The sequence below is a fragment of the Clostridium lundense DSM 17049 genome (genome assembly GCF_000619945.1).
Classification (GTDB): Bacteria; Bacillota; Clostridia; order Clostridiales; family Clostridiaceae; genus Clostridium_AO; species Clostridium_AO lundense.
The window spans coordinates 1-57,671 of record NZ_JHVC01000020.1; the positions used below are offsets into that span (position 1 = coordinate 1).

General features: G+C 29.0%; 59 protein-coding genes, 1 tRNA gene, 1 rRNA gene and 1 pseudogene (1 of these 62 running past the window's edge). 45 read left to right on the forward strand and 17 right to left on the reverse strand.

Features of this window, described 5'->3' with window-relative positions; translation table 11 throughout:
* The 8 genes from T514_RS0118055 to dnaA form a co-directional block, all read right to left on the reverse strand.
* Positions 1-238 (reverse strand): 16S ribosomal RNA (locus tag T514_RS0118055); the annotation flags it as partial.
* 522 nt (positions 239-760) lie between these two features.
* Positions 761-3,244 carry a DNA gyrase subunit A gene (gene gyrA, locus T514_RS0118060; RefSeq protein WP_027626042.1) on the reverse strand — a complete coding sequence of 828 codons (2,484 nt, stop codon included), beginning with the start codon at positions 3,242-3,244 and terminating at the stop codon, positions 761-763.
* Between the two features lie 20 nt (positions 3,245-3,264).
* Positions 3,265-5,178, reverse strand: coding sequence for a DNA topoisomerase (ATP-hydrolyzing) subunit B (gene gyrB, locus T514_RS0118065; RefSeq protein ID WP_027626043.1), 1,914 nt, complete (start codon positions 5,176-5,178; stop codon positions 3,265-3,267).
* Positions 5,179-5,195: 17 nt separating this feature from the next.
* Entirely contained in the window at positions 5,196-5,459 is a 264-nt protein-coding gene (gene remB / locus T514_RS0118070) for an extracellular matrix regulator RemB (RefSeq protein WP_027626044.1), read from the reverse strand.
* A 42-nt stretch (positions 5,460-5,501) separates the two neighbouring features.
* The gene (gene recF, locus T514_RS0118075) at positions 5,502-6,590 is read right to left on the reverse strand and encodes a DNA replication/repair protein RecF (protein ID WP_027626045.1); all 1,089 of its coding nucleotides are present in this window, start codon (positions 6,588-6,590) and stop codon (positions 5,502-5,504) included.
* Between the two features lie 105 nt (positions 6,591-6,695).
* The gene (locus T514_RS0118080; protein WP_027626046.1) at positions 6,696-6,902 is read right to left on the reverse strand and encodes an RNA-binding S4 domain-containing protein; all 207 of its coding nucleotides are present in this window, start codon (positions 6,900-6,902) and stop codon (positions 6,696-6,698) included.
* Positions 6,903-6,916: 14 nt separating this feature from the next.
* Positions 6,917-8,020 carry a DNA polymerase III subunit beta gene (gene dnaN / locus T514_RS0118085; protein ID WP_027626047.1) on the reverse strand — a complete coding sequence of 368 codons (1,104 nt, stop codon included), beginning with the start codon at positions 8,018-8,020 and terminating at the stop codon, positions 6,917-6,919.
* A gap of 260 nt (positions 8,021-8,280) precedes the next feature.
* Positions 8,281-9,642 (reverse strand): chromosomal replication initiator protein DnaA, encoded by a 1,362-nt coding sequence (dnaA, locus tag T514_RS0118090; RefSeq protein WP_027626048.1) that lies wholly within the window; start codon positions 9,640-9,642, stop codon positions 8,281-8,283.
* Between the two features lie 501 nt (positions 9,643-10,143).
* Here dnaA and rpmH point away from each other — a divergent pair.
* From rpmH to T514_RS0118160, 13 genes are all read left to right on the forward strand, one after another.
* The gene (rpmH, locus tag T514_RS0118095; RefSeq protein ID WP_027626049.1) at positions 10,144-10,278 is read left to right on the forward strand and encodes a 50S ribosomal protein L34; all 135 of its coding nucleotides are present in this window, start codon (positions 10,144-10,146) and stop codon (positions 10,276-10,278) included.
* A gap of 52 nt (positions 10,279-10,330) precedes the next feature.
* Entirely contained in the window at positions 10,331-10,669 is a 339-nt protein-coding gene (gene rnpA / locus T514_RS0118100) for a ribonuclease P protein component (protein WP_027626050.1), read from the forward strand.
* Positions 10,666-10,875 (forward strand): membrane protein insertion efficiency factor YidD, encoded by a 210-nt coding sequence (gene yidD / locus T514_RS0118105; protein ID WP_027626051.1) that lies wholly within the window; start codon positions 10,666-10,668, stop codon positions 10,873-10,875. Before rnpA ends, yidD begins: the two co-directional genes overlap by 4 nt.
* 18 nt (positions 10,876-10,893) lie before the next feature.
* Positions 10,894-11,562: a membrane protein insertase YidC gene (locus T514_RS0118110; protein ID WP_027626052.1), complete on the forward strand. Its 669-nt coding sequence runs from the start codon at positions 10,894-10,896 to the stop codon at positions 11,560-11,562.
* Between the two features lie 14 nt (positions 11,563-11,576).
* Positions 11,577-12,203, forward strand: coding sequence for an RNA-binding cell elongation regulator Jag/EloR (gene jag / locus T514_RS0118115; protein WP_027626053.1), 627 nt, complete (start codon positions 11,577-11,579; stop codon positions 12,201-12,203).
* A 58-nt stretch (positions 12,204-12,261) separates the two neighbouring features.
* On the forward strand, positions 12,262-13,641 hold the full coding sequence (gene mnmE, locus T514_RS0118120) for a tRNA uridine-5-carboxymethylaminomethyl(34) synthesis GTPase MnmE (RefSeq protein WP_027626054.1): 1,380 nt from the start codon (positions 12,262-12,264) through the stop codon (positions 13,639-13,641).
* A gap of 10 nt (positions 13,642-13,651) precedes the next feature.
* On the forward strand, positions 13,652-15,535 hold the full coding sequence (mnmG, locus tag T514_RS0118125) for a tRNA uridine-5-carboxymethylaminomethyl(34) synthesis enzyme MnmG (protein ID WP_027626055.1): 1,884 nt from the start codon (positions 13,652-13,654) through the stop codon (positions 15,533-15,535).
* 79 nt (positions 15,536-15,614) lie between these two features.
* On the forward strand, positions 15,615-16,334 hold the full coding sequence (rsmG, locus tag T514_RS0118130) for a 16S rRNA (guanine(527)-N(7))-methyltransferase RsmG (RefSeq protein ID WP_027626056.1): 720 nt from the start codon (positions 15,615-15,617) through the stop codon (positions 16,332-16,334).
* A gap of 114 nt (positions 16,335-16,448) precedes the next feature.
* Positions 16,449-17,228 carry a nucleoid occlusion protein gene (gene noc, locus T514_RS0118135; RefSeq protein ID WP_027626057.1) on the forward strand — a complete coding sequence of 260 codons (780 nt, stop codon included), beginning with the start codon at positions 16,449-16,451 and terminating at the stop codon, positions 17,226-17,228.
* 169 nt (positions 17,229-17,397) lie between these two features.
* The gene (locus T514_RS0118145) at positions 17,398-18,162 is read left to right on the forward strand and encodes a ParA family protein (RefSeq protein WP_027626058.1); all 765 of its coding nucleotides are present in this window, start codon (positions 17,398-17,400) and stop codon (positions 18,160-18,162) included.
* Between the two features lie 6 nt (positions 18,163-18,168).
* On the forward strand, positions 18,169-19,026 hold the full coding sequence (locus tag T514_RS0118150) for a ParB/RepB/Spo0J family partition protein (RefSeq protein WP_027626059.1): 858 nt from the start codon (positions 18,169-18,171) through the stop codon (positions 19,024-19,026).
* A 54-nt stretch (positions 19,027-19,080) separates the two neighbouring features.
* Positions 19,081-19,584 carry a DUF4446 family protein gene (locus T514_RS0118155; protein ID WP_027626060.1) on the forward strand — a complete coding sequence of 168 codons (504 nt, stop codon included), beginning with the start codon at positions 19,081-19,083 and terminating at the stop codon, positions 19,582-19,584.
* Between the two features lie 54 nt (positions 19,585-19,638).
* Entirely contained in the window at positions 19,639-19,893 is a 255-nt protein-coding gene (locus T514_RS0118160; RefSeq protein WP_027626061.1) for a YkuS family protein, read from the forward strand.
* Positions 19,894-20,012: 119 nt separating this feature from the next.
* Here T514_RS0118160 and yyaC read toward each other — a convergent pair whose 3' ends face one another.
* Genes yyaC through T514_RS0118175 form a run of 3 tightly spaced genes read right to left on the reverse strand, consistent with a single transcriptional unit; the run spans position 20,013 to position 22,875 of the window.
* A complete protein-coding gene (yyaC, locus tag T514_RS0118165; protein WP_027626062.1) occupies positions 20,013-20,606 on the reverse strand; it encodes a spore protease YyaC in 594 nt (197 codons plus the stop codon).
* A gap of 54 nt (positions 20,607-20,660) precedes the next feature.
* The gene (ytvI, locus tag T514_RS0118170) at positions 20,661-21,716 is read right to left on the reverse strand and encodes a sporulation integral membrane protein YtvI (protein WP_027626063.1); all 1,056 of its coding nucleotides are present in this window, start codon (positions 21,714-21,716) and stop codon (positions 20,661-20,663) included.
* Between the two features lie 4 nt (positions 21,717-21,720).
* Positions 21,721-22,875 (reverse strand): aminotransferase class V-fold PLP-dependent enzyme, encoded by a 1,155-nt coding sequence (locus T514_RS0118175; RefSeq protein WP_027626064.1) that lies wholly within the window; start codon positions 22,873-22,875, stop codon positions 21,721-21,723.
* A gap of 328 nt (positions 22,876-23,203) precedes the next feature.
* Here T514_RS0118175 and yedF point away from each other — a divergent pair, with 328 nt between their 5' ends.
* From yedF to T514_RS0118285, 21 genes and pseudogenes are all read left to right on the forward strand, one after another.
* On the forward strand, positions 23,204-23,791 hold the full coding sequence (yedF, locus tag T514_RS0118180) for a sulfurtransferase-like selenium metabolism protein YedF (RefSeq protein ID WP_027626065.1): 588 nt from the start codon (positions 23,204-23,206) through the stop codon (positions 23,789-23,791).
* A gap of 15 nt (positions 23,792-23,806) precedes the next feature.
* A complete protein-coding gene (locus T514_RS0118185) occupies positions 23,807-24,055 on the forward strand; it encodes a putative Se/S carrier protein (RefSeq protein ID WP_027626066.1) in 249 nt (82 codons plus the stop codon).
* A gap of 47 nt (positions 24,056-24,102) precedes the next feature.
* Positions 24,103-24,963: a mechanosensitive ion channel family protein gene (locus T514_RS0118190; RefSeq protein ID WP_027626067.1), complete on the forward strand. Its 861-nt coding sequence runs from the start codon at positions 24,103-24,105 to the stop codon at positions 24,961-24,963.
* A gap of 1 nt (position 24,964) precedes the next feature.
* Positions 24,965-25,174, forward strand: a complete 210-nt coding sequence (locus tag T514_RS0118195; protein WP_027626068.1) for a DUF951 domain-containing protein — start codon at positions 24,965-24,967, stop codon at positions 25,172-25,174.
* Between the two features lie 96 nt (positions 25,175-25,270).
* Complete coding sequence (gene rpsF, locus T514_RS0118200) at positions 25,271-25,558, forward strand: 30S ribosomal protein S6 (RefSeq protein ID WP_027626069.1); 288 nt, start codon at positions 25,271-25,273, stop codon at positions 25,556-25,558.
* A gap of 11 nt (positions 25,559-25,569) precedes the next feature.
* Positions 25,570-25,888: pseudogene (locus T514_RS0118205) on the forward strand (single-stranded DNA-binding protein); the annotation flags it as partial.
* A gap of 131 nt (positions 25,889-26,019) precedes the next feature.
* A complete protein-coding gene (rpsR, locus tag T514_RS0118210; protein WP_027626071.1) occupies positions 26,020-26,286 on the forward strand; it encodes a 30S ribosomal protein S18 in 267 nt (88 codons plus the stop codon).
* A 273-nt stretch (positions 26,287-26,559) separates the two neighbouring features.
* On the forward strand, positions 26,560-28,386 hold the full coding sequence (locus T514_RS0118215) for an ATP-binding protein (protein ID WP_027626072.1): 1,827 nt from the start codon (positions 26,560-26,562) through the stop codon (positions 28,384-28,386).
* A 22-nt stretch (positions 28,387-28,408) separates the two neighbouring features.
* A complete protein-coding gene (locus T514_RS0118220; protein ID WP_027626073.1) occupies positions 28,409-28,990 on the forward strand; it encodes a response regulator in 582 nt (193 codons plus the stop codon).
* A gap of 23 nt (positions 28,991-29,013) precedes the next feature.
* Positions 29,014-29,553 (forward strand): transglutaminase domain-containing protein, encoded by a 540-nt coding sequence (locus T514_RS0118225; protein ID WP_027626074.1) that lies wholly within the window; start codon positions 29,014-29,016, stop codon positions 29,551-29,553.
* A 16-nt stretch (positions 29,554-29,569) separates the two neighbouring features.
* The gene (locus T514_RS0118230) at positions 29,570-29,965 is read left to right on the forward strand and encodes a potassium channel family protein (protein ID WP_027626075.1); all 396 of its coding nucleotides are present in this window, start codon (positions 29,570-29,572) and stop codon (positions 29,963-29,965) included.
* Between the two features lie 24 nt (positions 29,966-29,989).
* Positions 29,990-30,640 carry a potassium channel family protein gene (locus tag T514_RS0118235; protein WP_027626076.1) on the forward strand — a complete coding sequence of 217 codons (651 nt, stop codon included), beginning with the start codon at positions 29,990-29,992 and terminating at the stop codon, positions 30,638-30,640.
* A 124-nt stretch (positions 30,641-30,764) separates the two neighbouring features.
* Positions 30,765-32,294: a TrkH family potassium uptake protein gene (locus tag T514_RS0118245; RefSeq protein ID WP_027626077.1), complete on the forward strand. Its 1,530-nt coding sequence runs from the start codon at positions 30,765-30,767 to the stop codon at positions 32,292-32,294.
* The gene (locus T514_RS0118250) at positions 32,273-32,773 is read left to right on the forward strand and encodes a hypothetical protein (protein ID WP_027626078.1); all 501 of its coding nucleotides are present in this window, start codon (positions 32,273-32,275) and stop codon (positions 32,771-32,773) included. The genes T514_RS0118245 and T514_RS0118250 overlap by 22 nt, the downstream gene beginning before the upstream one ends.
* Positions 32,774-32,935: 162 nt before the next feature.
* Positions 32,936-33,253 carry a MazG-like family protein gene (locus tag T514_RS0118255; protein WP_027626079.1) on the forward strand — a complete coding sequence of 106 codons (318 nt, stop codon included), beginning with the start codon at positions 32,936-32,938 and terminating at the stop codon, positions 33,251-33,253.
* Between the two features lie 11 nt (positions 33,254-33,264).
* Positions 33,265-34,254: a YybS family protein gene (locus T514_RS0118260; RefSeq protein ID WP_027626080.1), complete on the forward strand. Its 990-nt coding sequence runs from the start codon at positions 33,265-33,267 to the stop codon at positions 34,252-34,254.
* Positions 34,255-34,266: 12 nt separating this feature from the next.
* Complete coding sequence (locus T514_RS0118265) at positions 34,267-36,258, forward strand: DHH family phosphoesterase (RefSeq protein WP_034869619.1); 1,992 nt, start codon at positions 34,267-34,269, stop codon at positions 36,256-36,258.
* Positions 36,255-36,698 carry a 50S ribosomal protein L9 gene (gene rplI / locus T514_RS0118270; RefSeq protein ID WP_027626082.1) on the forward strand — a complete coding sequence of 148 codons (444 nt, stop codon included), beginning with the start codon at positions 36,255-36,257 and terminating at the stop codon, positions 36,696-36,698. The genes T514_RS0118265 and rplI overlap by 4 nt, the downstream gene beginning before the upstream one ends.
* A 71-nt stretch (positions 36,699-36,769) precedes the next feature.
* Entirely contained in the window at positions 36,770-38,605 is a 1,836-nt protein-coding gene (gene lonC / locus T514_RS0118275; protein WP_207640952.1) for a Lon family ATP-dependent protease, read from the forward strand.
* A gap of 55 nt (positions 38,606-38,660) precedes the next feature.
* On the forward strand, positions 38,661-39,995 hold the full coding sequence (locus T514_RS0118280; protein ID WP_027626084.1) for a replicative DNA helicase: 1,335 nt from the start codon (positions 38,661-38,663) through the stop codon (positions 39,993-39,995).
* 232 nt (positions 39,996-40,227) lie between these two features.
* Positions 40,228-40,303: transfer RNA gene (locus T514_RS0118285), tRNA-Thr, on the forward strand.
* 9 nt (positions 40,304-40,312) lie between these two features.
* Here the strand turns inward: T514_RS0118285 and argJ are convergent.
* Together argJ and argC are read right to left on the reverse strand one after the other, a co-directional pair.
* Positions 40,313-41,530 (reverse strand): bifunctional glutamate N-acetyltransferase/amino-acid acetyltransferase ArgJ, encoded by a 1,218-nt coding sequence (gene argJ, locus T514_RS0118290; protein WP_027626085.1) that lies wholly within the window; start codon positions 41,528-41,530, stop codon positions 40,313-40,315.
* 279 nt (positions 41,531-41,809) lie between these two features.
* Complete coding sequence (argC, locus tag T514_RS0118295; protein ID WP_027626086.1) at positions 41,810-42,847, reverse strand: N-acetyl-gamma-glutamyl-phosphate reductase; 1,038 nt, start codon at positions 42,845-42,847, stop codon at positions 41,810-41,812.
* Positions 42,848-42,970: 123 nt separating this feature from the next.
* Here argC and argB point away from each other — a divergent pair, with 123 nt between their 5' ends.
* The 3 genes from argB to T514_RS25880 all read left to right on the forward strand — a co-directional run bounded on the left by argB (position 42,971) and on the right by T514_RS25880 (position 46,823).
* A complete protein-coding gene (gene argB / locus T514_RS0118300; protein ID WP_051542143.1) occupies positions 42,971-43,855 on the forward strand; it encodes an acetylglutamate kinase in 885 nt (294 codons plus the stop codon).
* Complete coding sequence (locus T514_RS0118305) at positions 43,842-45,011, forward strand: aspartate aminotransferase family protein (RefSeq protein WP_027626088.1); 1,170 nt, start codon at positions 43,842-43,844, stop codon at positions 45,009-45,011. The genes argB and T514_RS0118305 overlap by 14 nt, the downstream gene beginning before the upstream one ends.
* Positions 45,012-45,329: 318 nt before the next feature.
* Positions 45,330-46,823, forward strand: a complete 1,494-nt coding sequence (locus T514_RS25880) for a L,D-transpeptidase family protein (protein WP_051542144.1) — start codon at positions 45,330-45,332, stop codon at positions 46,821-46,823.
* Between the two features lie 44 nt (positions 46,824-46,867).
* Here the strand turns inward: T514_RS25880 and T514_RS24935 are convergent, their stop codons facing one another.
* The gene (locus T514_RS24935) at positions 46,868-48,097 is read right to left on the reverse strand and encodes a dicarboxylate/amino acid:cation symporter (protein WP_051542146.1); all 1,230 of its coding nucleotides are present in this window, start codon (positions 48,095-48,097) and stop codon (positions 46,868-46,870) included.
* 217 nt (positions 48,098-48,314) lie between these two features.
* Here T514_RS24935 and T514_RS0118320 point away from each other — a divergent pair, with 217 nt between their 5' ends.
* Entirely contained in the window at positions 48,315-48,752 is a 438-nt protein-coding gene (locus T514_RS0118320; RefSeq protein ID WP_027626089.1) for an ACT domain-containing protein, read from the forward strand.
* Positions 48,753-48,790: 38 nt separating this feature from the next.
* Entirely contained in the window at positions 48,791-49,006 is a 216-nt protein-coding gene (locus T514_RS0118325) for a DUF3006 domain-containing protein (RefSeq protein WP_027626090.1), read from the forward strand.
* A gap of 78 nt (positions 49,007-49,084) precedes the next feature.
* Here T514_RS0118325 and T514_RS0118330 read toward each other — a convergent pair whose 3' ends face one another.
* Positions 49,085-49,600, reverse strand: coding sequence for a CDP-alcohol phosphatidyltransferase family protein (locus T514_RS0118330; protein ID WP_027626091.1), 516 nt, complete (start codon positions 49,598-49,600; stop codon positions 49,085-49,087).
* 271 nt (positions 49,601-49,871) lie between these two features.
* On the opposite strand from T514_RS0118330, the gene T514_RS0118335 reads away from it, so the two are divergent.
* The 4 genes from T514_RS0118335 to T514_RS0118350 all read left to right on the forward strand — a co-directional run bounded on the left by T514_RS0118335 (position 49,872) and on the right by T514_RS0118350 (position 53,921).
* A complete protein-coding gene (locus T514_RS0118335; protein WP_027626092.1) occupies positions 49,872-51,278 on the forward strand; it encodes an NAD(P)/FAD-dependent oxidoreductase in 1,407 nt (468 codons plus the stop codon).
* Between the two features lie 29 nt (positions 51,279-51,307).
* Positions 51,308-52,594 (forward strand): adenylosuccinate synthase, encoded by a 1,287-nt coding sequence (locus T514_RS0118340; protein WP_027626093.1) that lies wholly within the window; start codon positions 51,308-51,310, stop codon positions 52,592-52,594.
* Positions 52,595-52,747: 153 nt separating this feature from the next.
* Entirely contained in the window at positions 52,748-52,933 is a 186-nt protein-coding gene (locus T514_RS0118345; protein ID WP_027626094.1) for a DUF1858 domain-containing protein, read from the forward strand.
* Positions 52,934-53,168: 235 nt separating this feature from the next.
* The gene (locus T514_RS0118350; protein WP_027626095.1) at positions 53,169-53,921 is read left to right on the forward strand and encodes an acyl-[acyl-carrier-protein] thioesterase; all 753 of its coding nucleotides are present in this window, start codon (positions 53,169-53,171) and stop codon (positions 53,919-53,921) included.
* Between the two features lie 80 nt (positions 53,922-54,001).
* Here T514_RS0118350 and T514_RS0118355 read toward each other — a convergent pair whose 3' ends face one another.
* Complete coding sequence (locus tag T514_RS0118355; protein ID WP_027626096.1) at positions 54,002-55,618, reverse strand: sensor histidine kinase; 1,617 nt, start codon at positions 55,616-55,618, stop codon at positions 54,002-54,004.
* Positions 55,619-56,296, reverse strand: coding sequence for a response regulator transcription factor (locus tag T514_RS0118360; protein ID WP_027626097.1), 678 nt, complete (start codon positions 56,294-56,296; stop codon positions 55,619-55,621). It lies immediately after the preceding gene.
* 127 nt (positions 56,297-56,423) lie between these two features.
* Here T514_RS0118360 and T514_RS24940 point away from each other — a divergent pair, with 127 nt between their 5' ends.
* Together T514_RS24940 and T514_RS0118370 are read left to right on the forward strand one after the other, a co-directional pair.
* Positions 56,424-57,326, forward strand: coding sequence for a D-alanyl-D-alanine carboxypeptidase family protein (locus T514_RS24940; RefSeq protein ID WP_051542148.1), 903 nt, complete (start codon positions 56,424-56,426; stop codon positions 57,324-57,326).
* Position 57,327: 1 nt separating this feature from the next.
* Positions 57,328-57,671: the beginning of a carbohydrate ABC transporter permease gene (locus tag T514_RS0118370; protein ID WP_027626098.1), read on the forward strand. The gene runs 523 nt beyond the window's last position; only the first 344 of its 867 coding nucleotides appear in the window; it begins with the start codon at positions 57,328-57,330; its stop codon lies off the right edge, out of view.

Sequence of the window (57,671 nt, forward strand, 5' to 3'; positions counted from 1 at the left end):
CACCGCGGGCCCATCTCAAAGCGAATTACTCCTTTGGTTAAGTCTTTATGCAAAAACTTAACATTATGCGGTATTAATCCTCCTTTCGGAGGGCTATCCCCCACTTTGAGGCAGGTTGCCCACGTGTTACTCACCCGTCCGCCGCTAATCCATCCCCCAAGAAACTTCATCGCTCGACTTGCATGTGTTAGGCACGCCGCCAGCGTTCGTCCTGAGCCAGGATCAAACTCTCAATTTAAAAGTTTAATCTTTTTAGCTCATCGCTATTTTAAACAGTTTCCTGTTTGAATTGACTGGTTTCTCTTCTCTGTTTAATTTTCAAAGACCATGTCGCTTCATGCGACTACTATATATTATCACTTAAATTTATGTTTGTCAACATTTTTTTACTAGAAATTTAAGCGCTATATAGTTTTTTATTTCGTCACTGCTTACCTCGCAGCGACAAGTGTTATTCTATCAAAGTTAATTAAAAACGTATTTAAATTAACTTTATTTTAAATTAAATTAAATAATTATCTCTCTTTATTCCTTAATATTTCTCAGTATTGCTCATATAGATACACGTGACAAAGTTGTTAGTATATTGTGGTTATCTAGTTATTTTATATAAACAGACTTCTAAGCTTTAGAGGGAGTTATCCATGAACATACCCTTTCTAATGTTCCTATCTTTTTTAAAGTTGTAGTAAAGATCAGGTAATCATTTGATAAATAAAATAGCTAAAAACTATAATGTTATAGTTTTTAGCTATTTCCTTTACTCTTGTGTTTCTTGTATCTCTTCTGTTTCTTGTACTTCTTGCATATCTTCTATTTCTTCTTCCTCTTCAGTATTTATTTTAGCAATTGCTAATACCTTTTCACCTTTGTCAGTTCTCATTAATGTTACTCCCATAGCGTTTCTACTTGTTACACTTATATCTGATACACATATTCTTATAGCAGTATTACTACTATTTATCAACATTAATTCATCACTATCTTTAACAACTCTTGCTGCTACTATTTTTCCTGTCTTGTCTGCCACCTTATAAGTTATAATACCTTTACCGCCTCTTTTCTGAATATTATATTCAGATACAGGAGTTCTTTTTCCAAAACCATTTTCACTTACAATTAATACATATTCGTCTTCCACCATTATATCCATACTTACAGCTATATCATCTTCTCTTAGAGTTATGGCCTTAACTCCAGTAGCAGTTCTTCCCATAGGCCTGATATCTTTTTCACTAAATCTTATAGCATACCCATTTTGAGTAACCATAATAATCTCAGCATCACCTTTAGTAACTTTAACCTTTAGAAGCTCATCATCTTCTCTCAAATTAATAGCATTTAGACCATTCTTTCTTATAGAAGAAAATTCTTTTAGGAAAGTCTTTTTAATAATGCCTCTCTTAGTAGCCATTATTAAAAATCCATCTTCTATTTTTTCTCTAATAGATATTACCTCTTTTACATTTTCACCAGGATTTAATGGAACTAAATTAACTATATTAGTTCCCTTAGCAGTTCTTCCAGCATCAGGTATTTCATAAGCCTTTAATTTATATACTCTTCCCGAATTTGTGAAGAATAGCAAATCGCTATGCGTTGATGTTACAAATACTTTTTCTACAAAATCATCTTCTTTTGTTGTCATAGCTTGAATACCCTTTCCACCTCTTTTTTGAGAAGAATAGGTATCTGCAGATATCCTCTTTATATATCCTGATTGGGTTAATGTAATAACAACTTCTTCTTCCTGTATTAAATCCTCTATATTTATTTCATTGATATTCTTTTGTATTTGTGTTCTTCTGTCATCACCATATTTATTTTTTATTTCATTTAGTTCTTCTCTTATAATATTTAAAACTAATTGTTCATTAGCCAATATTTCTCTTAAATGATCTATAGTTTTTATAAGCTCATTATATTCATCTTCTATTTTTTCTCTTTCCAATCCTGTTAATCTCTGTAGTCTCATATCTAATATAGCTTGAGATTGTTTCTCTGATAAATTAAATTTCTCCATAAGTCCATTTCTAGCCATTTCAGCATTTTTAGAAGATCTTATTAAATTTATAACTTCATCTATATGATCAAGAGCTATTCTTAACCCCTCTAGTATATGTGCACGAGCTAATGCTTTATCTAACTCAAATTTAGTTCTTCTTCTTATTACTTCTTTTTGGAAGTCTAAGTAATGCACAAGAATTTGTTTTAAATTTAACACTTGTGGTTCATTATTTACCAATGCAATCATAATAACGCCAAAGGTATCTTGCATTTTTGTATGTTTAAAAAGCTGATTTAAAACTATATTTGGATTTGAGTCCCTTTTTATTTCTATTACTATTCTCATTCCCTCTCTATCGGACTCATCTCTTATGTCAGATATTCCTTCTATCCTTTTGTCCTTTACTAAATCTGCCATATTCTCAATAAGCTTTGCTTTATTTACCTGGTATGGCAATTCAGTAACAATAATTCTGTGTCTTCCTTTTTCTTCTTCTATTTCTGCATTTGCTCTTACTATTATTCTTCCTCTGCCTGTTTCATAAGCTTCTCTTATACCAGCTGTACCAAGTATTATACCTGAAGTAGGAAAATCTGGTCCCTTAATTTTTGTCATAAGTTCAAGAATTGTTACATCTGGGTTATCAATAATCATATCAATCCCATCTATAACTTCTCCTAAGTTATGAGGTGGGATATTAGTTGCCATACCTACTGCAATACCTGAAGAACCATTTACAAGTAAATTAGGAAATCTAGATGGAACTACTAAAGGTTCCTTTTCAGAACCATCAAAGTTTGGTCCAAAATCTACAGTGTTTTTATTTATTTCTCTTAAAATTTCTACAGATATTTTACTCATTTTAGCTTCTGTATATCTCATAGCTGCCGCAGAATCTCCATCTACAGAACCAAAATTTCCATGACCATCCACCAAAATATATCTTTGAGAAAAGTCTTGTGCCATTCTTACTAAAGCATCATAAACTGAAGAGTCTCCATGTGGATGATACTTACCTAAAACATCTCCAACTATTCTAGCACATTTCCTGTATCCTTTATCTGGTGAAAGCCCCAATTCATACATAGAATAAAGTATTCTTCTATGAACAGGCTTTAATCCATCTCTTACATCTGGAAGAGCACGACCTACTATTACACTCATAGCATAATCTATATAACATTTTTTCATCTCCTGCTTTATATCTACTTCCAAAACTTTTCCTTCATTGTTCATCTGTTTCACACCTTCCACCTTTATATATCAAGGTTTACAACTTTCTTAGCATTTTCCGTAATAAATTCTCTACGTGGTTCCACCTTATCACCCATAAGAATTGTAAATATTTCATCTGCTGCCATAGCATCTTCTACAGTTGCTTTTAATAAAATCCTTCGTTCAGGATTCATTGTAGTTTCCCAAAGCTGTTCTGCATTCATTTCTCCAAGTCCCTTATATCTTTGGATGTCTGTATTATTATCTCTTCCTCCAACTTCATTAAGCACTGCTTCTAATTCTGGATCTGTATAAGCATAATACTCTTTCTTTCCCTTTGTTACTTTATATAATGGAGGTTGTGCAATATACACGTGCCCTTGCTCAACAAGTTCTTTCATGTATCTATAGAAGAATGTTAGTAGTAATGTTCTAATATGTGCTCCATCAACATCTGCATCTGTCATTATTATTATTCTGTTATATCTTATCTTTTCAATATCAAAATCCTTACCTATTCCTGCTCCAAATGCTGTTATCATTGATCTAATAGTATCTGAGTTAAGAATTTTATCAAGTCTTTGTTTTTCAACATTCATTATCTTTCCACGTAAAGGAAGTATAGCTTGAAATTTTCTATTTCTTCCTTGTTTAGCTGATCCACCCGCTGAGTCTCCCTCAACTATATATATTTCACATTCTGCCGGATCCTTAGAAGAACAATCTGCTAATTTCCCTGGCAATGAAGTACTTTCTAAAACTGACTTTCTTCTAGTTAACTCTCTAGCTTTCCTTGCTGCATCTCTTGCTCTAGAAGCCATTAAAGATTTGTCTATAATATTCTTCGCTATTTGAGGATTTTCCTCAAGAAAGTTTCCTACTCCTTCTCCAACTATACTATCTACTATTCCCCTAACTTCACTATTCCCAAGCTTAGTTTTTGTTTGCCCTTCAAACTGGGGATCTGTAAGCTTAACAGAAATTACAGCAGTAAGACCTTCTCTTATATCCTCTCCTGACAAGTTTTTATCATTTTCCTTAAGATGGCCAAACTTCTTTGAATAATCATTGAATACTCTTGTTAATGCAGTTTTAAACCCTGCTAAATGAGTACCACCTTCAACTGTATCTATATTATTTGCAAAAGAAAAAATGTTTTCAGTATATCCATCATTATATTGCAAAGCTATCTCAACAATATGGTCATCCTTAACCCCTTCTATATAGATTGGTTCAGAATGTAAAACCTCTTTATTTCTGTTTAAATAAGATACAAAAGATTTTATTCCACCTTCATAATGGAATTCTTCACTTTTTTCTGCTCTTTTATCAATTAAATTTATTTTTATGCCCTTATTTAAAAAGGCTAATTCTCTTAACCTTTGGGCAAGTGTATCATAATCAAATTCTAATTCTTCAAAAATTTCACTATCTGGCTTAAAATACACTCTAGTTCCATGTTTATCGCTTTCACCTATTTTATCTAATCCAGTAACCGCTTTACCTCTTTCATATCTTTGCTTCCACTCATAACCATCTCTTTCTACGAAAATTTCACATACCTCTGAAAGAGCATTTACAACAGAAGCTCCAACTCCATGAAGACCTCCCGATACTTTGTATCCGCCTCCACCAAATTTTCCACCAGCATGAAGTACTGTCATTATAACTTCAACAGTTGGTTTTTTCATTTTAGGATGCATACCTACTGGCATACCTCTTCCATTATCCTGCACAGTTATTGAATTATCTTCACCAATATACACATCTATTTTATCGCAAAATCCTGCTAGGGCTTCGTCTATACTATTATCAACTATTTCATAAACAAGATGATGAAGTCCTCTTGCACTTGTACTTCCTATATACATTCCAGGTCTTTTTCTTACCGCTTCTAAACCCTCTAAAACTTGTATTTGGCTTTCATCATAGTTTTGCTTTTTCTCTTCCACCATATTTATCCTCCTTAATTTTAAGGTTCATAGTATAATGTTTCTGATCTTTTTGTTAGTGTTGCAGATGAAATTGGAGATAGAAATATTTTACTTTTTTTATTTACCTCTGCTATTATAAAAGACTTAGGTTTTTCTTTTGTTATTCTCTCAACAAAACCATCTTCTTCAGCCATTCTTAAAAATTGTGTTGTATCAGAACTATACATAGATGTTTCCATATCAAATATTCCAATAATATCTTTTAAAGGAACTACTACATTTTCTCCTAAATGTAAAAACACAAAAATTCCTCCCTTGATTTATATACCGAATAATTTTTTAAATTAATTAATACATTTTCCTTTTACTACTTTGAATATTTTATAATTCTCCTCTATATGGTTTTCTATATTTTCTAAACCAGTACAGGTAATTATAGTTTGAATACTTTTAATAGAATTTAAAATATATTTTTGCCTTTTTGAGTCTAATTCAGATAAGACATCATCTAAAAGTAGAACTGGATATTCTCCCGTAATATCTTTGATTATTTCCAACGAGGAAAATTTAATAGTTAAAGTTGCTGTTCTTTGTTGACCTTGAGATCCAAAACTTCTTACATCTATGTCATTTATTTTTATAGAAAAATCATCTCTGTGAGGTCCAATAGATGTGGTTTTCTTTTCAAAATCACTCTTTCTATTTTTATATAGAGCATTAAGAAATTCATTTTCAATATCATTTTCATACTTTATCGAAGATACATATTGAAAACTTATGTTTTCTACACCTGCAGTTATATCACTATGTATTGAAATCCCTTTTTCATTCATTCTTTCTACATACATTTCTCTATCTCTTATAATTGATGTTCCAAACTTTACTAATTGTTTATCATATATTTCTATTATACTTGAAAATTCTTTTTGACCTTTTCTTAGTGCTGTATTTCTTTCATTAAGCACTTTATTATACTGTACTAAATTATAATAATATTTATCGCTTAATTTGCATAACTCTATATCCAAAAATTTTCTTCTAAAAGAGGGCGATTCTTTAACTATTTTTAAATCTTCTGGAGAAAACATAACTACATTTAGCACACCTAAAAGTTCAGATATTTTATTTATTTTTATTGAATTTACATTTATACCTTTTTTACCTTCTTTAAATATCTTTATCTCAATTTTTTTATCTAGTCTGCTTTTAGCTATATACAATTTAATATACGCACTATCCGCATTCCAGTTAATCATTTCTTTATCTTTATTGGTTCTATGAGATCTTCCAATGCTAGAATAATATATACTTTCTAAAATATTTGTTTTTCCTTGTGCATTATCTCCAATAAATACATTAACATTTTTATTTAGTTCTATACTTAATTCCTCATAGTTTCTAAAGTTAATTAGTTGTAAATATTTAATATACATAAAAAACACCTATTATAATTATATCATAATATATCTATTGCACAAATTAGTATGCACAATGTACAATAAAACAATTTATTAACTTATCATACATTGTGCTTAATATTATATTATTATATAAACTTCTTTATTGACTTCTACTTTATCACCTTTGGATAGCTTTCTTCCTCTTCTTAACTCAACTTCTCCATTAACTTTAATTAATCCATCTTGTATCATCATTTTAGCATCTGACCCTAAACCTACAGCACCACACCATTTTAAAAATGCATCTAGCTTTATTATATCTGTATTGATACTTACTTCTTTCATAAGCTAATCTCTCCTTAATTGTTTAATAATCTAACAGGAAGAACTAAATATGTACAATTGTCTATTTCCTTATTTTTTATTACACAAGGGCTAACACTACTAGATAATTCCATAACTATTTCTTCCTCTTCCATTATTTTTAATACATCGATTAAATATTTAGAATTAAATGCAATTTGTAATGATTGTCCTTGCAAAATTATTCCCACTTCTTCTCTAACCATTCCCAATTGAGAATTAGAAGTTATAACCATAGTGTCTTCTTCTATGCTTAATTTTATTAAACTTGTGTTTCCTTCTTTGCCCATAAGGGAAGCTCTTTCTATACAATTTAATAATTCAGTTCTTTTTGCAATTATTTTCAAGTTATATTCTTCTGGAATTATTGAATTGTATCTTATAAATTCCCCTTCTAATAATCTTGATACTATTTTAGTTTCACCTATACTAAATAAAATATGGTTTGGTGTGAATGTTATATTTACATTATTGTCTCCATCTTCTAATATTTTTGCAACTTCACTCAAGGTTTTTCCAGGAATAACTGCATTTATAGAGTTTTCACTATCTATATATTCAGATTTAACAGCTAATCTATAACCATCTAATGCAACCAAGTTTAAATTTTTATTTTTTATCTCAAATAAAATTCCTGTTAATATAGGTCTTGTTTCTTCCTGGGCTGCAGCAAATATAGTACCTTTTATCATAGCTTTTAATATCTTTTGAGGTATTGAAAAAATACTATTTTCATTTATATTAGGTAACTCTGGAAAATCAGATGCATCCATATGTACAAGAGTAAATCTAGACTTTTGGCATATTATTTCAATTACGTTATTATCTTTAGTACTTATTTCTATAATATCGTTAGGAAGTTTTCTTATTATTTCACCAAATATTTTAGCATCTACTACTATAGAACCTTCCTCATAAACATCTGCATTTATTTTAGTTTCAATACTTAAATCTATATCTGATCCTGTAAATACTATAGAATTATTTTTTGCATTTATTAATATTCCTTGAAGAACTTGCATAGTTGATTTTCCAGTAACAGCTTTTTGTGCTATAGATATAGCTTCCTGCAATATATTTTTTTCACATTTTATTTTCATAGTTAAACCTCCTTAATTAATCCACATAGTTTTTGTAGTATAGATAGAGTAGATATATTAATATATTTTAGTAGTAATAGTAGTAGGGGCTGTGAATTTGTGGATAACCCGTGCATCCATTGAAATAGCTCAATTTATTGTAAAAAATAATTGTGGATAAGTAATTGATTTAATTACGTCCTTATCCACATTATTAAGACAAAAAAATATAATTTTAATTATCCACATCATATTATAATTAAATAATAAACAATTGTTAATTATTTTTGAGTTATTTTTTTAGTTAAATCATTTACGGTATTTTGAAGAGATTCGTCTTGCTTTAAGCTAGTAGAAATTTTTTCATATGCGTGAATTACTGTAGTATGATCTCTTCCTCCAAATTCTTCACCTATTTTAGGAAGAGAAGTATCTGTTAGTTTTCTACAAAGATACATAGCTATTTGCCTTGGAAAAGCTACATTTCTCGTTCTTCTTGCAGATTTGAAATCTTCTACTCTTAAATTAAAATAACTTGCTACTATATCTTGAATAAGATCTATTGTAACTTGTTTTGATTGTTTATTTGATATTATGTCTTTTAAAGCTTCTGAAGCAAGATCTACACTTATTTCTTTATTTGTAAGAGATGAAAATGCTACTATTCTTATTAGTGCACCTTCTAATTCTCTTATATTAGATTTTATTTTAGTTGCAATATACACCATTACTTCATTAGGTATATTTAAATGTTCAACATCAGCTTTTTTCTTTAAAATTGCCATCCTTGTCTCAAAATCAGGGGCTTGAATATCAGCTATAAGACCCCATTCGAATCTGGAACGTAATCTATCTTCTAATGTAGGAATTTCTTTTGGTGGCCTATCACTAGATAATATAATTTGTTTATTTGCTTCATAAAGAGCATTAAAAGTATGGAAAAATTCTTCTTGAGTTCGTTCTTTTCCAGCTATAAATTGTATATCATCTATTAGAAGTATATCCACATTTCTGTATTTATTTCTAAATTCTACGTTTTTATCATCTTTTATTGAATTTATTAGTTCATTTGTAAATTTTTCAGAAGATACGTATACAACTTTAGACTTTGGATTGTTTTGAAGAACATAATGACCAATTGCATGCATTAAGTGAGTTTTTCCTAGACCAACTCCTCCATATATAAACAACGGATTATAAGCTTTTGCAGGAGCTTCTGCTACAGCGAGTGAAGCTGCATGGGCAAATCTATTACTATTACCTATAACGAAGGAATCGAAAGTATATTTTGGATTAAGCATAGTGGACATATCATCACTTATTACAATGTTTGCATTTTGTTTTTGGATAATTTCTGATTCTTTATTTTTGGGTTCCAAATCCGTGACATCTTCAGATGTAATAAAAAATTCTACGTTATATTTCTTTGAAGTAATTAATTTTAGAGCATTTATAATAAGATCTTTATACCTACTATTAAGTATTCCTCTAGTAAAATCATTTGGAACACATAAGAATATAGAATCATTTTCAATTTTTATTGGTACAATACTTTTTATCCAGGTATTAAAACTTACTTCTGTAAGCTCACCTTTTATTATGTTTAAAGTTTTTTCCCAGATATCTTTCAATTGGGTACTCATTTTTTATCCTCCAGTTCAAGTTTATAATAATTAACAATATATATAAAAATTTATAAACATTATTAGTTTTTCTTGACAATTGTTTAAAAAAATATTCACATGTTAATAATTTTGGTTGATAATTAGTTTTTAAAAAAGTTATCAACATATGTGTGTAATTAGATAATAACATTATTAACCTATGAATAAATATTGAATATTGGATAAAATATAATATGAAAATAGAAATATTCATAAAAAATAACAAGTTATACACAAAGTTATCAACAGTTGTTGATAACTTTGTAAATAAAATAAGTTATCAACAACCCTGTATTAATAATATCAGAACCTACAAGGGTATTCAAGAAGTTATCCACAAAAAATAATTAAAAATATTAACAAATGCCTTTTTCTTGACATTAAAGAGTGGTGAATATATAATTTAATAGTAAATCTATAAGTAGGTAGTAAGATAATTGCTATATAAAAATTAAATAGTGAGAAGGGGGTGTATTGTAGATGTTTATGACATACCAACCAAAGAAGAGACAAAGAAAAAAAGAACATGGTTTTAGAAAGAGAATGAGTAGTTTATCCGGAAGAAACGTTCTAAAGAGAAGAAGACAAAAAGGTAGAAAGAGATTGACAGCATAAGGCCGCTATTTGTGGCCTTTTTCTGCAATTGCAGAAAAAAAGGAGTATAAGTATGAAGAAATACAAATTGCGAAAAAATGCAGAGTTTAGGGTAGTATACAGAAAAGGTAGGTCTTTTTCTAATAATTTGTTAGTACTATATACTTATAAAAATAATAGAAATGATTTTAATAGATTTGGAGTATCGGTTAGTAAAAAGGTAGGAAAGAGTGTAGTAAGAAGTAGGGTAAGAAGATTAATTAAAGAAAGTTACAGACTTAATGTCGATAATTTTAAAAAAGGATATGATTTAGTAGTTGTAGCAAGAACGTTTTCTAAAGATAAAAGTTACAACCAAATAGAAAGTTCATTAATTAATTTATTTAAAAAGGCAGGCTTATATAATAATTGAAAAAAATTTTAATTGGTACAATTAAATTTTATAGACAATATATATCACCTATTAAAAGACCTTGTTGTAGATTTTATCCAACATGTTCTCAATATGCAATAGATGCTATATCAAAATATGGTGTATTTAAGGGTGGGCTTATGGCCTTATGGAGAATTTTAAGATGTAATCCTTTTAACAAAGGGGGATATGACCCTGTTAAATAAAGTGTCTGGAGGTTAATGATGAGTTATCTTAACAATGCGTTAGTTCAATTTTTTGTTTATGTACATAAATTGGTAGCTAACTTAATAAATGATCCTAATTATTCATATGGATTAGCTATTATTTTTGTTACATTAATAATAAAAGTAATACTCTTACCACTTAATATAAAATCAATAAGATCAAGTATTAGAATGACAAGAATTCAACCTGAAGCAAAAAAGTTACAAGATAAATATAAAAATGATCCTCAAAGAGCGCAGCAAGAAATGATGAAACTTTATAAGGAAAAAGGAGTAAGTCCTTTTGGAGGGTGCTTACCTTTACTTATTCAGTGGCCAATATTATTAGCTCTTTATTATGTGTTTAATAATATAACAGGTATAAATGGGGTTACATTCTTATGGATAAAGGATTTAGCTAAACCAGACATTGTTCTTGCAGTACTTGCAGGTGCTACACAATATTATGCTGGGCTTATTATGAATCCTAGCGGTGGGAAAGATAATCCTCAGGGTAAGCAAGCAGCTGCCATGAATTTATATATGTCATTATTTATGATAGTAATAAGCTGGAAGCTAAAAGCTGCATTAGTACTATATTGGGTAGTAAGTAACTTAATTCAGATGGGTCAAACAATTCTTACTAAAAAGCTTGAAGAAAAACACATGGCAGAAAATAATGCCTAGGGGGTGCTTACGGTATGAAGACAATAGATATGACGGGAAAAACAGTAGAGGATGCTGTTAGTAATGCGCTAAAAGAACTTAATGTATCTGAGGATAAAGTTGAGGTGCAAGTTCTTGATGAAGGTAGCAAAGGGCTATTCAAACTAATTGGCGCACGACCTGCAAAGGTTAGAGTAACTGTAAAAAAAGATTATGTATATGAAGCTAAGAATTTTTTAAAAGAGATTTTAGAAACTATGGGGATAAAAGCAGAAATAAGGGTAAAAGAAGAAGAAAATATTTTAAGAATTTCTATGACAGGCCCAGATATGGGAATACTTATAGGTTATAGGGGAGAAACATTAGATTCACTGCAATATCTAATAAGTCTTGTAGTAAATAGAGACCACGAAGATGAATATAAAAGAGTAATATTAGATACAGAAAACTATAGACAAAAAAGGGAAGAAACTTTAAAAAGACTTGCTGTAAAAATAGCTACTAAAGCTAGAAGAACAGGAAAGACTATAAAATTAGAACCAATGAACCCATATGAAAGAAGGATAATTCATTCAGTTCTTCAGAACAGTCCCTATGTTGAAACCTATAGTGAAGGCGAAGAGCCATATAGAAGAGTAGTTGTAGACTTAAAGAAAGCCTGATGATGGCTTTCTTTTTAACTTTATAGTAACAAAAAGCTGTAATAAGGAGTGTAATAATATGAAAGAATTTGATACTATAGCAGCGGTGTCAACGGTATTAGGAGAAGGCGGAATTTCAATTATTAGAGTTTCAGGAAGCATGTGCATAAAGATAGTGGATAGCATTTTTAAAGCTAAAAATGGAAAGGCTTTAAGTGATATTAAGCCTTATAGTATGAGATATGGTCATATTGTAGAAAGAGAAACTGGAGATATTTTAGATGAAGTTTTAGTAAGTTATATGAAGGGGCCAAGAAGTTTTACTGCAGAAGATACAGTAGAAATAAATTGTCATGGTGGAGTTACCCCTACGAAAAAAATATTGCAAGAAGTTATAAAAGCTGGAGCAAGGCTTGCAGAACCTGGAGAATTTACTAAAAGAGCCTTTTTAAATGGCAGAATTGATTTAAGTCAAGCGGAAGCAGTTATTGATATAATAAGAGCTAAGACTGATTTATCAATGAAGTCAGCAGTTTTACAATCTGGAGGAAGAATTTCTAAGGAAATAAATTCTTTAAGGAATAAATTACTTCAAACTATAGCCCATATAGAAGCTACTGTTGATTTTCCAGAAGAAGATTTAGAGGAGATCACAGGAAAACAAGTAGGCAAAGAATTGTTAGAAATAGATAAAGAGATTAGCAAGTTATTGGATACAGCAGATGAAGGAAAAATTCTTAGAGAAGGCTTAAATGTAGTTATTGTTGGTAAACCTAATGTTGGTAAATCATCATTATTAAATGCACTTCTTATGGAGAAAAGAGCGATAGTTACTGAAATTCCAGGAACTACAAGAGATGTTATAGAAGAATACATAAATTTAGATGGAGTACCAATAAAAATAGTTGATACAGCAGGAATAAGAGAAACACAAGATATTGTTGAGAAAATTGGTGTTGAAAAATCTAAAGAAAAAATTAATGAATCAGATTTAATCATTCTTATGCTAGATTCTAGTAAAGAATTGGATAATGAAGATTATGAAATAATTGATTATATAAAAGATAGAAAATATATAGTGCTTTTAAACAAAAAAGATTTAGATAGTAAAATAAATAAGGATTATTTACATGGATTAAATTCTAAATACGTAATAGAGACTTCTGCAAAGACAGGACAGGGCCTTGAGAGCCTGAAACAGTGCATAAAAGATTTATTTTTCAATGGAGAAGTAAAGTCTGGAGATGTTATAATAACTAATACAAGACATAAGGAAGCTTTAATTAGGGCAAAAGAAAGTTGCATATCAGCAATAAATACTTTAAATGATACTTTGGCTATAGATTTAGCATCTATAGATATTAGAAATGCATGGTTAAAACTTGGTGAGATAACCGGGGAAACATTAGAAGAAGATATTATAGATAAAATATTCTCAGAATTTTGTTTAGGAAAGTAGGGAGAAGCATATGAAATATTTCGCAGGAGATTATGATGTTGTTGTAGTTGGAGCAGGTCATGCTGGTTGTGAGGCTGGACTCGCTGCTGCTAGAATTGGTTGTAAGGTTTTAGTTTGCACTATAAATCTAGATAGCGTTGCATTAATGCCATGTAATCCTAACATAGGTGGTACAGCTAAAGGTCATTTGGTAAGAGAAATAGATGCTTTAGGGGGAGAAATGGGTATAAATATAGACCACTCCTTTATACAATCTAGGATGTTAAACACATCTAAGGGCCCTGCTGTACATTCACTTAGAGCACAGGCAGATAAAAGAAGATATTGCGAAAGAATGAAAGGTGTACTTGAAAGAGAAGAAAATTTAACATTAAAACAAATAGAAGTTATTTCAATAGATGCAGAAGATAATAAGATCAAGGGAGTACTAACCAAAAATGGAGCATATTATACTACAAAAACAGTTATATTAGCTACTGGAACTTACCTAAAGGGAAAAGTAATTATAGGAGATATAAGCTATAGTAGTGGTCCTAATGGATTATTTCCTGCAAATGATTTATCTCAGTGTCTTTTAGATATGGGAATAAAATTAAGAAGATTTAAGACAGGAACACCAGCTAGAGTAAATGCAAAAACAGTGGATTTTTCAAGGATGATTGAGCAAGCTGGAGATGAAAGAATAGTTCCATTTTCATTTATGAGTGATAAATTAGAAAAAGATCAAATTTCTTGTTATCTAACTTATACAAATGAAACAACTCATGAGATTATAAGAAAGAATATACATAGATCACCTTTATATAATGGTTCCATAGAGGGAATTGGTCCAAGATATTGTCCATCAATAGAAGATAAAGTTATGAGATTTCCAGACAAAGAAAAACACCAAGTATTTATAGAACCAGAAGGAGAAAATACTAATGAATTATATGTTGGAGGAATGTCAAGTTCTTTGCCTGAAGATGTACAAATAGCTATGTATAGAACAGTGCCAGGACTTGAAAATGCAGAGTTTTTAAGAACTGCATATGCTATAGAATATGATTCTATAGATCCGCAGCAATTAAAGTTGTCTTTAGAATTTAAAGATATTGAAGGCTTATTTGGAGCAGGTCAAATTAATGGAAGTTCAGGATATGAAGAGGCTGGATCTCAAGGACTAATAGCAGGTATAAATGCAGCTATGAAAGTAAAAGAAAAACAACCTTTAATTTTAAATAGATCTGATGCATACATAGGTGTATTAATTGATGATTTAGTAACTAAGGGAACTAATGAGCCTTATAGAATGATGACATCACGTTCAGAGTATAGATTACTTTTAAGACAAGATAATGCTGATTTAAGACTTACAGAGATGGGATACTCTGTGGGGCTTGTGAATGAGGAAAGATATAAAAAATATTTAGTTAGAAAACAAAAAATAGAAGAAGAAATTGAAAGAATTAAAAATATTCAAGTAACAAATAAAAAGGAAGTTAATGAGTTTTTAGTATCTCTAAATTCTGTTGAACTTAGAAAACCTATTAGTTTATATGAGCTAATAAAGAGACCAGAACTTGATTATTTTAAGATACAAAATCTAGATATAGAAAGACCAGAATTGCCTTTTGATATACAAGAAGAAGTAAATACTATGGCTAAATATGAAGGATATATACAGAAGCAGTTGGATCAAGTTCAGCAATATAGGAAATTTGAAAAAAGAATTATTCCAGAGAATATAGATTATAATAATGTACATGGATTAAGAAAAGAAGCTGTACAGAAATTAGATAAGATTAGACCAATGAATATAGGTCAGGCTTCTAGAATATCTGGAGTATCACCAGCAGATGTATCTGTTCTTCTAATTTATTTGGAACATAAATTTAAAAAAGACAATGAATAATTAATTTCATTAGTAAAAAAAGCATTAATAAAATAAATGAATATATAAATTCATTTATTTTATATATTGGAGGTAAATTATGCAATATTTCGATCTTTTAAGTTCTGCTTGTAAAGATATTGGCATGGATTTTGATGAAAAAATGTATAATAATTTTATCAAGTATAAGGATTTGATAAAAGAGTGGAATGAAAAAATAAATCTTACTGCGATAACAGAAGATGAAGAGATTATTAAAAAGCATTTTATAGATAGTATAAAAATCTATAAGTTTTCACCTTTAAAAGAATGTAAAAAAATAATAGATATTGGCACTGGTGCTGGTTTTCCAGGAATACCAATAAGAATTGTGGATAGCAATAAGGAAATAATTCTTCTAGATTCTTTAAATAAAAGATTAAAATTTTTAGACGAAGTTATAAGTGAACTACAATTAAATAATATTAGTACTTTACATGGAAGAGCTGAAGATTTTTCAAAAAAAAGTGAGTATAGAGAAAAGTTTGATGCTGTTGTCTCAAGAGCTGTTGCTAATTTAGCAGTATTAAGTGAATTTTGTTTGCCTTATGTGAAAATAGGAGGATATTTTATTGCTATGAAAGGACCAGCTATAGATGAAGAGATTAAAGAAGGAGAAAAAGCTATAGGCCTATTGGGTGGAAAAGTTGAAGAAATTATAAAAGTGGAAATAGAAGAAAGTGATTTACAACATAATTTAGTAGTAATAAAGAAGGTAAATAATACTCCAGGAAAGTATCCTAGAAAGGCTGGAACTGCTGCTAAAAACCCAATCAAATAATATTATTTATTATGTAGCAATTTGTCATAGAAATGTTATAGAATAAAAGAAGGATTTTGAATAAGTGTGGAGAATTTGTTTAGATAAAGGAAAACATAAGAGGGATGGTTAGCTATGGAAGGAAATGTAAATTTTATTAATACCGAATTAATTTCTCCTAATGTATATCAACCAAGAAAAGTTTTCAATGAAGAAGCTATAGATGAACTAGCTAAATCAATAAAAAGTTATGGTATAATCCAACCCTTATCAGTAAGACGAATAGGAGAAAATAGATTTGAGCTCGTTGCTGGAGAAAGAAGATTAAGAGCTGCTAAAAAAATTGGATTAGAAGAAGTACCTGTTATTATTGTAGATGTAACTGATAAAGAATCAGCGGCTATAGCATTATTAGAAAATATACAGAGAGAAGATTTAAATTTTTTAGAAGAGGCTGAAGCTTATTATAATTTAATAAAAGAGCATAACTATACACAGGAACAATTAGCTGGACTTATAGGAAAAAAACAGTCTACTATAGCTAATAAAATAAGGCTTCTAAAACTTTATCCGGATATTAGGAAGTTATTATTAGAGAATAATTTAACAGAAAGGCATGCTAGAGCATTATTAAAGTTACCTACAGAAGAGTTGCAAAAGAAAATATTAAAAGTAGTTATAAAAAAGTCTTTAAATGTAAAGAAAACAGAAGAACTAATTGAAAAAGAACTTATAAAAATTACAGAAAATAATCTAGCTAAGGATGGAAAAAAGAGAATCAAGGGGATATTTAGTCCAAAGGTTTATATAAATACAGTAAAGCAAGTATTTGATAAGTATGGTGTAACAGCTCAATATACATCTAAAGAATTAGAAGATAAAATTCAAATTACTATCAATATCCCTAAAAAGTAAAATGTTCCACGTGAAACATTTAAAGTTAATAGCTATATAAAAATGGAGCTCATTAATCAATGGGCTTCTATTTTTATATAATTTTCATAAAATACTTTTATTATTATTATAATGAATATATAATTAATATAGTAAGTTTATCATATATAAAAGATAGGTGGGGATACATATGAAGGTTATTTCTATTTTTAATCAAAAGGGTGGAGTAGGAAAGACAACTACAAATATTAATTTATGCTCTTATCTTTGTATGGAAGGATACAAAGTACTTTCAATAGATATAGATCCTCAGGGAAATACCACTAGTGGATTGGGTATTGATAAGAAAAAGTTGAATGGCTCAATATACGATGTACTAACTTCACATATGTCCATTAAAGATGTAATAATACAAAGCGAACTTATAAATAATTTTTATATAGCTCCATCCACAATGGAATTAGCAGGAGCGGAAGTTGAATTAATAGGAAGGGACAATAGAGAAAATATATTAAAGGAAAAAATCGGTTTAATTGGAGATGATTTTGATTTTATATTTATAGATTGCCCACCATCATTAGGTCTCTTAACTATAAATGCTCTAGTTGCTTCGAATAGTGTACTAATACCTATTCAGTGTGAATTTTATGCTTTAGAAGGAGTAGGGCAACTGGTTAATACTATACAACTTGTAAAAAAATCCCTTAATAAACAATTAGAAATAGAAGGGGTTATAATGAGCATGTTTGATAGTAGAACAAACCTTTCAAATGAGGTAGTATCAGAAGTAAAAAAGTATTTCAAAAATAAAGTTTATGATAGCAATATTCCTAGAAATATTAGATTAGCTGAAGCACCAAGTTTTGGATTACCTATTCTTTTGTATGATGGAAAGTGTAAAGGAGCAGAATCCTATGAGAATTTAACTAAAGAATTTTTAAGGAGGCAAAAATAGATAAGAATGAGTAAAAAATTTGGATTAGGAAAAGGATTAGGAGCTCTTATTCCTGAGAATATTAATGAAGATATACCTAGCGATAATAATGTAAATGAATTGTCCATAGATTTAATTAGGCCGAATAGTGAACAACCTAGAAAAAATTTTGACGAAGAAGGAATAATTCAATTATCTCAGTCCATTCAAGAGCACGGGCTAATCCAACCAATAATAGTTAAAAGTGAAAACAATATTTATACAATAGTAGCAGGAGAAAGACGTTGGAGAGCGGCTAAGTTGGCTGGACTAAAAAAAATTCCTGTAATTATTATGGATTTAAGTGATAAAGAAGTACTAGAAATATCTTTAATAGAAAATATACAAAGGCAAGACTTAAATCCTATAGAAGAAGCTAAAGCCTATAAAAAACTTATTTATGAATTTAAATTAACCCAAGAAGAATTAAGCAAAAGATTAGGCAAATCAAGAACAGCTATTGCTAATTGCTTAAGATTGCTAAATTTAGATGATAGGGTTCAAGAATATTTAATTGACGGAGTTATATCAGAAGGACATGGTAGAGCGATTTTAGCATTGTCAGATAAGGAATTACAATATAAAGTTTCTCAAACAATTATTGATGAAAATCTCAGTGTAAGAGAGACAGAAAAAATTATAAGGGATTTAGTAAATACAAAGAGCAACGATAATAAAAAAAGTGATAAGTCAGATAATCCATACTATATAGATATCAAAAACAGATTAGAAGAATTCTTTGGAACAAAGGTACAGATTAATAGTAAAAAAAATAAAGGTAAAATTGAAATACAATACTACTCAGAAGAAGATCTTCAAAGAATACTTGATATTTTAAAATTATAATAGAAATGGACATATAATGTTTCACGTGAAACAAAACTGGAAGGAGAAGAATACATGAATAACATACTAAGTATTATAGATAGCTTTCAAAATATAATTATTGCAGCACTTGTAGCTATGGTAATAATATTATTTTTTATGGTAATTATACAATTAAAGGCTATTAATAAATTAGAAAATAGATATAGAAAACTTATGAGAGGCACTGATAATAAAAGTATTGAAGAACTAGTTACTATGCATTTAGACAAGATAGACAAGGCTAGTGAGCAAACTGAATATATGATGGAATTATATAAATCATTAAATAATAGGGTAGATACGTGTGTTCAAAGAGTATCAATAGTTAGATATAGAGCTTTTGAAGATGTTGGTAGTGATTTGAGTTATTCAATTGCATTATTAGATAATAAAAATAATGGTGTTATTCTTACAGGTATTTATGGTAGAAATGAAAGTACAACTTATGCCAAACCTATAGACAAAGGATTATCAAGATATGAACTTTCAGATGAAGAGAAATATGTATTAGAAGATGCAATGAATAAATCTATATAAAATATGAATAAAAAACCTCCTTTATGGCAATATTACCTAAAAGGAGGTTTTTACATGACAATATGCGTTTCAGAAGAACTTAAATATATAATACAAGAATTAAAAAAAAGAGGATATAAGGTAATTACATCACTAGATGATGAACCATGTGAAGCGGTAATATGTGATTTGAAAAATGGTGGATTATCAAAACTAAGCATGAAAAATACTTTGAATAGAGATGGCACTTTAATTGTAGATATAGGATATAAGACTATAGATGAAATAGAATACATACTTAATAATAGAACTTATAGTTCCATATTTTAAAATGTTAACAAATTTATAAAATTTCATAATAAAATCTAATTAATTTATAGAGAAATAAAAGCCAAAGATTATAGTAAAATATATTAATCTTGGCTTTTTAAATTTTAAATTAATATATTCTATCTAGATATAGCAGCTTTCTTTATAGGTCTTTCTAATCGCCTACCGCCTATAGTTTTTAAAACAGAGTGATAAATTCCATTAGAAATTATGTCTGCAAGTGTAATTACTGTATGTAATCTTGTGTTTTGTAAAACCATAAATTCTAGGGCACCAGAAATATTAACTATACCAGTTATACTTAAATTACCAACTGGTGGTAATTTTTTATTCATTGCAGAACCAGGTGATAAAGGTTTTTCTTCAACACATATGTTTCCTATGTTTTGAATACTTCCAAGACAAGCATCTACTGCGATTATATATGGATTTTTAAATTTTTGATTTATTTCCTTTATAATGTCTTTTAAATTCTTAGCATGAACAGGGCTTTCTAGACTTCCGTATATATAAAAATTATCTCTGGATAAAAATCGAAGTTTATGTCCGACTAATGGCCCAAGACTATCACCTGTTGATCTATCAGAACCTATACAAAGTAAGATAATTGTTCTTTTAGATTTAACAATGGGTAGTAAATAATTATATAAAGTATCTCTTAATAATAGTGTAGAATTATTCAATGATGAATCAATAATAACCTTTTTTTCCATAAAAAAACCTCCTATATGGAATTGTGTCCATAAGGGGGTTTTTTATACATATAGTTATAATACGTCTACACCTTTTAGAACTTTATAAAACACTACTAAAAATATACAAAAGAACATTCCTAAAATACCATTTACTTTTAATCCTATAAAGATAGCTGCTAAAACGGAAACAGGATGGATACCTAAAGAAGAGGATACTATTTTTGGCTCAAGTATTTGTCTTATTATAGTAACTATTATGTACCATACAATTATACCTATTGCAACAAAATAATTTTTATTAATAAATAAATATAGTAAGGCTAATGGAATATAAATTCCCCCTATACCTAATATAGGAAGTATGTCAAATATTGCTGCTACTATACTTAATAAGACAGCGTATTTGACTCTTAATATTAAAAAGCCAATCATAGTTTCAACAAAGGTTATGGATATAACCAATAAGTAAGATAATAAGTAGGTTATAATCATTTTTTTACATTGCGTAATTATATTTTGTAATTTACTTTGATCATCAGATGAAACATAATTTAAAAGTCTATTTTTTGTGGAAGCAAGATCTTTGGTAAAAAAGTAGGTTGAAAGTAGTGTAAATAATATTACCATTAATAAATATGGAATATAAGTTAAAAATGAAATTACGCTTTGAATAATCTTACTTGTAACTAACATTGTAAAATTTGAAATTTTAGATAAAGAGCCAAATAAATTTTTTTCAATAGCATTTATTATTGATGGATCTAAGTTATTATAATATACTTTTAAGTTTTCAAAGAAATTATATATATTATTTGAGTTATTTGTTAAGTAAGTTTGAGTGTTTTTTCCTAATTGTATAGCTTCCTTAGTAAGAGAAGTTATACCAAAAGATAATATAAATATTATCATTGTAAAAAACACTAATGTAGTAATTAAGGCAGATATCCATTTTTTTATCTTAAATTTATTTATTAATAATTCTGTAGGCTTTTTTAGAATCAAAGAAAAAATATAGGCTAATATAAAAGGTAATGCGTAATTTAAGGATTTACATAACAATACAAAAGTAAGTGTATATATAATAAAGAATAGTATAACCTTATCAAATTTATTTATAAGCTCATTCATAGGATCACTTCCTTTTCCATATTGTATATAAGCTATTTATAGTGTACTCTATATCTTCAAGTGTATTAAAAAAACCTAGACTAAATCTAACTGTACCACTTGGAAAAGAACCTATTGTTTTATGTGCTAATGGTGCACAATGAAGGCCTGATCGTGTGGCTATTTTAAATTCATTGTCAAGTATATAAGATAACATTGAACTATTCATGTTTTTAAGTCCAATGGAAACTGTTGGTACATAGGATATATTTTTATCATATCCATATATGTTAATAAAGTCTAGGTTTAATAATTTTTCTAAAAATACTTTAAATAAATGGGATTCATTTTCTACAATATAGTCCAGACCTATATTTTTAATAAAATTTATACCTTGATATAAACCAACTATACCAGGAGTATTTAAAGTTCCACTTTCAAACTTATCTGGTAAAAATGTAGGTTGAAATATATTTTCAGATTCACTACCAGTTCCGCCTTCTATAAAAGGTAGAGCTTCATTATTCAGTTCATCACATATCATAAATCCACCAATGCCTTGAGGTCCCAATAGGCCTTTGTGACCAGTAAAAGCTAAAGCACTACAATTTAATTTATTAAAATCTAAGGGAATTGCTCCTGCTGTTTGAGCAGAATCAATAATAAAATATATGCCTTTTTCTTTACATATCTTACCTATTTTTTCTAGAGGCTGTATAGAACCTATTACGTTTGAAGCATGAGACATTACTACAACTTTAGTATTGGTTTTAATTTTACTTTTAAATTCCTCTATAGAAAGTAGCCCATTAGGAGAACATTGTATTATGTCAACCTCTATATTTTTATATGTTGCAATTGAACTTAAAGGTCTTAATACAGAATTATGTTCCATAGATGAAGTTATTATATGCCAATTATCTTTTATTGTAGATTTTAATAATATATTTAATGAAGCAGTGATATTAGAAGTGAAAATTATATTCTCAATTTTATTAAAGTTAAAAAATTCGCTTATTGCTTTTCTGCAATTATATACTATTCTACTACTTTCTAATGCATTAGAGTATGCTCCTCTTCCAGGGCTCGCACCAATATTTTTCATGTAGTTTAACATACCATCATATACGCAGTCTGGCTTTGGATAAGAAGTAGCAGCATTATCTAGATACACTTTTATAGTAATCAGCTCCTTAATAATAAATAAGTTACTTTTTATGTATTTTAAATTTACTCATAAACTTACCTTATTTATCATGTATTTGCTATAATTATAATATAATATTTACATTATATAGTATAAAGCAAAATTTTAAAATTGTATATTAATTATGTATATATTATTATATAAGTTATAGACAAAATTCTTGGTTTCAGAGGAAGTTTTTACTCCCACTAAAGCTTAGAAATGATTATCCAAGGATTTATTTCCACTTTGAAGAAGGTGGGAGTAAAAAGCGAGTAATAATCGGATAAAATTATAAATATTAGTTAAGGGGGAATATAGTTTGAGTAAAGTTATAGACTGTAGAGGATTAAGATGCCCAGAGCCAGTAATTCAAACAAAAAAATATTTTGAATCTATTAGTGAAGGGGAAGCAGAAGTAGTAGTTGATAATGAAATTGCAAAGAATAATATATTAAAACTTTGTAAAAATAGTGGATATAAAGGTGAATTGAAAGAAGAAAATCATGGATTTTATAAAATAGTTATAAATAAAGAAATTCAATGTAAATGTGAGGAAGGAATAGAATTTAATAATATATTTACTATAGTTATTTCCACTAATAAACTTGGTGAGGGTAGTGAGGAGTTAGGGGCTATATTAATGAAGAGCTATTTATTTGCCTTATCAGAAAGTGATCAAGTACCTACTAATATAATATTTTTAAATAGTGGAGTAATGCTAACTACCTCAGGATCAGAAGTATTGAGCAGTTTAAAAACACTTCAAGAAAAAGGAGCTAATATACTAAGTTGTGGTACATGTTTAGATTATTATAATTTGAAAGATAAATTGGAAATTGGAGAGATATCCAATATGTATACTATAGTAGAAAAAATGAATAACTCTAATAATACTATAAAATTATAATTTTTGGAGGATAAATTGGAAAAATATTATCTTATAATTTTTATAAATACATTAGATGCTATGGAAGCAGAGAGTGTTTTAAAAGAAAATAATATTCCAGTAACTATTATGCCTACTCCAACAAATATAACTAAGAGTTGTGGTATAAGCATAAGAATAGAGATTGATTATATAGAAAAGGTTTTAAAAATTAAAGATCGTGGTAAAATTAAAATAAAAAATATCTATGTACAAAAAAATTCCAACTATGAATTATATGTTTAAATATTATATAATTTAAATAAAAAACGCTGAGGTGAACTATACAAATAATGAAGAATAATATTTACTTATTTAACATACAATGGCATAAGCTATTGGATTACATCGATGACGAGAAGTTATACAAAATACTTTATAATACTATAAGAGTTGTTATTATACTTATATTAATGTATATAATAATAAAAGTTGGCAATAAAGTTATAAATAGATTTGTTGAAAAACAGAGTGAAATGAAATTTTCTTTAGATGAGAGAAAATCTAAAACTTTAGGAGCAGTATTAAAGAGTATACTTAAATATTCCGTTTATTTTTTTGGTATATTTATAATCATGGAAATGCTTTTTGGCATACAAGGATTAACCTTTGCAAGTATAGGTGGTGTAGCCATAGGATTTGGTGCACAAAATATAGTAAAGGATATAATAAATGGTTTTTTTATATTGTTTGAGGACCAATATGCAGTAGGAGATTATGTAACTATACAAGATAAAAATGGAATTGTTGAAAGTATAGAATTAAGAATTACAAGAATGAGAGATTTTAATGGAGACCTTCATATAATTCCTAATGGTTCTATAAGAGAAGTTACTAATCATTCTAGAGGAAATAGGGGAATATCAGTAGACGTAGATATTGCTAATGATGAAAATGTAGACAAGGCAATTTTAGCTATAAAAGAAGTATGCAATAAATTTAAAGATGAGAATGAAAATATAGTTGATGGACCTAATGTTTCAGGAATAGTTCAACTTAAAGAGACGGGAACTACTATTAGAATAGTTGGAAAGGTAAAACCTATGACACAATGGGATATAGAAATGGAATTAAGAAAAAGAATAAAAGATGTATTGGATAAGGAAAATATAAGTAGACCATACCCTAGGATAAGAATACTAAAGGAGGAATAAAATGAATAAAGTATTTAATCTTGGAGACATAGTTGAAATGAAAAAGACACATCCATGCGGAAGTAAAGAATGGAAGATAATAAGAATGGGGGCTGACATAAAGATAAAATGTTGTGGATGTGACAGAATAATAATGCTTGAAAGAAGCAAATTTGAAAAAGATATGAAAAAAGTGGTTAAAACTAGCGAAGAAATAGAAAATAATGAATAAAACATATTGATTTTTGCTTTTTTTAGTGATAAAATATCTTGTAGTCCCTGCTGTGGAAACCACAGCCGTTAGTCCAAGGGGAGGAGGTGAATTCTAATGAGAAAATATGAAACTATATTTATACTACACCCATCATTAGACGAGGAAGCTGTTAAAGCTAACGTTGAAAAGTTTAAAGGTGTTATAGAAAATGCTGGTGGAGTAGTAGAAAATGTTGATTTATGGGGCAAGAGAAAGCTTGCTTATGAAATAGAAAAAGTTAATGAAGGTTACTATACATTAGTGAACTTTTCTGCTGAACCACAACTACCAAAAGAATTAGACAGATTATTTAGAATCAATGATTCAGTTATCAGACATATCATCGTTAAAGAAGAAAAATAGGTGGTGTTTTAATGAACAAAGTTGTTTTAATTGGTAGATTAACCAAAGACCCAGAACTTAGGTTTACTCCAGGTACTGGTACAGCTGTTGCCACCTTTACGTTGGCCGTAGATAGAAGATTTTCTAAAGACGGTACAAAAGAAGCTGATTTTATCCCTGTAGTAGTATGGGGTAAACAAGCTGAATCTACGGCAAACTACATGAGTAAAGGAAAACTTATGGGAGTTGGTGGTAGAATTCAAACAAGAAATTATGAAGCAAAAGATGGAACTAGAAGATATGTTACTGAGGTAGTTGCAGAAGAAGTTCAATTCCTTGAATGGGGAAATAAGCAGTCAGCTGCACCTCAATACGAAGGTTATGAATCTCAGACATCAGGATTTGATAGTGGATCTTATGGTGAAGATATCACTCCAGTAGATGATGGGGAGATTCCATTTTAAATGTGAGGAGGGAATGAAATGAGTAGAGAAGCTGGAAGAGACGCTGGTGCAAGAAAAGGCGGAGCTAGAATGAGAAGAGCTAAGAAGAAGGTTTGTTCTTTCTGTATAGATAAATCAGAGTCTATTGACTATAAAGATATAAACAAATTAAGAAAATATATAACAGAAAGAGGAAAGATTCTTCCAAGAAGAATTTCCGGAAACTGTGCTAAGCACCAAAGAGAATTAACTGATGCTATAAAGAGAGCTAGAAACATAGCATTATTACCATTTACAACAGAATAATTATAGATTAACATATACCAATAGGTATCTTAATGAAAATTAAGATACCTATTTTTTTATTATCTTAATATATAATTTTTGAATAAGGTATGTAGAAATTGAAAATAAGTCTTAAAAATTAGATTTCCTACACATTAAATGCTATTAAATTAAAACACCTTCCCCATTTAGAGTAAAGGTTTAGGTTTACTCATTTTAGCATAGGTATATACAATTGATATAATAGTTAATTACAATTATACTAAATATTATCTTAGAGGAGATGGGTAATAAATGGTAAAAAGTTTAAAAGGAAAAATAACTTCTGTTTATTTATTTTTAGTACTTACCATAGCTATTGTTGGATTAGCGTCCGTATTCACTTTATATACTTTAAGAAAGTCTGTAGATGGACTTATGATAGATAATTATAAAAGTATTAATGCTTCAAATAATATGATGGAAGCTATAGAAATACAAAATGTAGAGATTATAAATTATATAAGGCTAGGTAAACAGGATGCTATAAGTAGTTATTATGAGAACGGTGATAATTTCTATAAGTGGTTTAATATAGAGAGAAATAATATAACTGAAAAAGGTGAGAGAGAATATGTGCAATCTATCCAAAAAACATATATTGAATTTTTAAAGTTATTTTCTAAATTGCAAGAAATAAAAAACTCTAGGGGAACTGAAAAAGCATTAGAATATTATGATTCAAGTATAATTCCCGTATTTACCAAGATAAGACAACAGTTAAGAGACTTATCATTAATAAATGAGCAAGTAATGATAAATAGCAAAGATGGTGTAACAGAAGATGCTAATAATTCAATGTATATAATTTTAAGTCTTTCAATAATAGCTGTAGTAGCAGGATTCTTTTTTTCTATATTTTTTACTAATAAATTTTTAAAACCCATTTATTTGTTAACAGAAACGATGAAACTTGTAAAGGAAGGAGATTTAAATCAACAAGCTCCAATAGTATCAGAGGACGAAATAGGTTCGTTAGCAAAAGAATTTAATAATATGACTAAAAGACTTCAAGTTTTTGAAGAAAGCACTCTTGGAAAATTAATGGATGAAAAAAATAAATCTATTGCTATTGTAAAAGGTATTTCAGATCCTCTTATAGTTTTAGACAGAAATTTTAAAATAATGTTATTAAATAATGCGTGTGAACAATTTTTTAAAGTAGATGAAGATATAGTTATAGGAAAGCATTTTTTAGAGGTTATAAGAAATGGAGATTTATTCGATTATATATGGAATGTTTATGATAGCAAAGAAAAGTATAGTGAAAAAATAATGAATTTAAAATATGATGAACGAGAATATTATTTCAATGTATCTATAACTATGATAGAAGATACCTATTCAGATGTAAATGAAATAATAGTATTCTTAAAAAATATAACTGAAATAAAACAAGTAGAAAAAATGAAAACAGATTTTGTATCATCTGTATCTCATGAGTTTAAAACACCGTTAACATCACTTATGATGGGCACTAGTCTTATTATGGATAATAATGTAGGAATTTTAAATAAAAAACAGAGAGATATAATGGAAACTATAAAAGAAGACACAGATAAATTATTAAATTTAGTGAATAATTTATTGGAGTTATCAAAGGTTGAATATGATAAATCCATTTTTGAAATTAAAGATTGTAATATTGAAGAAATAATACAAAGCTGTTTTAAGGATTTTTATAAATGTGCTGAAGCAAAGAAGATTCATCTACATTATCAAATAGAGAAAAATTTACCAATCATATCAGTGGATTTTGAAAAGTTATCTTGGGTAATAAATAACCTTATTACAAACTCCCTAAAATTCACAAAAGAACAAGATGAAATACTTATAACTGCTTATAAAGGAGAAGATAAAATTTATGTATCTGTAAGGGATACAGGTATTGGTATACCAGATGAATATATTACTAAAATATTTGATAAGTTTATACAAGTAAAAGATAAAGATTCTGATACCAGGGGGACTGGATTAGGGCTTGCTATTGCAAAGCAAATAGTAGAAGTACATGGTGGGCAAATATGGTGTGAAAGTGAACTTGGAGAAGGAAGTATTTTCACATTTACTATTCCAGTATAGCATTAGGGGGAGGTGAATAGCTATGGAAAAGGCATTAGTTGTAGATGATACAAAAAATATAAGAAATTTATTAACAACATGTTTAGAATTAGAGGGTTATAATGTCATTACAGCTAAAGATGGGGATGAAGCTATAGATATACTTAGGAATGAGAAATTAGGCATAATATTTTTAGATATAAAAATGCCAGGAATAAGTGGGACAGAGGTGTTAAGAAAGATAAGAAATATGGAAATTGAAACACCAGTAATAATAATGACAGCATTTGCAACAGTAAAAAATGCTGTAGATTGTACTAAAATGGGAGCTGTAGCTTATCTTCAAAAGCCTTTTACTGCAGATAAAATTAGAAATGTATTGAAAGAATTGCAATGTTATACAGAAGAGTCACATATACAGGATTATATTAGTTCCTCTAAGTATTTAATAGAAGCTGGCAACATTAATGAGGCATTAAGAATATTGAAAAAAGCGTTATCTATAGAGTCTACTAATGGAGAGATTTATTATTTGATAGGAGATGTTTATGAAAAATTAGGAAATTTAATGGAGTCAGATAGATTTCATCAGGTAGCAAAAATATTTAAAGCAAAGGGAAATTAATTTAATAAGGGAGTATGAAAAATATGATGGATGAATACTGTGACTTCAACAATGAGACTATAATAAATTTTTTGTCAGAGTTTAGTAATGATTATGGATTAACTAAAATAAAAAAGATATATTTATTTGTTAAAAACAAAATTGAATATGATACTTTTGGTAGTATGGAAAAATCATCTGAAACTTTAGTGATGGGAAGAGGAAATAATAAAGATAAAACACTATTATTATATACATTACTAAAAGTATGTGATTTTGATTGTACAGTATGTTGTGCAGAAGTTAAGGATAATTCTGAGATATTTATTAGAAGGGATAAAAAAAGTTTTTATTGGTTTTATATAAAGGTAAATTATTTTGGAAGAAATGTTGAACTAGATTGTAGCTTTGATAAAGAATATTTAAGAGTAACTTCTATAAAGAATACTGAACAAAATGATAACTATTTTATTGAAAATTATTTAATAGGCAATAAAAAGTTATTTGATATTATAAATAAAAATGTAATGAAGAAAAATGATGAAGAAAATGAAAGTATTTGTACAATGTTATGTGCTAATTAAAAGGGGGAGAAAAGCCGTGTATATAGTTATTATTGGTAGTGGAAGAATTGGAAGTACGACAGCTAGGAAACTAGGAGACAATGGACATGATGTTGTAATAATAGATAGCAGTGTAGAAAACTTAGAAAATACAGGAGGTTCATTTAATGGACAAAAGATAAAAGGGATAGAATTTGATAATGATACACTAATTGAAGCTGGGATAGAGAAAGCAGATGTATTTTTGGCCCTTACACCAGATGATAACAAGAATATTGTTGCTTGTAGAATAGCAAAAGACATTTTTAGTGTAAAGAAAGTTATTGCTAGGGTAAGTAATGCAAATATTGAAAATATGTATAAAGCATTAGGAATAGAAACAGTAAATCCTATAAGCTTAGCAGTGAGTACAATTGAGAATAAAATATTTTAAAAATAATTTAAAGGAGATATAGATATGAGAGCCATTATAGTAGGGGGAGGAAAGGTAGGATACTATCTATTAAAAACTTTGAAAGATGAAGGATATAAGGTTACGTTAATTGAAAAAGATGCAAGTATATGCAATAAAATAGCAGAAAAATTTGATGTTGATATAATTTGTGGAGATGGAACAGATATTGAGGTTTTAAAAGATGCAGGTATTGAATATTCCGAAATTGTTGCTGCAGTTACGGGCAAGGATGAAGAGAACTTTACAATATGCCAAATAATAAAAATAAACTTTAACTATTGTAAAACCATAGCAAGAATTAATAATCCTAAAAATAGCAGTATATTTAAAGCACTGGGTATTGATAAGACAGTATGTAGTACAGAAGTAATTGCAAATTTAATAGAAAGTGAATTAAATGACGATAAGATTAAAATAATACAAGCATTGGATAGAGGGGAGATGGTTCTCTTAGAGCTAAATATAGATAGAAAAAGCAGTTGGAGAAATAAAACAATAAGTAACATTAATGCTCCTAATGGCTGTATTATAGTATCAATTTTTAGGGATAAAAGGATAATATATCCTAGTGGCAGTATAGAGATTAAAGAAGGAGATAAAGTATTTATAGTTACAAATATGGAAAAGAAATATGAATTAGAGAAATGTATATAAAGGAGATGTTTTTATGTTAACTACAAAAAAAGTAATTAACGGGGTGGCCACAGAATTTATATTTACTATGGGATTAGTAGGTTTAATATTTGCTTTAGAATTTATAATAATGAGGTAAAATGTTATGAAAAGTGTTAGGGAAAAAAAAGACTTAAGCATAATATCATATTATACAGGTTTTATAATATTGGGAATTGCTATATTAATGGTAATTCCCATGATTACTTCTTTATGTTTTAAAGAGTGGAATGTGGTATTGGATTTTATTATAAGTTGTTGTATATCATTAAATTTAGGATTTTTATTTATAATTCTTGGTAGAAATAATATTAAAGGTAGTAAGTTTGAATGGAAACATGGTTTGGTAATAGCAGCTCTATCATGGATTATTTTAACTATAATAGCAGCTATACCTTATAGGTTAAGTGGAAATTTAAATTCTTTTATAGATGCATGTTTTGACGTAATGAGTGGATTTACAACTACAGGACTTATATTAATTCAAGATTTAGATCATGTATCTATGGGACTTAATATGTGGAGACATGTTATAACCTTTGTTGGTGGACAAGGAATGGTAGTATTTGCATTGTCCTTTCTTGTTAGAGATACGGTGGGGACATATAAGATGTATGTTGGAGAGGGAAAGGATATAGAACTTTTACCAAATATAAAAGGGACAGTTAAAACTATTTGGATTATAAGTTTTATATATCTTATAATAGGAACATTTGTATTATGGATTGATGGTATATATATAGGTTTAAATCCAGTATCTTCATTTTTTAATGGAGTAGTTATATATATGTCAGCATGGAGTACAGGTGGTTTCGCGCCAATGTCTCAAAATATTTTATATTACCATAGTTTATCTTATGAAGTGATAAGTATTATATTTTTTATAATAGGATCGTTCAATTTCGGACTTCACTATGCTGTATGGCAAGGAAATAAGAAGGAGATAATTAAAAATATAGAAACTCAGAGTTTTGCCATTACAGCTACTTTAACCAGCTTTTTAGCAGCAGTAGGGCTTTATAAGCTGGGTATATATGATGATGCTATTTCTATTTTTAGAAGAGCTGTATATAATGTTCTATCTGCTCATACTACCACTGGATTCGCAAATTTATATGCACGACAATTTGCATTACAATGGGGAGATTTTGCAATATTCATTATGGTAGTAGCTATGCTTATAGGAGGATCAGCTTGCTCTACAGCAGGTGGTTTTAAAGGACTTAGAGTTGGAATATTATTCAAGGGTGTAATGGGAGAAGTGAAAAGGCTATTATCTACGGAAAGAAAGGTTAGTGTATTTAAGTATCATTATATGAAAGAGAATATATTAACTGATGGAGTTGTAAAAAGCTCAGCTATTATAATAATGTGCTATATTGTAGTTTTTACTATTGGAACAGCTTTAGGAGCTTATTATGGATATCCACTTTCCAATGCTGCTTTTGAGTCTGCTTCAGCAGTTGGAAATGTAGGATTATCAATAGGGGTTACGTCTGTAGATATGCCTAATATGTTAAAGATTTTTTATATAATAGCTATGTATGTAGGTAGACTTGAATTTATATCGGTGTTTGTGTTAGTGGGATTTATTTTTGGAGGTATAAAAAATATATGTGTAGGGGATTTAAAATAGTTTTTACAATGCTTATTATCTTCATTATAGGAGCATTTAATTGTAAGGCTCAAGATAAAATAATAAAAATAAATGATCTAATAGAAGGAAATACAAAATACAGTGGTAAAGTAGTCACAATAGAAGGAGAAGCTGTAGGGGAAAGAATGAAAAGAGGAAATTATAGTTGGATTAATATAAATGACGGTAGTAATTCTATAGGATTGTGGTTGAAAAATAGCGATGCGGATAATATTAAGAGATTTGGGAATTATAAGAATAAGGGTGATATAGCAAAGGTTACAGGTACATTTAGTATAAATTGCAAAGAACATGGTGGAGATATTGATATACATGTAAATAATGTTGATGTTATAGAAAAAGGTAAGAAAGTTAACCATAATTTAAATGTAACTAAAGAAAAATTATCTATTATATTGGTAAGTTTAACTTTATCAATTGTAATGTTCTACTATAAAAGAAGAACCTTAAGAAACTAAATTTTAGGGGTCTACTCTAGCTGTATAGCAAAAGTAGACCCTTTTAACTTTATATTGTAAAATATTTATAGTAAACATATAATTAAAGTATGTATATGTTTAAGGGGATTTTTAAGTAAAATAGTATAAATAAAAAAACAAGGGTTAAAAGGGGAGGTTTCCATGAAAAAAGATGGTTTTAATATAATGAGAAATATCCAGGTAATAGAAGAACTCAAGGCAGAACTTTTATGTATAATTGGGGATTTTTTTAAACTTTTAACTAGAGGTAGTAATGTGGCACAAGGAGCTATACTTGATTGTATTTCCGGGGCAATAACTATACTATATATACTAGCTGAGAGATTAGGATATTCATACACTGCAGTAGATGAGAATATAAAAAGAAAGCTGAAAATGGGAATTATTGAAGATGATCAAATAGAAAAAGAAGGAAAGGATCTAAGTAGGTTATATGCTCATCTTAAAGAAAGACAATAAAGGAGGAACATATGAATAATAGAATTTATAATACTAAAAGTATAGTAGAGTCTGGACTTATAACAGCGTTAGTTGTAGTATTAGCTTTAATGAATATTTATGTACCCATATTTTCTGCATTAGGAAGGTTTATACTACCAATACCTATTGCTATATTATATTTAAGACATAATGTTAAGGTTACAATTACTTCCGTTATAGCAAGCGGAGCTTTAGTAGGTATGATATATAACCCTATTTCAGGATTAACATCAGCAATTATGTTCGGACTTACAGGAATAACCTTGGGATACTGCATAAAAAATCGTAGTAAAATATCAATTACATTGTTACTTTTATCAATATCTTCGCTTATAGGTACAGTAATAGATTTTGTTGTATATATAAATTTTATAATGGGAAGTAATATAAGAGGATTGATTGATGAAATGGTAAAAGCCATGAATGAATCTTTTGATTTAGCAATGAGCTTTTATACAAAAATGGGGGTTAGCCAAGAACAGTTTAAACCACTTTTAGATGCTTTTAAAATGTTTAATACTGATTTTTTATTAAAATTAATTCCAGGTATTTTAATTATGTCTTCTATTGTAGCTGCATATCTAACATATATAATAACAAGGCTTATACTTAAAAAATTAGGCTATAATATAAAAGAAATGACTAAGTTTACTGAAATATATGTAGATATAAAAATAGCTACTATTTTAGCAATCTTTTTATTATTAGGTGTATTGTTAGTAAGAAAAAATATAATAATAGGAGAATATATACTAAACTCTTCTCAGCTTTTATTGCAATATATCTTTTTAATTAATGGTGTAGCTGTAGCAGTTCATTATTTGAAAAATAAATTTAATATTTCGAAAGGTGTCATGATATTAATAATATTTTTTACTTTATTTTCTAAACTTGCAATGGTATATTTTATGTTAGGCTTAGCAGATGTAATAATGGATTTTAGAAAATTAGATCCAAATAGAAAATTAGGGGTAAAATAGCGAGGGCTTATTATGGATAATAAATATGATTACTTTACTACTTCTAATAAAATTTACATGATAATAATAGCAATTTTAATACTTGGTATTATGCATTATAATGTTGAGTTAGGAATAATATTGATTTCCTTTTATACAATTTTACTTATATATAACACAAAAAATAATAAAACGAGAAAGAACGAGTGGAAAAAGTTTATAGAGAACTTTTCGGCCAAAATGGATGATGCTTCAAGAAATACCTTATTAAAGCTGCCTCTACCTATGATTATCGTAGGGCTAAATGGAAATATATTGTGGTACAATCAAAACTTTTCTTTAATAATCAAAGGAGAGGATGTATTAGAAAGAAATATATCAGCAGTTATTAAAGGGTTTAATTTTAAGCAAGTATTAGATGGGAAAAAGAGCTATATCAAATGTACCCAAATAATGAATAATTATTATGATATTTATACTAATATAGTTGAAACTGATCAAGGCAAAAATACTAAGGACAAGATAATATTAGTTTATTTATGTGATATAACAGAAATGTACAATATAGTAAAAAGCATAGATGAAAATAAAGAAACTGTAATGCTTATAGAAGTAGATAATTTAGATGATGTTATAAAAACTACAGAAGAAGATAAAAGACCTATGATTATTGCAGAAATCGAAAAAAGTATAAATGGTTATGCTCAAAGTTTAAATGCTATGTTAAAGAAATATGGGTCTAGTAAATATGTACTTTCCATTCAAGATAAGTATATTCAAAAAGAAATGGAAAAAAAATTTGATATATTAGATTCTGTAAGGGAAATAAATATTGGAAATAAGCTAACAGTGACATTAAGTATAGGAATAGGAAGAGGAGGAGATACTCCTCTAGAAAATGAAAGTTATGCAGTGTCTGCTAAGGAATTAGCTTTAGGAAGGGGAGGAGATCAGGCTGTAGTAAAAAGCGGAGAAAAGTTAGCTTTTTATGGAGGGAAAACAAAGGAAGTTGAGAAAAGAACTAAGGTAAGAGCAAGGGTCATAGCCCACGCATTAATGGATTTGATTAATGAAAGTGATAAAGTGTTCATAATGGGACATATAAATGCAGATATAGATTGTTTAGGATCTGCTGTTGGAATTTATAGTACAGTTAAATCATTAAATAAAGAATGTTATATAATATTAGATGTAATTAATAATAGTATCAAGCGTATGATGGAAAGGCTTAAACTAGAGGATGGTTATGATAATGCATTTGTAGATAGTGCAAGAGCAATCGATAATATAGATGAGGATAGTCTTTTGATACTAGTAGATGTTCATAGCAAAGGTTATGTTGATAGCATGAAGGTTATTGAAAAAGCAAAGAGACTAGTTATAATAGATCATCACAGAAAATCTACTGATTCAATAGAAGGATCTCTATTAAGTTATATAGAGCCATATGCTTCATCAACATCAGAATTAGTTACAGAAATGATACAATATATGGTAGAAAAGCCTAAGCTAAAAACTATTGAAGCGGAGGCTTTGCTTGCGGGTATATGTGTTGATACAAAGAATTTTTATTTTAAAACAGGGGTTAGGACCTTTGAGGCTGCTTCTTTTTTAAGAAGATTAGGAGCAGATACTTTAGATGTTAAGAGATTATTCTCAGATGATTTAGGAACTCATTTGAAAAAATATGAGATAATAAAATCAGCTAAAGTAACAAATGGAATAGCGATAGCTATATGTCCACCAATAATAGAAGATACTGTATTGGCTGCACAGGCAGCGGATGAGCTACTAAATATTACAGGTATCCATTCCTCCTTTGTATTTGTTAAAATAGGAGAAGAAGTTTTTATAAGTGGTAGATCCCTTGGTGATATAAATGTGCAGGTAATACTAGAATCTTTAGGAGGCGGAGGACACATGACTATGGCTGGAGCTAGACTTAAATCTGTTTCAATTGAAGAAGCAGTGCAAAAGTTAGAAAATGCTATAGATAAATACTTAAGGGAAGGTGAAGAGAAATGAAGGTAATTTTATTATCAGATGTAAAAAATGTAGGTAAAAAGGGAGATGTGGTAAACTCATCAGATGGGTATGCAAGAAATTTTTTATTCCCAAGAAAGTTAGCTATAGAAGCTAATGATGCAAATATGCATGTCTTAAATAATAAAAAGGAAGCAGAAAGAAGACAAAAGATTGCAGAAATTGAGGAAGCACAAAAAGTAGCTAATTTCTTAAAAGGTAAGGAAATAAGATTAAAAGTTAAATCAGGAGAAAGCGGAAGACTATTTGGATCTATTACAGGTAAGGATATATCAGAAGCAATAAAGAAGAATTTTAATATAGATATAGATAAAAAGAAAATAGTAGTAGATGCTATAAGACAATTAGGCGGTTATGAAGTAGAGGTTAAGGTATATCCAGAAGTTTCTACAAAAATTAAGGTTGTTGTCGAAGAGCAATAAGGAGGATAAGTGTGAAATCACAATTTATTAATGATTTTGAAAAAGATTCATCTAAATTTCTACCTTTAGATATGCAAATAAATGTACTATTTGAGATTATAAAAAAAGTTCTAGATGAGAAAGCTATAAGATCAAGAACTGTAAAATTTAAACTTCAAAATTATATAGACAGCAATAACGATTATGAAAGATTATATGCTCTAAATAAAATAATAAGTGATGGTAAGGGTATAAAAGTAATTCCTGATGAAAAAAATGTTTTTGAGGCTTTAGACAATACTAATACATGGATATCAGAAAACTTAGCTAAAAGATATGTTCAAAGTAATATAGAAAAAGAAGTAGAAAAAAACTTAATTGAAAAACAAGATAAATACATGGATGAAATAAGGCTTGGCATTATAAAAAAACAAAAGGGCCCTGAGAATGGAAAGACTCTTAAAAAGTATGCTGAGTTAGAAGTCTTAGATTCCAAAAAACTTACAAAAAGCATACAAAGTTTATTAAGACCAGAGTCTTTTTCTGAAATTGTTGGACAGGAAACAGCTATAAAATCTTTACTTTCAAAGATAGCATCTCCATATCCACAACATATTATACTATATGGACCACCAGGAGTAGGAAAGACTACTGCGGCTAGGTTAGCATTAGAAGAGGCTAAAAAGTTAAAAAATACTCCTTTCGATGAAACGGCTAAATTTGTTGAAGTCGATGGAACAACTCTTAGATGGGATCCACGAGAGATAACTAATCCATTGTTGGGTTCCGTACATGATCCTATATATCAGGGTAGCAAAAGGGACTTAGCAGAAATTGGGGTACCTGAGCCTAAACCAGGATTAGTTACAGAGGCGCATGGAGGAGTACTATTTATTGATGAAATAGGGGAATTGGATTCTATTTTACAAAATAAGTTATTAAAAGTATTGGAAGATAAACGAGTTGAATTTTCATCATCATATTATGATCCAGATGATGAAAATACACCTAAATATATAAAATATCTTTTTGAAAATGGAGCTCCAGCAGATTTTGTACTTATAGGAGCTACAACAAGAGAGCCTCAAGATATAAATCCAGCATTAAGATCTAGATGTACAGAAGTCTATTTTCATCCTTTAACTCCTAAGGATATAGAATCTATAATAATAAATGCAGCTCAAAAATTAAATATAGATTTAGCAGATGGTATACCAGAAATAATAAGTAGATATACCATTGAAGGAAGAAAAGCAGTAAATATTTTAGCAGATGTATATGGATATGTACTTTATAGCAAAAATCTTGATGCAACTAAAGATAAAGTAAGAATAGAGATAGAAGATCTAAAAGAAATTATAGGAATAAATAGACTAGTTCCTTATGAAGAAATGAATAATGAAGATAAATATGAAGTAGGTCATATTTATGGATTAGGGGTTAGTGGATATATTGGTTCTACATTAGAGATCGAAGCATCTGTTTTTGAGGCAAAAGAAAAGGGACATGGTAAAGTAAGATTTAATGATACTGCAGGAACTATGGCCAAGGATTCTGTATTTAATGCAGCCTCAGTTATAAGAAAACTTACAGATAGAGATATAAGTGATTATGATATACATGTAAATGTCATAGGTGGAGGAAGAATAGACGGGCCTTCAGCAGGTGCGGCAATTACTATATGTATAATAAGTGCGCTTTTAAATAAACCTATTAGACAAGACATAGCTATTACTGGTGAGATATCTTTAAGAGGTAAAGTTAAGCCAGTAGGAGGGATTTTTGAAAAGATATATGGAGCAAGAAGAAAAGGAATTAAGCTTGTATTAGTTCCAAAGGATAATTTAAAAGAAGTTCCAACAGGACTTGAAGATATAGATGTAAGGACAGTAGAGGATATAGAAGAATTAATGAAAATAGTATTTTAGAAATAAGTTTAAACATTAAAAAAGTGTTAAAACTTACTACTAAGGAGAGATGAGTATGAATGCACCATTAAAAAGTATGCCTCATAATATAGAAGCTGAACAATGTGTGCTAGGTTCTATGATGCTTGACAAATCTTCTATAGCCCAAGCTTTGGAGTTGCTTATTAAAGAAGATTTTTATAAAGATGCACATCAAGTAATGTTTAATGCTATATTAGATTTATATCAAAAAGATATAGCTGTAGACTTAGTAACTATTACTGAAAATCTTCAAGCAAAAGAAAAATTGGAAGCAGCAGGGGGAATCACATATATAAGCCAGGTTTGTGGCTCTGTGATTTCTACAGCAAATTTACAGTCTTATATAAAAATAGTTAAAGATAAATCTACATTAAGAAAACTTATAAGAGCTTCAACAGATATAATAGAAAATAGTTATAATAAACAGGATGATGTTGAAGCAATTGTAGATTTAGCTGAGAAAAAAATATTTAATATAGGAAGTAATAGAAATACTGGTGATTTTGAAGCAATGAGTACTGTTTTGGAGAGAGGTTTCTTTGAAATAGAAAAAATGTTTAATAATAAAGGTGGGGTTACAGGTGTACCTTCAGGCTTTCCTGAGTTAGATTCTAAAACATCTGGATTCCAAAAGGGAGACATGATACTCATAGCAGCAAGACCATCTATGGGAAAGACAACTTTTGCACTGAACTTAGCTCAGTATGCAGCATTAAGAGGTGGTAAGAGCATAGCAGTATTTTCTCTAGAAATGTCAAAGGAACAACTTGCCTATAAACTTTTATGTTCAGAAGCAAATGTAGATATGCTTAAGTTAAGAACAGGAAACTTAGAAGATAAAGATTGGGAGAATATTGCAAAAGCTTCAGGACCACTATCTTCAGCAAGAATATTTATCGATGACACTGCGGGTATTTCTGTTATGGAAATGAGATCTAAATGTAGAAGGTTGAAAATAGAGAATGGTATAGACATGATAGTTATAGACTATCTTCAGCTTATGTCAGGTAGTAGGGGGTCCGAGAGTAGACAGCAAGAGGTATCAGAGATTTCTCGTTCTATAAAGGCTCTTGCAAAAGAAATGGAGTGCCCAGTAATAGCTTTATCTCAGCTTTCTAGAGCCCCAGAACAAAGAACAGATCATAGACCTATGCTTTCTGACCTAAGAGAATCAGGTTCTATAGAGCAGGATGCTGACTTAGTTATGTTCTTATATAGAGATGAATATTATAATAAAGAAACAGAGGACAAAAATGTAGCAGAATGTATAATAGCAAAACAAAGAAATGGTCCTACAGGAACAGTAAAACTTGCTTGGTTAGGACAATTCAGTAAGTTTGGAAGATTAGATGTAGTACATCAAGAATAGAGATATAAAAAGGAGGTATTTTTACCTCTTTTTTATTTCTATCTGATGATTACTCCCTTTAATATTCTCATTTTGTTCAAAGCGGAAGTAAAGATCAGTTACATCCATAGATAAAGATTTCTAAGCTTCAAAGGGAGTTTTTACTTCCTTTGAAGCTTAGAAATCTTTTTGTGAGTGAACTATAAAATTTGAATATTATGTTTTATTATGGTAAAATATATGATATAAGTTTGCTCCTGTAGCACAGTTGGTAGTGCAGCTGATTCGTAATCAGCAGGTCGCAGGTTCAAACCCTGTCAGGAGCACCAGAAAATTAATTAAGTTCTGTAATGCCCGTTTATTTCAACATATTTATATGTCAAATCACATCCCCAGGCTTTTGCACTATATTGTCCATCGCTTAAATCTACATATAATACAATACTGTCAGTTTCAAGAATTTTTCTAGCCTTATCTTCATCGAAATTTATATTCATTCCATTTTTAAATACTTCAATTTCTCCAAGAGAACTTTTAAAAGTAAGACTTACCTTATCTATAGAAAATTCACCATCTGAATATCCAAGAGCACAAATTACCCTTCCCCAGTTTGGGTCACTTCCAAATAAAGCTGCTTTCACCAAATTTGAAGATACTATTGACATAGCACATTTTTTAGCGCTATCTATACTACATGCATTTACAACATATGCTTCTATAAGTTTAGTGGCTCCTTCACCATCTCTTGCTATTTTTTTTGCAAGTTCCATGTTTATAAAATCTAAAGCCTTTTTAAAAATTTTATAATTATCATTTTCAGAATCTATTATTTTATTTTCAGCAGCCCCATTAGCAATTGCCAAAAACATATCATTAGTGCTTACATCACCATCTACGGAAATCATGTTGTAGGAATCTTTAGCACTGTTTTTTACTGCTTTATTAAGCATTTCTTTGCTTATATTAGCATCTGTTACCACGAAGCTTAACATAGTAGCCATATTAGGCTTAATCATTCCAGAGCCTTTTGCGGCACCACTAAGCACTACTTTTTTACTATCCATCTCTATTTCTACAGTTATATATTTAGCCTTTGTATCAGTAGTAAGAATAGCTTGTACAGTATCATCTCCACCGTCACTGGAAATTTTACTACAAACTTTTTTTATGCCATTTTCCATAATATCCATTGGAATAGGCACACCAATTACTCCAGTAGATGCTTGCAGTACTTCTTCCGGTTTTAAACCTAGTTCTTTAGCAGTAATGTCATTTATAATTTTTGCATCCTTAAAACCATTATCACCAGTACATGCATTTGCATGTCCACTATTTATAATAATAGCTTGAGTATTATGATTTTTTATATTTTCCATATTTAAAACTATACAAGCAGCCTTTACTTTATTTGTAGTAAATGTACCTGCTGATACAGCATTTTTTTCGCTATATATAATAGCAAGATCTTTTTTAGAACTTTTTTTGAGACCTGCTGCAATTCCTGCTGTCTTAAATCCTTTAACATCACTAATAAAACTGTTATTTAATATTTTCATATATTATTTCCTCCTTCTAAATCAAGTGATTATTAGGTTCAGGTGTAGTTTGCTTAAGAGAATTACTCTCTCCATCTGAACCTTATTAAGAGAGTTCTTAGGAGCTTTGCTTCTTAGAAATCCTTATCCTTTAGGGGAAGAACTTATCCAGGAGCGTAGCATCCGCTAGCTTCCACCTGTAGAAAAGCATAGAACCAAAATCTTTGATTTTGTGTGAATCGCTTTCACAGAGTGTGTAGGGAGTATTGCGGATGGTAGCTATCAGATAAATTTAAATTATTATATTTGCATAGATAGAAGATCAAGGCCTTCTTTTTCATCAATTCCAAACATTATATTCATATTCTGTATAGCTTGTCCTGCTGCTCCTTTTATTAAATTATCTATAGCAGATATAACAATTATTTTATTAGTTCTTTTATCTATTCTAATAGCAATATCACATAGATTACTTCCTCTTACATTTCGTGTATCAGGTAAATTTTTTAAAATTCTAATAAAATATTCATTACCATAAAATGAATTATATAAGTTATACAAATCTTCTTCTGATATATATGTTTTTAAGTTGGCATAGCAAGTTGCTAGAATACCACGATTCATTGGTATTAGATGAGGAGTAAATGTTAATATAACTTCCTTTTTAGCTGCAGCGGATAATTGTTGCTCAATTTCAGGAGTATGCCTGTGTTCAGCTACACCATATGCCTTTACTGATTCATTACATTCACAAAATAATGAGTTGGTTTTCAATGCTCTACCTGCACCTGATATACCTGATTTTCCATCTATGATTATGGAATTTGTATCTATTAAGCCTTCTTTTAATAAAGGATACACTGCTAAAATACTTGCTGTAGTATAACAACCAGGATTAGCAATGAGATTACTTGTTTTTATTTTTTCCCTATATATTTCTGGAAGACCATATACAGATTCTTTTAGTAAATTTTTTGCATTATGTTCTATGCCATACCATTCCTTATATACTTCAGCAGAATTTAACCTATAATCTGCTCCCAAATCTATAACTTTTATGTTATTTAGCAAGGCTTTTTTTACAATATTGAAGGAGCTTCCATTAGGTAATGCAATAAAGAGTACATCAATCTGATTTAATTTACATTCACATTCTTCAAGGCTTATGCATTTATTTTGTATAAAGTTAGAGTAATTGTTGTATATATCACTAAATTTTGAGCCTGCATAATTATGAGAGCACATAAACTTGAGTTCTACTTTTGGATGTTTGTGCAAAAACCATACTAACTGTTGCCCTGCGTAACCAGTAGCGCCGAGAATTCCTGCAGTTATCATACTATCACCTCCTGAAAATATATATAGATTATACATAAAAATAAATATATATTCAATAGATTTTATAAAAAATATTGAATATATATAAATAAGATAGTATAATTATTCAAAAATCATATTATTATGTTTGAAAGTTGGTGTAATAAAATGGAAACTCAGAAAGACCTTGAAATTTTCAAAGGTAACACTTTTGTCATTAAGTACGGTGGCAGTATAATGAAAAATAAATTTTCTCAAAAGGCATTTTTTGAGGACATTTTAGCTTTGAGACTTGCAGGAGTTAATATAGTAATTGTTCATGGAGGTGGGCCTGAAATATCAAAGTGGTTAAAAAAAGTTGGTATTGTAAGTAATTTTATTAATGGACTTAGGGTCACAGATAAAGAAATAATGGAAATAGTAGAAATGGTTTTATCTGGTAAAATAAATAAAGATATATCATCTTGCCTTAACACTACTGGAATAAAAGCAATAGGAATTAGTGGAAGCGATGATAATCTCATAACTGTTAAAAAGAAATACTTGAATATAAATGATCAGCTTGTTGATATTGGTTTCGTTGGTGAAGTCCAATCCATTAATAAAGATTTAATTATCAATCTATTAAATATGCACTGTGTTCCAGTTATATCTCCTATAGGATGTGATACGGAAGGAAGTAAATATAATATAAATGCAGATTATGTTGCATCATATATAAGCTCAGCATTAAGGGCAGAAAAGCTTATTATTTTAACAGATGTTCAAGGTATATATAAAGATATTAATGATAAGTCAACCATAATAAATTATATTGTAGCTAATGAAATAAAAAATTATATTAATTTAGGTATTATAAGTGATGGAATGATACCCAAAATAGAATGTTGTATTGATGCATTAGAAAAAGGAACTGAAAAAGTTTATCTAATCGATGGAAGAAAAGAACATTCTTTAGTTAACAATATATTTTCTAATTGTGGTACTACTATTAGTTTGAAAGGTGAGATGAAAAATGACAAAAAATAATTTAATGAATACTTATAAAAGATATGATGTAAACTTTGAAAAAGGAGTAGGGGCAAAGTTATACGATGTAGATGGAAATGAATATTTAGATTTTGTAGCAGGAGTTGCAACTAATTGCCTTGGACATTCAAATCCTGTTATTATAAATGCTTTATTAAAGCAGAGTGCTAAACTGATGCATATATCAAACTATTATTGGAACTCAAATTCTATAAATCTGGCAGAAATACTTTGCCAGAATAGTGATCATGAGAAGGCGTTTTTTTGTAATAGTGGAACTGAAGCTATAGAAGCAGCGTTGAAGCTGGCTAGAAAGTATGGAAGACTTAATGGAACAGAGGAAAAGAATAAAATAATATACATGAACAACTCTTTTCATGGAAGAACAATGGGTGCTCTTACTGTAACTGGACAAAAAAAATACAAGGAAAACTTTACACCTATAATGGGAGGAGTGGACTCAGTAAACTTTAATGATATTGAAGAAATTGAAAGCATATTTAATGATAATGTTTGTGCAGTAATACTAGAACCAATCCAAGGAGAAGGTGGAGTAATTCTTGCGCAGATTGATTATTTAAGAAGGGTTAGAGAACTTTGTGATAAGTATAATTCACTTTTAATATTTGATGAGGTTCAATGTGGAATAGGAAGAACAGGGAGTTTTTTTGCATATAAAAAATTTGGCATAATACCAGATGTTGTATGCATGGCTAAAGCTCTTGGAGGAGGGTTTCCAATTGGGGCTATAATTGCAAATTCAAAAAGCTGCTCAGCTTTCGTTCCAGGAGATCATGGTACAACATTTGGGGGGAATCCATTAGCTTGTGCAGTTTCATGTGCTGTATTGACAGAACTAATAGAGGGTGGAATAATTGATTCTGTAGATGAAAAAAGCAAGTATATCTTTCATAAACTTAACAATCTAAAACAAAGATATTCAGTAATAAATGAAATTCGGGGAATGGGTTTATTAATTGGAATGGTTATGAAAATAGATTCAAAAACCTTTGTAGATGAATGTTTTAATGAAGGATTACTTTTAGTGTGTGCAGGAGAAAATGTTGTACGATTGATTCCACCACTTAATATAACTATGGATGAAATTAATATAGCTATAAATATTTTAGAAAAGGTTTTGCTAAAGTTTTGCTAATTTTTTGCATATTATTTAAAATAAAATCTATAAGTTAATAAATTTATAGGTTTTATTTTGATGTTTTTTAATGAATATAACGATATAGAGCGCTACAAGTAGATTAATGGATTATAAAAGGACCATCTTTAAGAATAGGGTCTTTTTATGCAATAAAATTTTTTTGTACTTTTACATTTTTTTTTATATAATATTCTTTGACCATAGCCGATATAATAGTATGAGTTACATATTTTGAAATAGATTTGTAACCAGTTATGTTTATTAAAGTTGTATAATATAATTAATGTTTATGATTAAATATTTAAGGAGGCAGAAATGAAAAGGATTTGCAATTTTACAAAGGCACTATTGCCAACATTTATTTGTGCAATTGTGTTAACCGGTATACCTACTAAAGCTCATGCTGCTAATAGTGTGCCTAGTGGAGAAATTGGACAAACTATTAACAACAAAACTGAAGAAAAAGTGGTTATTATACCACCTATAGAAAATACAATACTTAAAAATGCTTCTATGAAATTTAATAATTCTACTGTTTACGAAACTAGTCTAACACCATTTTTAATTAATTCTAATTATGATGGAAAAGTAAATTATAGAGTGTTTTTGCACTCTTTAGATAAGAATGAGTGGACAGACCTTAGTGTAGGATACACTTTGGATAGAAACGGTAAAGATCCATATCAAGTAAATATATTTAGAATTACTTCAGGAAACTATGAAATTGTAACTTTTGCTAAGAATGCTAATTCAGAAGGAAATTCAAGCATTAATATAGAAGAATATAATGTAAAATATGATGACTATAAGATACAAAGATTCCAATGCATAAAGAATGGAGAACCAAAGCTAAATGTAACAGTAAAAAATAAAACTCCATTATATGAAGGAGCTTCACAAGAAGTAACTTTAGAAACTGATGGTTATCATGGATTGGTAGAGTATAAGGTATGGTTATACTCTAATAATACAAAAAAGTGGACAAATATTACAACACAACCTGGAAAAGAAATAAATTCTGAAGAGGCTTATAATATACCTACAGGTAAATTATCAGCTGGATCATATAAATTATCTATAAGAGTTAAAAAAGCAGAAAGTCAAGGTAGTCAAAGCGATAATTTAGGAGATTATGATGATATAAAGAATATTGATATATCTGTTATAAAGAAACCTACACCTGGACCTACAGTACCTTCAGCACCTAAAATAGAGCCTATGTATGTAGGAAATGATAATGAAAACTCAAAAATTAGAATAAGAAAAGATGCAAGTACAAGTTCAGCTATAGTTGGAGGCATATATGGAAGTACTCAAGAAGTAAAAGTTCTGGGTAAAAAAGGAAATTTTTATTATGTACAAGCTAAGGATTATGATACACTTAATGAAGTAAAAGGATATATTAGAAGTGATTATATAAAGCAAGTAACACCGTCTAGTAATTATAGTATTGTAGTTGATATAAGTGATCAAAAAGTTTATATATATAAAAATAACAAACTTAATCAGACATTTATATGTTCTACAGGTATGGACGCAACTCCAACTCCAACGGGTAGATATTTAATTGGTGGAAGAGGAGAGTCTTTTGGAAGAGAAAAAGGATATTTATGTTATAACTTTGTAAGAATAAACCATGATTATTTATTCCATAGTGTTTTACATTATGTAGATGGTAGCATTATTCAAGAAGAATATAAAAAGTTAGGAAAGAAAGCTTCTCATGGGTGTATAAGATTAAAGGATGAGAATATTAAATGGATTTATAATAACATACCAAGAAATACATTAGTAGTTATACAAAACTAATATAAAAAGGCAGCTTATTTAAAATAACAAGCTGCCTTTTTATATTAAGCCCCCAGACTTTCTTCACCATCATTTGACAAATTAATGTCCTTTACTAATTCAGAATTTCTTTTGTATTTACTAGCAATTTTATCTATAAGCATAGCTAAAGCACAATCCCCAGTTATATTTGTAGCTGTACCAAAGCTATCTTGTGATACGTGTAATGCTATCATAATTCCTTGTTGAGGTTGAGTAAACAAAAGCATGTCCTGTAATAGTCCAAGAGAAGCGTATATTCCACCACCAGGTATTCCAGGAGCAGCTACCATTGTAATACCAAGCATTAGTATAAATGGAGCCATCATTGCAAATGTAGGAATAGTACCACTCATCATTAAAACTGCCATAGCAGATAAAGTTATTGTAATAGTATCTCCTGCAAGATGTATAGTAGCACATAATGGAATAACAAAGTTAGCAATTTCTTCAGAAACCTTATTATTTTTAGTACATTTTAATGTAAAAGGTATAGCTGCAGCAGATGATTGAGTTCCTACAGCTGTTAAGTATGCAGGTAGCATGTTTTTTAATGATTTGAGTGGAGCTTTACCACTTACTACCCAAGCTATAGTATATTGTATGGATAAGTAGATTACTTGTACAATAAGTAGCATTGCATATACTATAGAAAAAGATTTTATAGTTGATACTATTTCACCATTAGCTGTAAGTTTGGAAAATATTCCGCATATGTGAAACGGAATAAATGGGACTAAAACATTTTTTACAACTAATTCTACTATGCCTTGAAAATCATGAAAAACATTCATCAATGACTTTCCCTTTATATAAGATATACCAAGTCCCAACATAAAAGCAGTAACCAATGCTGTCATTACTCCCATTATAGGAGGTATTTCTATTTTAAAGAAGGGTTCTAAATATAAAGTTGATTTTGGTGCAAGTTGTCCAAATTTAAGAACATGAGGTAGAATAGATTTTCCAGTTATAAAGGCTAGTGCTCCGGCGAATATAGTTGAAGCATAAGCAATTATAACAGTTAACCCTAAAAGTTTTCCTGAGCCACTTCCAAGTTCTGAAATACCAGGTACAATAAATCCAATGATTATAAAAGGAATAATGAAATTAAGAAAATTCCCAAATATACCTGAAAAGGTTGTAAGTATTCTAACTGGAAATACAAAACCTGTGTATTTTCCAATAGTTCCAATAATAATACCAAAAACTATTCCTAATATTAATTTAGGAAATAAGCCAATTTTTTTTAACATAATATACCCCCTTGTAAGATTACAATTATGTCCGCGGTATGTGAACATGTGTATTTTAATCATTTTCATATTCTATCACCATCATTAGGTTATGTCAATAAAATTTTTAGTAAGCTAATAATATTATTCACCAAGGTTGTATATGTATCTTTGGTGTGTTAATATTATGACATAAACACATTTGTTCTAATATCATGTACACATGAGGTGATTTTTTATGAGTGATAAGTTTTTAATGATACATACTAGTGTACTTCCAGATGTTTTTGAAAAGGTAATAGAAGTAAAAGAGATGATGAAGACAGGAAAGGTTAAGGAGATAACCGAAGCTGTTAAGATTGCTGGTATAAGCAGAAGTACTTATTATAAATATAAAGATTATGTTTTTACGGTATCTGAAACCATGAATAACCATAAGGTGATTATTTCCTTGACACTAGATCATGAACCAGGTACTTTATCAAAAATATTGGATAAAATTGCCTCCTATAAAGGAAATATATTAACTATAAATCAAGAGATACCAATAAATAATACTGCCAATGTAAATATAACCTTTGATATTTCTAATTTAAAAATAGAATTAAATAATCTACTAGATGAAATAAGAAATATGGATCATGTAATAAAATTAGAGCTCGTTGCCATGGATTAATAATTATTTATCTATGTAGTGATTTGGAGGAATTTGAGATGAGAGGTATAATTGACAGATTTGAAGAAAGGTATGCAGTTGTTGAATTAGATAATAAACATATGATTAATATAGAAAAAAACAAGATACCCCTTAAAGCAAAAGAAGGGGATGTAATAATTATTAATAATGAAAATATAACTATAGATTATGAAGAAACTATAAGAATGAAAAAGGAAATAGAGGAATTAGCTAAAGATTTATGGGAAGATTAAAAGTATGATATTTGTTGTGTTTTAATAAAGGGATTGTCCCAGTATAGAAATTAATTTCTATACTGAGGCAACCCCTTATTATTTGTTCTTTTTTTGTCTTAAATAAAATGTTAAGTAATTAATAAAAGCTACTACAGCACTTATTACTGCGGCATCTAAAAGGTAACCACCTAATTTAACATGAAAATTTAATATAAATATTGAAAAATAGAACATACAAGTAGCTATTTTACCAAACTTATCCGATGGAATTATAAAATCTTTATTATATAGTATTGCCCCTGCAATAATCATAGCAAGTTCTTTAATTGCTACTATAATAAGTATCCAAAAGGGAATAATATGATCAATAGCTAAACATCCAAGTACAGTAAGAAGCATGAGTTTATCTGCAAATGGATCTAAAACAATACCCCATTTAGTTACTAAATTATGTTTTCTTGCTATATAACCATCTAATACATCAGTAAAACCTGCAAGTAAAAATATAAGTATGGAATAAAAAATATTATTGTTAATATCCGAAAAAAATACTAAGATAAAAGTAGGTACTAAAAACATTCTAAAAAGCGTTAAAATATTTGGAAGATTCATATATCTCTCTCCTAAAACTTTATTTAAATCATTCAATTATGAGCATTAAAACATTGCTTTAAAATTATCCTTAAATGGCACTTTAAGGACTTATATAAATAGTATAATATAATTAGCCTATTTGTAAAATAATTTTATAGTTAATAGTAAAATATTAAATAATATGTAAAAAGGTTAAAGCGAATTATTTTGTTAATAAATTAATAAATATTCGTATTTCTTATTGACGGGTATCTGCATTTTTGCTACGATATTACAGGAGGGGTGTGAAATGAGAGAAAAGTATGATTTGATTATAGTTGGGGCAGGTCCTGCTGGAATATTTACAGCATTGGAAATAACTAAAATGAGACCAGAAATAAGTGTTCTTATTGTGGATAAAGGCAGAAGCATTGAAAAAAGAAATTGTCCTGCTAGAGCCACTGGAAAATGTGTAAACTGTGACCCTTGTGGAATAACTTTTGGCTGGTCAGGAGCAGGAGCTTTCTCTGATGGAAAACTTTCATTAAGTCCTGAAGTAGGAGGAAGAATACTAGAATATTTTTCTGAAAATGAGGCAAAAGATTTAATAAAATATTGTGATGATATATATCTAGATTTTGGGGCTAATAAGACTGTTTATGGATTAAATAATGAAAATACAGATAAAATAAAATATGAAGCTAGTAAACATAACATAAGATTAGTGGAATGTCCTGTTAGACATTTGGGAACAGAACTTGCCTATGATGTGCTGAAGGGAATGTATCATCATTTAATTCATAATACTAACACAGATTTTTGTGAATTAACAGAAGTAAAAGAGATAATAATAGAAGACAAAGAAATAACAGGAGTATTATTAAAAAATAAAGAAGGAATTAAGAGTATAGCTTCAGATTATGTAGTAGTAGCTCCAGGAAGAGGGGGAGCTGAGTGGCTTTCACAGGAAGCTAGAAGGCTTAATTTAAAAACTACTAATAACGCTGTTGATATAGGAGTAAGAGTAGAAGTTCCAAATTCCATAATGGATCATTTAACTAAAGATTTATATGAGGCTAAGCTAGTTTATTATTCAGATACCTTTGAAAATAAGGTAAGAACCTTTTGTATGAATCCAGGAGGAGTTGTTTCGGAAGAACATTATGAAGGTGATATAGCAGTAGTTAATGGTCATAGTTATTCTGAAAAGGAATTAAGAACTGATAATACAAATTTTGCTGTATTAGTATCAACTACTTTCACAGAACCGTTTAATCAACCTATTGATTATGGAAAGTATATTGCAAAACTAGGTAATATGCTAACAGGTGGGGGAATAATGGTACAAAGACTTGGAGATCTTTTAAATGGAAGAAGAACTGATTATTCTAGATTAAGCAAATCTACTACTATACCAACTATGAAGTCAGCAGTTCCAGGGGATTTAAGTTTTGTATTACCTCAAAGACATTTAACTGCTATAGTAGAAGCTTTAAGGGCTTTTGATAAAATAGCACCAGGTCTTTATAGTAAAAATACATTGCTTTATGGAGTAGAGGTAAAATTCTATTCAAGTAAATTTGAAACAAATAATAAATTTGAAACTTCTATAAAGAATTTATATACTATAGGTGATGGTGCTGGAATAACAAGAGGACTTATGCAAGCCTCGGTTACTGGAGTGGTTGTGGCTAGAGATATAAATAAAAAGATTTAATATAATATGCATTTTAAGGAGGAATATTCATGTCAGCATACATTGTACTAGGAGCCCAATGGGGAGATGAAGGAAAAGGAAAAATGACAGACTATTTAGCTGAAAAGGCAGAGGTAGTTGTAAGATATCAAGGAGGAAACAATGCAGGTCATACTGTAGAAGTAGGAGATAAACAATATAAGCTTCATTTAATACCTTCAGGAATATTATATGGAAATAAGTTAAATGTTATAGGTAACGGAGTTGTGCTAGATCCTAAAGCTCTTTTTGAAGAAATAGAATACTTAAGAGATTTAGGAGTAGAAATAACACCTAATAATCTTGTTATAAGTGATAGAACACAATTAATAATGCCTTATCATAAAGTATTAGATGGTATAAAGGAAAGAGCAAGAGGTAAGAAAGATATCGGAACTACAGGTAAAGGAATAGGTCCTTGTTATACAGATAAAATGGAAAGAAGCGGAATAAGAGTTTGTGACCTTATGCATAAAGAAGTATTTGAGGAAAAATTAAGAGATAATATACAAGATAAAAATAACATAATAAATAAAATATATGGTGAAGAAGAACTTAATTTTGATTCAATTTACAATGAATATATGGATTATGCTGAAAAAATGAAGCCTTTTGTTAGAGAAACTTCTGTAATAGTATATGATAAGATAAAAGAAGGTAAAGAAGTATTATTTGAAGGAGCACAGGGTACTTTACTTGATATAGATTATGGAACTTATCCTTATGTAACATCTTCTAATACTATAGCTGGTGGCGTTTGTACAGGAGCGGGTATTGGACCAACAATGATAACAAATGCAGTTGGTATAGCAAAAGCATACACTACAAGAGTAGGTAAGGGACCTTTCCCAACAGAATTATTAGATGAAACAGGAGATTGGATAAGAGAAAAGGGACATGAATATGGAGTAACTACAGGAAGAGCAAGAAGATGTGGATGGTTAGATCTTGTAATACTTAAGACAGCAGCAAGAGTTTCAGGATTAACAAGTTTTGCAGTAACAAAGATTGATACTTTAGCTGGATTAGATAAGCTAAAAGTTTGTGTAGGATATAAATTCGAGGGTAAAGTAATAGATTATGTACCAGCTAGTCTTGAGGATTTAGCTAAGTGCCAACCTATATATGAAGAATTTGATGGTTGGGATGAAAGCATTGCAGATGCAAGAAATTACAATCAACTTCCAGAAAATGCAAAAACATATCTAAAGAAAATAGAAGAATTTACTGGTACTAAGATATCTATAGTTTCTGTAGGTCCAAGAAGAGATCAGACTATGGAAATAACAACTATATAAAAATATTAATATGTATGTTTTTTTCTACCTTAGTAAATAATAAGTGTGTACTTGAAAGATAGGATTTTGTTGATTATAATATAAATTAGAAAGTTGACCACACTTATATACTTTCTAATATGACTAAAAATATTTTAGAGAGAGGTAGATAAAATGCAGATTAATAAAGATATGACTATAGGAGAAGCAATTAAAAATAAGCCAGAGGCAGCTGAAATACTTGCCAACTTTGGAATGGGTTGTGTATTTTGCCCATCAGCTCAGGCAGAAACAATAGAGCAAGCAGCTATGGTACATGGAATAGAATTAGCTAAACTTTTAGAAGCATTAAATAAGTAATAAAAAAATCCTGTAAGAAATTCTTACAGGATTTTTTTATTTACAATAAACATTGAAAAAACTCCAATAATGTAACATAATATAAATATATGAATTAAATTGAAACAAATAACTTATATTGTTTATATATATGAAGGAATTATTATAATGTTTATGACCACTATAAAAATAAGAAATAGGTCTTTGAATTTATAATATAGATCAGTATTTTGCTGAATTAAAAGGGGTGTTTTCAATGGAAAATTTAGTAACTGAAAAAGAATATGAAATTCATTATTATGAAGTAGATTATAAAAGAAGAGTATTAATCACAAATATAATTAATTATTTTTGTGATGTTGCCACAAAGCAATCAGAAGATAGAAATGTTGGACTTGATTATATGAGAGAAAATAATATTGCTTGGGTGCTTTATAAGTGGCACATAGATGTACATAGATATCCATTACATGGTGAGAAAGTAATAGTAACAACTAGACCTCATTCTTTTAGGAAATTTTATGGTTATCGTAAATTTCAAATAATAGATGAGAAGGGTGAAATTATAGTAGAAGCTAATTCCATATGGTTTTTAATTGATATTAAGAAAAGAAGACCTAAAAGAATAAATGACTATATATTAGAAGCTTATAAGGTTAGTAAGGATAACGATGAACGAGGTATATTAGAAATACCTGATATAGCATGTGTTGAGAGTATAGATAATGAAAAAACATTTAATGTAAGATATAGTGATATAGATACTAATGGACATGTAAATAATGTAAAGTATGTGTCTTGGGCAATAGAAACAGTACCGTTAGAAATAATTAAAAATTACGCTCTTAAGAGCATAACTATAAACTATGAAAAAGAAACTAAATATGGTGAAATTATAAATGCTTTTGTACAAATAATAAAAGAGGATAAAAAGATCATTTGTATACATAAAATTACAGATAAAGAGGGAAATGAATTAACAATAGCTCAAAGTATATGGAAACAATAACTTAAGCACAAATATAAAAAAATAATAATTGCAAGAATACAAGGGTTAGAGACTATTCTCAACCCTTGTATATTTTAATTCTATTTATTAAGATAATGTAATTTAAAGTAAAATTTTACCCCTGTAGGAGTATTTTTAGCACCATAAATGCTCCTATGATGGTCTAATATAACTTTACAGATTGCCAGTCCCAAACCTGTACCACCAGACTTCTGATTTCTTGATTTATCAACTCTATAGAACTTTTCCCATATTTTTTTTATATCTTCATCTGGTATGTTTTTGCCTTCATTTTCTACTGAAAAGTAGACTAGGGTATCTTCTTTTTTTAGACATAGTGTTATTTTTTTATTTTTTTCTGTATAATTAATTGCATTATTCAAGAAGTTTGTGATTACCTGTTCTATTTTAAAAGAGTCTCCAGACACTAAAATATCCTTACCTTCTATAAAAACTTCAAAGTTTATATTTTTTTCTTTTAATAATAATATATATTTTTTTATTATATACTCTAATAGCTCATCTATATAAAATTCTGTTATATTAAGAGTATATCTATCAGTTTCCATCTGCGAAAGATCTAATAGATCCTGAATAAGTCTGTCCATTTTATCAACTTCTGTAGTTATAATATTGTATATATCTTCTCTTTCATATTCTTCTGCCACATCATCTTTCAAGCTTTCTGTATACCCCTTTATTAATGTAATTGGAGTTTTAAATTCATGTGATACAGAGGCAATAAAGTCTTTTCTAAGTAAGTCCAGTTCTTTTTGCAAGTCTAAATCTTTTTTTAACTGATTATTAGCTAAATAAAGATTTTCAATAGTATCATTTAATTTACCTGACAGGTAGTTTAAGCTTTTAGATAAGTTTCCTAGTTCATCATCAGATTTAACATTACACTTAGATGAAAAGTCTAAATTTATCATTTTGGATGCTACTTTATTAATACCTATAATAGGTTTTGTTATTAAATAAGAAAATATGGCAGATAAAATAAGAATACATATAATTGAAGCTATTATAATATATATAACGTATTTTTTTAGTATTAAAGAACTTTTCGAAGTAAATACTTCAGGCATAATGATTACAATATTATTAACATCATTTTTATTTAATTGTATAGGTGTGGATATAGCTATGTATTTTGAAGGAGTAAATTTTCCGTAAACACGAAAAGTCTGCTTATCTCCTATGGAGAAAGTAAATGGATAATATTTTTCACTGTCACCATTACTTATACTAAAAGTTCTTTGTTGAGAATTATCAAATTTGTGAGTGTGAGTTACTATTGAATCAATTGGACCAGTAGATAAATTTTTTGATATATAATTTAAATTAGATTTACTTAAAGTTTTCTTTGCTGAGTCAGTAATATATTTTAATTTAAAATCTTTGTCAAATATAATTAAATAGGCTTTATTAACATTCTCATAGTTTTTTACTTCTTTCATAATAGTTGAATCTTTATTTAAAGGACAATATAAATTAATATAAGTGTATGAGCCAAAAAAATCAGTTTCTAGAAGCTTATTATACAACTTTTTTTCCATTTCCTGTGCATATTCTGTAGTCATATACAATCGTCCTACTACAAATATCTGGACATAAACTAAAATGCCCATAAAGAATAAAAGAAATGAAATTAAAATAATAAAAAGTTTAAATGTAATACCTTTATATATTTTCATCTATGATACCTCAAATTTATAGCCTCTTCCTCTTATAGTAGTAATGTAATTGCTTCTATCTTCGAGCTTGTCTCTTAATCTTTTTATATGTGTGTCTACAGTTCTTGGATCACCATAATAATCATATCCCCATACTCTATTCAGTATAGCTTCTTTTGATAAAACCATACCTTTATTTTGCATGAAATATGTTAGAAGATCATACTCCTTGAGAGTTAACATAACTTCAACATTATTAACAGTCACTTTTCCTGAATTTAAATCTATTGCCAAGCCGTCCTCTGATAAAATATTACTTGATTTACTAATAGTACCATCAACTCTTTTTAAAAGTGATTTTGCTCTGGCTACTAGAACTTTTGGACTGAAAGGTTTTGTTACATATTCATCAGTACCATGCTCAAAACCTAGAATTTTATCATCCTCCTGAGTTTTGGCAGTTAGCATGATAATTGGTACATCAGAGTTTGTCCTTATATATTCACATACTTTTAAGCCATTTAATCCTGGAAGCATTATGTCTAATATCACAAGATCAATTTTATACACTTTAAACACATCTAAAGCTTCTTCACCATCTTTTGCTTCAAATATGTTAAAACCTTCTTTCTTAAAATACATTGCTATTAACCTTCGTATATTTGATTCATCTTCTACGATTAATAGATTTTTGTTCACAACTATCACCCCCAAATTATGTTTTGTCACTTTCGTGTAACATTCGAGCCATATGATATATATGAACGATCCCCCCTAATTTAATTTTATATATATTTTACCAATAATTCAACTAAGGAGTAAAGAAATGAAGAAAAAGATACTGTCAAGTTTATTTCCTATAATTATATTAATTTTATGCATTATCATTTTAAAAGCAGAGCTATTAAATAAAAATATTAACTCTGTAGATGACTTAAGAAATGTAGCTATAGAGAATAGGCCAACTATAAGTGCTGCGGCAGCTATAACTTTAGATGTTACTAATAATAAAATACTATATAAGAAACATATACATGAAAAGCTGCCACCTGCAAGTACTACTAAGCTTCTAACTGCACAGATTTTTGCAGAACATTTTTCTCCAGAAGATGATGTAATGTATACAAGGCGTTGTAAGGAGCAACCTGAGTATAAGCTTAATTTAAAAGTTGGAGAGACGATGAATGCAAAAGATGTAATGGATGCTGTTATGTTGTATTCAGCAAATGATATGGCAGAGGCTATGGGAGAAAACTCAAATAGAAGTTTAGGAACTTTTAATCAGGCTACAGGAAAAAACTCAAATGAAAGTTTGGAAAGCTTTGTTCAGGCTATGAATGAAAAGGTCTCTTCATTAGGACTTAAGGAATCACATTTTATGAACCCTATAGGACTAGATGATGAAGAGCATTATACTACGGCGTATGATCTAGTCAATATAGCTAAAGAAGCATATAAATATCCATGGATAATGGATACTATGAAAAAGAAAGTAAGTACAATTAATACATCCAAAGGGAAAATAAGTTTAGAAAATAGAAACAAACTAGTTGGAGTTAATGGGTGCATAGGAGGTAAGACAGGATATACATCTAGGGCTGGAAAATGTCTTGTGTGTTTTTATGAAATTAATAATAGAAAAATGATAGGTGTTGTATTGAATTCACAGGATGACAATACAGTATTTGAAGATATGGAAAGAATAATAAGATGGAGTTATAAAAAATAAAATGAAAATAAAAAGAAAAAATATAAAATTAGCAATGATATTTTTGTTTCCAAGCATTCTAGGATTTTTTATCTTTTATATATTACCTTTTATGTTAGTTATAAAATATTCTTTTTTAGATAGTCCTAATGAAGGAGAATTTGTAGGGTTTTCAAACTTCATTTCTTTATTACAAAATCCAAGTTTTAAAAAAGCTATTTTAAATACTTTGATCTTTACATCTATAAGTGTACCGTTGCTTATTGTTATATCTCTTGGAGTAGCATTACTTTTAAATCAAAATTTATACTTAAGAAATATCTTCAGAATGTTTTTTATGCTGCCACTAGTAATTCCTGTAGCATC

Excerpts from the sequence above, each read along its gene's own strand:
- gyrA (WP_027626042.1), bottom strand. The coding sequence starts at position 3,244 with ATGAACAATGAAGGAAAAGTTTTGGAAGTAGATATAAAGCAGGAGATG.
- gyrB (WP_027626043.1), bottom strand. The coding sequence starts at position 5,178 with ATGGTGGAAGAGAAAAAGCAAAACTATGATGAAAGCCAAATACAAGTT.
- recF (WP_027626045.1), bottom strand. The coding sequence starts at position 6,590 with ATGTATATTAAATATTTACAACTAATTAACTTTAGAAACTATGAGGAA.
- T514_RS0118080 (WP_027626046.1), bottom strand. The coding sequence starts at position 6,902 with ATGAAAGAAGTAAGTATCAATACAGATATAATAAAGCTAGATGCATTT.
- dnaN (WP_027626047.1), bottom strand. The coding sequence starts at position 8,020 with ATGAAAATAAAATGTGAAAAAAATATATTGCAGGAAGCTATATCTATA.
- dnaA (WP_027626048.1), bottom strand. The coding sequence starts at position 9,642 with ATGAGTACCCAATTGAAAGATATCTGGGAAAAAACTTTAAACATAATA.
- rpmH (WP_027626049.1), top strand. The coding sequence starts at position 10,144 with ATGTTTATGACATACCAACCAAAGAAGAGACAAAGAAAAAAAGAACAT.
- rnpA (WP_027626050.1), top strand. The coding sequence starts at position 10,331 with ATGAAGAAATACAAATTGCGAAAAAATGCAGAGTTTAGGGTAGTATAC.
- T514_RS0118110 (WP_027626052.1), top strand. The coding sequence starts at position 10,894 with ATGAGTTATCTTAACAATGCGTTAGTTCAATTTTTTGTTTATGTACAT.
- jag (WP_027626053.1), top strand. The coding sequence starts at position 11,577 with ATGAAGACAATAGATATGACGGGAAAAACAGTAGAGGATGCTGTTAGT.
- mnmE (WP_027626054.1), top strand. The coding sequence starts at position 12,262 with ATGAAAGAATTTGATACTATAGCAGCGGTGTCAACGGTATTAGGAGAA.
- mnmG (WP_027626055.1), top strand. The coding sequence starts at position 13,652 with ATGAAATATTTCGCAGGAGATTATGATGTTGTTGTAGTTGGAGCAGGT.
- rsmG (WP_027626056.1), top strand. The coding sequence starts at position 15,615 with ATGCAATATTTCGATCTTTTAAGTTCTGCTTGTAAAGATATTGGCATG.
- noc (WP_027626057.1), top strand. The coding sequence starts at position 16,449 with ATGGAAGGAAATGTAAATTTTATTAATACCGAATTAATTTCTCCTAAT.
- T514_RS0118145 (WP_027626058.1), top strand. The coding sequence starts at position 17,398 with ATGAAGGTTATTTCTATTTTTAATCAAAAGGGTGGAGTAGGAAAGACA.
- T514_RS0118150 (WP_027626059.1), top strand. The coding sequence starts at position 18,169 with ATGAGTAAAAAATTTGGATTAGGAAAAGGATTAGGAGCTCTTATTCCT.
- T514_RS0118155 (WP_027626060.1), top strand. The coding sequence starts at position 19,081 with ATGAATAACATACTAAGTATTATAGATAGCTTTCAAAATATAATTATT.
- T514_RS0118160 (WP_027626061.1), top strand. The coding sequence starts at position 19,639 with ATGACAATATGCGTTTCAGAAGAACTTAAATATATAATACAAGAATTA.
- yyaC (WP_027626062.1), bottom strand. The coding sequence starts at position 20,606 with ATGGAAAAAAAGGTTATTATTGATTCATCATTGAATAATTCTACACTA.
- ytvI (WP_027626063.1), bottom strand. The coding sequence starts at position 21,716 with ATGAATGAGCTTATAAATAAATTTGATAAGGTTATACTATTCTTTATT.
- T514_RS0118190 (WP_027626067.1), top strand. The coding sequence starts at position 24,103 with ATGAAGAATAATATTTACTTATTTAACATACAATGGCATAAGCTATTG.
- T514_RS0118195 (WP_027626068.1), top strand. The coding sequence starts at position 24,965 with ATGAATAAAGTATTTAATCTTGGAGACATAGTTGAAATGAAAAAGACA.
- rpsF (WP_027626069.1), top strand. The coding sequence starts at position 25,271 with ATGAGAAAATATGAAACTATATTTATACTACACCCATCATTAGACGAG.
- rpsR (WP_027626071.1), top strand. The coding sequence starts at position 26,020 with ATGAGTAGAGAAGCTGGAAGAGACGCTGGTGCAAGAAAAGGCGGAGCT.
- T514_RS0118215 (WP_027626072.1), top strand. The coding sequence starts at position 26,560 with ATGGTAAAAAGTTTAAAAGGAAAAATAACTTCTGTTTATTTATTTTTA.
- T514_RS0118220 (WP_027626073.1), top strand. The coding sequence starts at position 28,409 with ATGGAAAAGGCATTAGTTGTAGATGATACAAAAAATATAAGAAATTTA.
- T514_RS0118225 (WP_027626074.1), top strand. The coding sequence starts at position 29,014 with ATGATGGATGAATACTGTGACTTCAACAATGAGACTATAATAAATTTT.
- T514_RS0118235 (WP_027626076.1), top strand. The coding sequence starts at position 29,990 with ATGAGAGCCATTATAGTAGGGGGAGGAAAGGTAGGATACTATCTATTA.
- T514_RS0118245 (WP_027626077.1), top strand. The coding sequence starts at position 30,765 with ATGAAAAGTGTTAGGGAAAAAAAAGACTTAAGCATAATATCATATTAT.
- T514_RS0118250 (WP_027626078.1), top strand. The coding sequence starts at position 32,273 with ATGTGTAGGGGATTTAAAATAGTTTTTACAATGCTTATTATCTTCATT.
- T514_RS0118255 (WP_027626079.1), top strand. The coding sequence starts at position 32,936 with ATGAAAAAAGATGGTTTTAATATAATGAGAAATATCCAGGTAATAGAA.
- T514_RS0118260 (WP_027626080.1), top strand. The coding sequence starts at position 33,265 with ATGAATAATAGAATTTATAATACTAAAAGTATAGTAGAGTCTGGACTT.
- T514_RS0118265 (WP_034869619.1), top strand. The coding sequence starts at position 34,267 with ATGGATAATAAATATGATTACTTTACTACTTCTAATAAAATTTACATG.
- rplI (WP_027626082.1), top strand. The coding sequence starts at position 36,255 with ATGAAGGTAATTTTATTATCAGATGTAAAAAATGTAGGTAAAAAGGGA.
- lonC (WP_207640952.1), top strand. The coding sequence starts at position 36,770 with ATGCAAATAAATGTACTATTTGAGATTATAAAAAAAGTTCTAGATGAG.
- T514_RS0118280 (WP_027626084.1), top strand. The coding sequence starts at position 38,661 with ATGAATGCACCATTAAAAAGTATGCCTCATAATATAGAAGCTGAACAA.
- argJ (WP_027626085.1), bottom strand. The coding sequence starts at position 41,530 with ATGAAAATATTAAATAACAGTTTTATTAGTGATGTTAAAGGATTTAAG.
- argC (WP_027626086.1), bottom strand. The coding sequence starts at position 42,847 with ATGATAACTGCAGGAATTCTCGGCGCTACTGGTTACGCAGGGCAACAG.
- argB (WP_051542143.1), top strand. The coding sequence starts at position 42,971 with ATGTTTGAAAGTTGGTGTAATAAAATGGAAACTCAGAAAGACCTTGAA.
- T514_RS0118305 (WP_027626088.1), top strand. The coding sequence starts at position 43,842 with ATGACAAAAAATAATTTAATGAATACTTATAAAAGATATGATGTAAAC.
- T514_RS25880 (WP_051542144.1), top strand. The coding sequence starts at position 45,330 with ATGAAAAGGATTTGCAATTTTACAAAGGCACTATTGCCAACATTTATT.
- T514_RS24935 (WP_051542146.1), bottom strand. The coding sequence starts at position 48,097 with ATGTTAAAAAAAATTGGCTTATTTCCTAAATTAATATTAGGAATAGTT.
- T514_RS0118320 (WP_027626089.1), top strand. The coding sequence starts at position 48,315 with ATGAGTGATAAGTTTTTAATGATACATACTAGTGTACTTCCAGATGTT.
- T514_RS0118325 (WP_027626090.1), top strand. The coding sequence starts at position 48,791 with ATGAGAGGTATAATTGACAGATTTGAAGAAAGGTATGCAGTTGTTGAA.
- T514_RS0118330 (WP_027626091.1), bottom strand. The coding sequence starts at position 49,600 with ATGAATCTTCCAAATATTTTAACGCTTTTTAGAATGTTTTTAGTACCT.
- T514_RS0118335 (WP_027626092.1), top strand. The coding sequence starts at position 49,872 with ATGAGAGAAAAGTATGATTTGATTATAGTTGGGGCAGGTCCTGCTGGA.
- T514_RS0118340 (WP_027626093.1), top strand. The coding sequence starts at position 51,308 with ATGTCAGCATACATTGTACTAGGAGCCCAATGGGGAGATGAAGGAAAA.
- T514_RS0118345 (WP_027626094.1), top strand. The coding sequence starts at position 52,748 with ATGCAGATTAATAAAGATATGACTATAGGAGAAGCAATTAAAAATAAG.
- T514_RS0118350 (WP_027626095.1), top strand. The coding sequence starts at position 53,169 with ATGGAAAATTTAGTAACTGAAAAAGAATATGAAATTCATTATTATGAA.
- T514_RS0118355 (WP_027626096.1), bottom strand. The coding sequence starts at position 55,618 with ATGAAAATATATAAAGGTATTACATTTAAACTTTTTATTATTTTAATT.
- T514_RS24940 (WP_051542148.1), top strand. The coding sequence starts at position 56,424 with ATGAAGAAAAAGATACTGTCAAGTTTATTTCCTATAATTATATTAATT.